General features: G+C 55.8%; 56 protein-coding genes (1 of these 56 running past the window's edge). 21 read left to right on the top strand and 35 right to left on the bottom strand.

The genetic code is table 11. The annotated features are described in order from the left end of the window. Together nrdD and nrdG are read left to right on the top strand one after the other, a co-directional pair. On the top strand, window positions 1-1,701 hold the 3' portion of the coding sequence (gene nrdD, locus BJ887_RS13530) for an anaerobic ribonucleoside-triphosphate reductase (protein ID WP_121339990.1). The gene continues 438 nt to the left of window position 1, outside the view; the window shows 1,701 of its 2,139 coding nt (coding positions 439-2,139); its start codon lies off the left edge, out of view; the stop codon is at window positions 1,699-1,701. Window positions 1,702-1,839: 138 nt separating this feature from the next. Next, on the top strand, window positions 1,840-2,304 hold the full coding sequence (nrdG, locus tag BJ887_RS13535) for an anaerobic ribonucleoside-triphosphate reductase-activating protein (RefSeq protein WP_032679514.1): 465 nt from the start codon (window positions 1,840-1,842) through the stop codon (window positions 2,302-2,304). Between the two features lie 3 nt (window positions 2,305-2,307). Here the strand turns inward: nrdG and BJ887_RS13540 are convergent, their stop codons facing one another. From BJ887_RS13540 to pmbA, 14 genes are all read right to left on the bottom strand, one after another. Then, window positions 2,308-2,592, bottom strand: coding sequence for a type II toxin-antitoxin system RelE/ParE family toxin (locus BJ887_RS13540; RefSeq protein WP_121339991.1), 285 nt, complete (start codon window positions 2,590-2,592; stop codon window positions 2,308-2,310). Next, window positions 2,582-2,824 carry a type II toxin-antitoxin system RelB/DinJ family antitoxin gene (locus tag BJ887_RS13545; RefSeq protein ID WP_020885404.1) on the bottom strand — a complete coding sequence of 81 codons (243 nt, stop codon included), beginning with the start codon at window positions 2,822-2,824 and terminating at the stop codon, window positions 2,582-2,584. Before BJ887_RS13545 ends, BJ887_RS13540 begins: the two co-directional genes overlap by 11 nt. A gap of 66 nt (window positions 2,825-2,890) precedes the next feature. After that, on the bottom strand, window positions 2,891-4,801 hold the full coding sequence (locus BJ887_RS13550) for a transcription antiterminator (RefSeq protein ID WP_014168384.1): 1,911 nt from the start codon (window positions 4,799-4,801) through the stop codon (window positions 2,891-2,893). A 19-nt stretch (window positions 4,802-4,820) separates the two neighbouring features. Continuing rightward, window positions 4,821-5,954: a lactonase family protein gene (locus BJ887_RS13555; RefSeq protein WP_121339992.1), complete on the bottom strand. Its 1,134-nt coding sequence runs from the start codon at window positions 5,952-5,954 to the stop codon at window positions 4,821-4,823. A gap of 85 nt (window positions 5,955-6,039) precedes the next feature. Then, window positions 6,040-6,780 carry a KDGP aldolase family protein gene (locus BJ887_RS13560; protein WP_078774345.1) on the bottom strand — a complete coding sequence of 247 codons (741 nt, stop codon included), beginning with the start codon at window positions 6,778-6,780 and terminating at the stop codon, window positions 6,040-6,042. After that, on the bottom strand, window positions 6,777-7,895 hold the full coding sequence (locus BJ887_RS13565) for a DgaE family pyridoxal phosphate-dependent ammonia lyase (protein WP_121339993.1): 1,119 nt from the start codon (window positions 7,893-7,895) through the stop codon (window positions 6,777-6,779). The genes BJ887_RS13560 and BJ887_RS13565 overlap by 4 nt, the downstream gene beginning before the upstream one ends. Beyond that, a complete protein-coding gene (locus tag BJ887_RS13570) occupies window positions 7,879-9,012 on the bottom strand; it encodes an amidohydrolase/deacetylase family metallohydrolase (protein WP_047954960.1) in 1,134 nt (377 codons plus the stop codon). The genes BJ887_RS13565 and BJ887_RS13570 overlap by 17 nt, the downstream gene beginning before the upstream one ends. A 42-nt stretch (window positions 9,013-9,054) precedes the next feature. After that, a complete protein-coding gene (locus BJ887_RS13575) occupies window positions 9,055-9,696 on the bottom strand; it encodes a DUF4310 family protein (protein ID WP_014882285.1) in 642 nt (213 codons plus the stop codon). A gap of 13 nt (window positions 9,697-9,709) precedes the next feature. Next, complete coding sequence (locus BJ887_RS13580) at window positions 9,710-10,486, bottom strand: DUF4311 domain-containing protein (RefSeq protein ID WP_014168378.1); 777 nt, start codon at window positions 10,484-10,486, stop codon at window positions 9,710-9,712. A gap of 22 nt (window positions 10,487-10,508) precedes the next feature. Beyond that, window positions 10,509-10,808 (bottom strand): DUF4312 family protein, encoded by a 300-nt coding sequence (locus tag BJ887_RS13585; RefSeq protein WP_006810338.1) that lies wholly within the window; start codon window positions 10,806-10,808, stop codon window positions 10,509-10,511. 2 nt (window positions 10,809-10,810) lie between these two features. After that, window positions 10,811-11,173, bottom strand: coding sequence for an SFCGS family glycine-rich protein (locus tag BJ887_RS13590; protein WP_003830384.1), 363 nt, complete (start codon window positions 11,171-11,173; stop codon window positions 10,811-10,813). A 10-nt stretch (window positions 11,174-11,183) separates the two neighbouring features. Next, window positions 11,184-11,522, bottom strand: a complete 339-nt coding sequence (locus tag BJ887_RS13595) for a glycine dehydrogenase (protein WP_014168376.1) — start codon at window positions 11,520-11,522, stop codon at window positions 11,184-11,186. A gap of 318 nt (window positions 11,523-11,840) precedes the next feature. Further along, window positions 11,841-12,227 (bottom strand): cytochrome b562, encoded by a 387-nt coding sequence (cybC, locus tag BJ887_RS13600; RefSeq protein ID WP_014168375.1) that lies wholly within the window; start codon window positions 12,225-12,227, stop codon window positions 11,841-11,843. Window positions 12,228-12,268: 41 nt separating this feature from the next. After that, window positions 12,269-13,621: a metalloprotease PmbA gene (pmbA, locus tag BJ887_RS13605; protein WP_020882904.1), complete on the bottom strand. Its 1,353-nt coding sequence runs from the start codon at window positions 13,619-13,621 to the stop codon at window positions 12,269-12,271. A gap of 95 nt (window positions 13,622-13,716) precedes the next feature. Between pmbA and yjgA the strand changes: the two genes are divergently transcribed. Further along, window positions 13,717-14,268, top strand: a complete 552-nt coding sequence (gene yjgA, locus BJ887_RS13610) for a ribosome biogenesis factor YjgA (protein WP_014168373.1) — start codon at window positions 13,717-13,719, stop codon at window positions 14,266-14,268. A 92-nt stretch (window positions 14,269-14,360) separates the two neighbouring features. Here the strand turns inward: yjgA and mpl are convergent, their stop codons facing one another. Further along, window positions 14,361-15,737: a UDP-N-acetylmuramate:L-alanyl-gamma-D-glutamyl-meso-diaminopimelate ligase gene (gene mpl, locus BJ887_RS13615; RefSeq protein ID WP_014168372.1), complete on the bottom strand. Its 1,377-nt coding sequence runs from the start codon at window positions 15,735-15,737 to the stop codon at window positions 14,361-14,363. A gap of 197 nt (window positions 15,738-15,934) precedes the next feature. Between mpl and fbp the strand changes: the two genes are divergently transcribed. Continuing rightward, a complete protein-coding gene (gene fbp, locus BJ887_RS13620; RefSeq protein ID WP_020882906.1) occupies window positions 15,935-16,933 on the top strand; it encodes a class 1 fructose-bisphosphatase in 999 nt (332 codons plus the stop codon). Between the two features lie 148 nt (window positions 16,934-17,081). After that, complete coding sequence (locus tag BJ887_RS13625) at window positions 17,082-17,438, top strand: LysR family transcriptional regulator (protein WP_025205788.1); 357 nt, start codon at window positions 17,082-17,084, stop codon at window positions 17,436-17,438. On the opposite strand, the gene BJ887_RS13630 is transcribed toward BJ887_RS13625, so the two are convergent. The 5 genes from BJ887_RS13630 to ytfQ all read right to left on the bottom strand — a co-directional run bounded on the left by BJ887_RS13630 (window position 17,410) and on the right by ytfQ (window position 23,682). Then, window positions 17,410-18,981, bottom strand: coding sequence for a methyl-accepting chemotaxis protein (locus tag BJ887_RS13630; RefSeq protein WP_025205790.1), 1,572 nt, complete (start codon window positions 18,979-18,981; stop codon window positions 17,410-17,412). The genes BJ887_RS13625 and BJ887_RS13630 overlap by 29 nt on opposite strands. A 93-nt stretch (window positions 18,982-19,074) precedes the next feature. Continuing rightward, on the bottom strand, window positions 19,075-20,076 hold the full coding sequence (yjfF, locus tag BJ887_RS13635) for a galactofuranose ABC transporter, permease protein YjfF (protein ID WP_025205792.1): 1,002 nt from the start codon (window positions 20,074-20,076) through the stop codon (window positions 19,075-19,077). Continuing rightward, window positions 20,063-21,088, bottom strand: coding sequence for a galactofuranose ABC transporter, ATP-binding protein YtfT (ytfT, locus tag BJ887_RS13640; RefSeq protein WP_025205793.1), 1,026 nt, complete (start codon window positions 21,086-21,088; stop codon window positions 20,063-20,065). The genes yjfF and ytfT overlap by 14 nt, the downstream gene beginning before the upstream one ends. A gap of 10 nt (window positions 21,089-21,098) precedes the next feature. Beyond that, entirely contained in the window at window positions 21,099-22,601 is a 1,503-nt protein-coding gene (gene ytfR / locus BJ887_RS13645; protein WP_025205795.1) for a galactofuranose ABC transporter, ATP-binding protein YtfR, read from the bottom strand. 124 nt (window positions 22,602-22,725) lie between these two features. Continuing rightward, a complete protein-coding gene (gene ytfQ / locus BJ887_RS13650) occupies window positions 22,726-23,682 on the bottom strand; it encodes a galactofuranose ABC transporter substrate-binding protein YtfQ (RefSeq protein WP_020882912.1) in 957 nt (318 codons plus the stop codon). A 309-nt stretch (window positions 23,683-23,991) separates the two neighbouring features. Here ytfQ and ppa point away from each other — a divergent pair, with 309 nt between their 5' ends. Together ppa and BJ887_RS13660 are read left to right on the top strand one after the other, a co-directional pair. Beyond that, window positions 23,992-24,522, top strand: coding sequence for an inorganic diphosphatase (gene ppa, locus BJ887_RS13655; RefSeq protein WP_020882913.1), 531 nt, complete (start codon window positions 23,992-23,994; stop codon window positions 24,520-24,522). Between the two features lie 511 nt (window positions 24,523-25,033). Continuing rightward, entirely contained in the window at window positions 25,034-25,327 is a 294-nt protein-coding gene (locus tag BJ887_RS13660; RefSeq protein WP_032669643.1) for a hypothetical protein, read from the top strand. Window positions 25,328-25,369: 42 nt separating this feature from the next. Here BJ887_RS13660 and BJ887_RS13665 read toward each other — a convergent pair whose 3' ends face one another. The 3 genes from BJ887_RS13665 to tamA are packed head-to-tail and all read right to left on the bottom strand — an operon-like array spanning window position 25,370 to window position 31,223. Continuing rightward, window positions 25,370-25,714 (bottom strand): gamma-glutamylcyclotransferase, encoded by a 345-nt coding sequence (locus BJ887_RS13665; protein ID WP_014168360.1) that lies wholly within the window; start codon window positions 25,712-25,714, stop codon window positions 25,370-25,372. Window positions 25,715-25,716: 2 nt separating this feature from the next. Further along, a complete protein-coding gene (gene tamB, locus BJ887_RS13670; protein ID WP_014168359.1) occupies window positions 25,717-29,493 on the bottom strand; it encodes an autotransporter assembly complex protein TamB in 3,777 nt (1,258 codons plus the stop codon). Beyond that, window positions 29,490-31,223, bottom strand: a complete 1,734-nt coding sequence (gene tamA / locus BJ887_RS13675; protein WP_020882918.1) for an autotransporter assembly complex protein TamA — start codon at window positions 31,221-31,223, stop codon at window positions 29,490-29,492. The genes tamB and tamA overlap by 4 nt, the downstream gene beginning before the upstream one ends. Before the next feature lie 225 nt (window positions 31,224-31,448). Between tamA and msrA the strand changes: the two genes are divergently transcribed. After that, on the top strand, window positions 31,449-32,090 hold the full coding sequence (gene msrA / locus BJ887_RS13680; RefSeq protein ID WP_121339994.1) for a peptide-methionine (S)-S-oxide reductase MsrA: 642 nt from the start codon (window positions 31,449-31,451) through the stop codon (window positions 32,088-32,090). Here the strand turns inward: msrA and BJ887_RS13685 are convergent, their stop codons facing one another. Continuing rightward, on the bottom strand, window positions 32,091-33,149 hold the full coding sequence (locus BJ887_RS13685) for a LacI family DNA-binding transcriptional regulator (protein ID WP_014168356.1): 1,059 nt from the start codon (window positions 33,147-33,149) through the stop codon (window positions 32,091-32,093). It lies immediately after the preceding gene. 193 nt (window positions 33,150-33,342) lie between these two features. Between BJ887_RS13685 and BJ887_RS13690 the strand changes: the two genes are divergently transcribed. From BJ887_RS13690 to BJ887_RS13715, 6 genes are all read left to right on the top strand, one after another. Further along, on the top strand, window positions 33,343-34,494 hold the full coding sequence (locus tag BJ887_RS13690) for a Gfo/Idh/MocA family protein (protein ID WP_121339995.1): 1,152 nt from the start codon (window positions 33,343-33,345) through the stop codon (window positions 34,492-34,494). Between the two features lie 16 nt (window positions 34,495-34,510). Further along, a complete protein-coding gene (locus BJ887_RS13695) occupies window positions 34,511-35,689 on the top strand; it encodes a Gfo/Idh/MocA family protein (RefSeq protein ID WP_049023703.1) in 1,179 nt (392 codons plus the stop codon). A gap of 2 nt (window positions 35,690-35,691) precedes the next feature. After that, entirely contained in the window at window positions 35,692-36,759 is a 1,068-nt protein-coding gene (locus BJ887_RS13700; protein WP_032681859.1) for a Gfo/Idh/MocA family protein, read from the top strand. A gap of 12 nt (window positions 36,760-36,771) precedes the next feature. Beyond that, the gene (locus BJ887_RS13705) at window positions 36,772-37,806 is read left to right on the top strand and encodes a Gfo/Idh/MocA family protein (protein ID WP_050737591.1); all 1,035 of its coding nucleotides are present in this window, start codon (window positions 36,772-36,774) and stop codon (window positions 37,804-37,806) included. A 67-nt stretch (window positions 37,807-37,873) separates the two neighbouring features. Further along, window positions 37,874-39,421 (top strand): MFS transporter, encoded by a 1,548-nt coding sequence (locus tag BJ887_RS13710; protein WP_121339996.1) that lies wholly within the window; start codon window positions 37,874-37,876, stop codon window positions 39,419-39,421. Window positions 39,422-39,614: 193 nt separating this feature from the next. Further along, a complete protein-coding gene (locus tag BJ887_RS13715; protein ID WP_014168349.1) occupies window positions 39,615-40,952 on the top strand; it encodes a hemolysin family protein in 1,338 nt (445 codons plus the stop codon). Between the two features lie 78 nt (window positions 40,953-41,030). Here the strand turns inward: BJ887_RS13715 and BJ887_RS13720 are convergent, their stop codons facing one another. Further along, window positions 41,031-41,237, bottom strand: coding sequence for a DUF1107 domain-containing protein (locus tag BJ887_RS13720; RefSeq protein ID WP_003856054.1), 207 nt, complete (start codon window positions 41,235-41,237; stop codon window positions 41,031-41,033). Window positions 41,238-41,561: 324 nt separating this feature from the next. Here BJ887_RS13720 and BJ887_RS13725 point away from each other — a divergent pair, with 324 nt between their 5' ends. Further along, entirely contained in the window at window positions 41,562-42,119 is a 558-nt protein-coding gene (locus tag BJ887_RS13725; RefSeq protein ID WP_014168347.1) for a YtfJ family protein, read from the top strand. On the opposite strand, the gene cysQ is transcribed toward BJ887_RS13725, so the two are convergent. Then, on the bottom strand, window positions 42,113-42,853 hold the full coding sequence (cysQ, locus tag BJ887_RS13730) for a 3'(2'),5'-bisphosphate nucleotidase CysQ (protein ID WP_014168346.1): 741 nt from the start codon (window positions 42,851-42,853) through the stop codon (window positions 42,113-42,115). The genes BJ887_RS13725 and cysQ overlap by 7 nt on opposite strands. A 190-nt stretch (window positions 42,854-43,043) precedes the next feature. Between cysQ and BJ887_RS13735 the strand changes: the two genes are divergently transcribed. Next, entirely contained in the window at window positions 43,044-44,987 is a 1,944-nt protein-coding gene (locus tag BJ887_RS13735) for a bifunctional 2',3'-cyclic-nucleotide 2'-phosphodiesterase/3'-nucleotidase (protein WP_121339997.1), read from the top strand. Between the two features lie 44 nt (window positions 44,988-45,031). Here BJ887_RS13735 and BJ887_RS13740 read toward each other — a convergent pair whose 3' ends face one another. After that, entirely contained in the window at window positions 45,032-45,418 is a 387-nt protein-coding gene (locus BJ887_RS13740; RefSeq protein WP_014168344.1) for a helix-turn-helix domain-containing protein, read from the bottom strand. 84 nt (window positions 45,419-45,502) lie between these two features. On the opposite strand from BJ887_RS13740, the gene BJ887_RS13745 reads away from it, so the two are divergent. The 3 genes from BJ887_RS13745 to BJ887_RS13755 all read left to right on the top strand — a co-directional run bounded on the left by BJ887_RS13745 (window position 45,503) and on the right by BJ887_RS13755 (window position 48,298). Next, window positions 45,503-46,351 (top strand): SDR family oxidoreductase, encoded by an 849-nt coding sequence (locus BJ887_RS13745; RefSeq protein ID WP_121339998.1) that lies wholly within the window; start codon window positions 45,503-45,505, stop codon window positions 46,349-46,351. A gap of 81 nt (window positions 46,352-46,432) precedes the next feature. After that, complete coding sequence (locus BJ887_RS13750; protein WP_121339999.1) at window positions 46,433-47,257, top strand: AraC family transcriptional regulator; 825 nt, start codon at window positions 46,433-46,435, stop codon at window positions 47,255-47,257. 75 nt (window positions 47,258-47,332) lie between these two features. Continuing rightward, entirely contained in the window at window positions 47,333-48,298 is a 966-nt protein-coding gene (locus BJ887_RS13755) for a DMT family transporter (RefSeq protein ID WP_121340000.1), read from the top strand. Here the strand turns inward: BJ887_RS13755 and BJ887_RS13760 are convergent. After that, window positions 48,295-49,944 carry a methyl-accepting chemotaxis protein gene (locus tag BJ887_RS13760; protein ID WP_121340001.1) on the bottom strand — a complete coding sequence of 550 codons (1,650 nt, stop codon included), beginning with the start codon at window positions 49,942-49,944 and terminating at the stop codon, window positions 48,295-48,297. The genes BJ887_RS13755 and BJ887_RS13760 overlap by 4 nt on opposite strands. Before the next feature lie 244 nt (window positions 49,945-50,188). On the opposite strand from BJ887_RS13760, the gene ytfE reads away from it, so the two are divergent. Next, window positions 50,189-50,851 carry an iron-sulfur cluster repair protein YtfE gene (ytfE, locus tag BJ887_RS13765; protein WP_121340002.1) on the top strand — a complete coding sequence of 221 codons (663 nt, stop codon included), beginning with the start codon at window positions 50,189-50,191 and terminating at the stop codon, window positions 50,849-50,851. A gap of 65 nt (window positions 50,852-50,916) precedes the next feature. Here the strand turns inward: ytfE and cycA are convergent, their stop codons facing one another. Beyond that, a complete protein-coding gene (gene cycA / locus BJ887_RS13770) occupies window positions 50,917-52,326 on the bottom strand; it encodes a D-serine/D-alanine/glycine transporter (protein WP_014168338.1) in 1,410 nt (469 codons plus the stop codon). A gap of 313 nt (window positions 52,327-52,639) precedes the next feature. Then, window positions 52,640-53,260, bottom strand: a complete 621-nt coding sequence (gene fklB, locus BJ887_RS13775; protein ID WP_025205816.1) for an FKBP-type peptidyl-prolyl cis-trans isomerase — start codon at window positions 53,258-53,260, stop codon at window positions 52,640-52,642. 233 nt (window positions 53,261-53,493) lie between these two features. On the opposite strand from fklB, the gene BJ887_RS13780 reads away from it, so the two are divergent. Next, on the top strand, window positions 53,494-54,138 hold the full coding sequence (locus BJ887_RS13780; protein WP_032679427.1) for an OapA family protein: 645 nt from the start codon (window positions 53,494-53,496) through the stop codon (window positions 54,136-54,138). A gap of 45 nt (window positions 54,139-54,183) precedes the next feature. Here BJ887_RS13780 and BJ887_RS13785 read toward each other — a convergent pair whose 3' ends face one another. From BJ887_RS13785 to rpsF, 5 genes are all read right to left on the bottom strand, one after another. Further along, on the bottom strand, window positions 54,184-55,113 hold the full coding sequence (locus BJ887_RS13785) for a DMT family transporter (protein WP_025205818.1): 930 nt from the start codon (window positions 55,111-55,113) through the stop codon (window positions 54,184-54,186). Between the two features lie 150 nt (window positions 55,114-55,263). Further along, complete coding sequence (gene rplI, locus BJ887_RS13790) at window positions 55,264-55,713, bottom strand: 50S ribosomal protein L9 (protein WP_014168334.1); 450 nt, start codon at window positions 55,711-55,713, stop codon at window positions 55,264-55,266. Window positions 55,714-55,754: 41 nt separating this feature from the next. Beyond that, entirely contained in the window at window positions 55,755-55,982 is a 228-nt protein-coding gene (rpsR, locus tag BJ887_RS13795; protein WP_000135199.1) for a 30S ribosomal protein S18, read from the bottom strand. A gap of 4 nt (window positions 55,983-55,986) precedes the next feature. Beyond that, window positions 55,987-56,301 carry a primosomal replication protein N gene (gene priB / locus BJ887_RS13800; RefSeq protein WP_014068638.1) on the bottom strand — a complete coding sequence of 105 codons (315 nt, stop codon included), beginning with the start codon at window positions 56,299-56,301 and terminating at the stop codon, window positions 55,987-55,989. 6 nt (window positions 56,302-56,307) lie between these two features. Then, window positions 56,308-56,703 (bottom strand): 30S ribosomal protein S6, encoded by a 396-nt coding sequence (rpsF, locus tag BJ887_RS13805; protein ID WP_014068637.1) that lies wholly within the window; start codon window positions 56,701-56,703, stop codon window positions 56,308-56,310. Window positions 56,704-56,856 lie beyond the last annotated feature (153 nt).

The raw sequence follows: 56,856 nt of genomic DNA on the forward strand, positions 1-56,856 counted from the left end.
CCGCGCGACGTGGTCTCGGCGCATGAGCGCGGTGAGATCCACTACCACGATCTCGATTACTCGCCCTTCTTCCCGATGTTCAACTGCATGCTCATCGACCTGAAAGGCATGCTGACCCACGGTTTTAAAATGGGGAATGCCGAGATTGAGCCGCCAAAATCGATTTCCACGGCCACAGCGGTCACGGCGCAGATTATCGCTCAGGTCGCCAGCCATATTTACGGCGGAACCACCATTAACCGCATTGATGAAGTACTGGCACCGTTCGTCACGGCAAGCTTCAATAAACACCGTCAAACCGCTGAAGAGTGGCAAATCCCGGACGCCGATGGCTACGCGCACTCCCGTACCGAAAAAGAGTGCTACGACGCGTTCCAGTCGCTGGAATACGAGGTGAACACCCTGCATACCGCCAACGGTCAGACGCCGTTTGTGACCTTCGGTTTTGGTCTGGGTACCAGTTGGGAATCACGCCTGATTCAGCAATCGATCCTGCGAAACCGTATCTCCGGGCTTGGTAAAAACCGTAAGACAGCGGTGTTCCCGAAACTGGTGTTCGCTATCCGCGACGGCCTGAACCACAAGTTTGGCGATCCTAACTACGACATCAAACAGCTGGCGCTGGAGTGTGCGAGCAAGCGCATGTACCCGGACATCCTGAACTACGACCAGGTGGTCAAAGTGACCGGCTCGTTTAAAACGCCGATGGGCTGCCGCAGCTTCCTCGGCGTGTATGAAGACGAAAACGGCGAACAGGTTCACGACGGCCGTAACAACCTCGGCGTGATCAGCCTCAACCTGCCGCGTATCGCCCTCGAAGCCAAAGGCGACGAAGCGGCCTTCTGGGCGCTGCTGGACGAACGTCTGCAGCTCGCACGAAAGGCCCTCATGACCCGTATCGCGCGTCTGGAAGGGGTGAAAGCCCGCGTTGCGCCCATCCTGTATATGGAAGGGGCCTGCGGCGTGCGCCTGAAGGCGGACGATGACGTGTCGGAGATCTTCAAAAATGGTCGCGCGTCAATTTCTCTGGGCTACATCGGTATTCACGAAACGATCAACGCGCTGTTCGGCAACCAGCACATGTATGACAGCGACGCCCTGCGTAAAAAAGGTGTTGCCATTGTTCAGCGCCTGCGCGATGCGGTTGACCAGTGGAAAGACGAAACCGGCTACGGCTTCAGCCTGTACAGCACCCCGAGTGAAAACCTGTGTGACCGTTTCTGCCGCCTGGATACCGCTGAATTTGGCATTGTCGATGGGGTAACCGACAAAGGGTACTACACCAACAGCTTCCACCTCGACGTGGAGAAGAAGGTGAACCCTTACGACAAGATCGACTTTGAAGCCGCGTATCCGCCCGTCGCGAACGGTGGCTTCATCTGCTACGGCGAGTATCCGAACATTCAGCACAACCTGAAGGCGCTGGAAGATGTCTGGGATTACAGCTATCAGCACGTACCGTATTACGGGACCAACACCCCGATTGACGAGTGCTACGAGTGTGGCTTTACCGGTGAGTTTGAGTGCACCAGCAAAGGATTCACCTGCCCGAAATGCGGTAACCACGATGCGGCTCGCGTCTCGGTGACCCGCCGCGTGTGTGGCTATCTCGGGAGTCCCGATGCGCGTCCGTTTAACGCCGGTAAGCAGGAAGAGGTTAAGCGACGCGTGAAGCATTTGGGGAATGGGCAGATCGGTTAAGGCGTCGGGGGTTTCCCCTCACCCTACCCCTCTCCCTCAGGGAGAGGGAACCGAACGCGCACCTACGTTTTCCCCTTCTCCCGGTGGGAGAGGGCTGGGGTGAGGGCACCCGCGCACACACACTCTGGACATCTTCTTATGCGATATCATCAATACTATCCCGTCGACATCGTCAACGGCCCCGGCACCCGCTGCACTCTGTTTGTCTCAGGCTGCGTCCATGAATGCCCCGGCTGTTACAACAAAAGCACCTGGCGCGTAAATTCAGGCCTGCCGTTCACCGCGGAAATGGAACAGCGGATCATCCACGATCTCAACGACACGCGCATTCCCCGCCAGGGGATTTCACTCTCCGGTGGCGACCCGCTTCACCCGCAAAACGTGCCGGACATTCTGAAGCTGATAAAACGCATTCGCCGCGAATGTGCAGGAAAGGATATCTGGGTCTGGACGGGTTATAAGCTCGAAGAACTGAATGCTGAACAGAGGGAAGTGGTGGATTTGATTAACGTGCTGGTTGACGGCAAGTTTGTGCAGGATTTAAAAGACCCTGCGCTGATCTGGCGCGGCAGCAGCAACCAGGTTGTGCATCATTTGCGGTGATCGCTAAAGCCGTTTGTTTACGTCATGATAAACGGCTGATTTCTCTCTCTTACCGATAGCAATAACACATACCGTCACAACGTTGTCCTGAACCTGATAGACCAAACGATAACCCTGGGATCTGAGTTTTATCTTGTCGCAATCAGGCAGGCCATGCAGGCGAGCCGATTCAACCCTGGGGTTCACCAACACGTTCGCAAGCTTCTTCTTAAACTGATTTTTTACGGTATCACCCAGCCTGGTCCACTCCTTGAACGCCCTCGGATCAAATACGAGTTCATAAGTCATCCAGCCTAACCTTAATTCCTTTTTGCGGATTAGCCAGCCGCTCCCGGACTGTCTGTATGAGTTCATCTTCACTGTCGCTAACAGTGACCGTTTTCACCGGCATACGCCCCGTCTCCGCAACGTACTGAAACAGTAACCGAACGGCTTCCGTTGGCGTGATATTGAGTTTTTCAAGCACGGCATAAGCCTCGTTTTTGAGTTTGTCATCCAGACGGACGTTCAGCGTGGCCATTATGCCTCCAGTGAAATCGAATGTGTAATGCATCTTAGCATTACATCGAATTCTGGATAACGTCTCTCAAAACCGGCTCACACTCTCCATCGCCACCGCTTTAAACCCAGCGAAATCATTGCAACTGCACAGCCGTGACATGGCGCGCTCACGCAGGAAAGTCACGAAAATATCGTAAATCGCCATCGCCTCTTCGTACTCGCGCTTGCTAATGGCGAGCAGGAAAATCACGTGGGCAGTTTCATCCCCCCAGGCAATACCCTGCGGTGCCAGCACGGTGTAAACCACCGTTTTTTGTGCCAGTAGCCCGAGGGAGTGCGGCAGCGCAATGCCGTCGCCCAGCATGGTGCTGACGATGGCCTCTCGCTCAACCACCGAATCCAGAAACTCCGCGCCAACAAACCCCTCTTCTTCGAGCTGCTCGCACAGCTCCCGGAACAGCGTTTGCTGGTCAATCGGCCTGTCGATAATACGAAAATGGGCGGCATCGAAGTATTTATCCAGCATCCACGGGCGGGTTCGGTCCACCAGCACCAGCTTACCTATCTGCTCAAGCTGGTAGTCCGTCGGGAACGGGGCGATCATCACCACCGGTTTAGACTTTTCGCTCACGCGGGCGGTCGAGATAACAAAGTCTTCGCCGATCGGTTCCGCCAGCTCATACTCGCGCAGCGTGAGCGTGCGGGTCACCTCAATCTGCGGATATTTGCGCTGCAGCACCGCTTCAATCATCCGGACCATCGCATTCCCGGCATCGCAAACTAACAGCACCCGCGGCTGGCGCTGGTAGCCGATGTTGTAGTGGCGCTCCAGCCCGACACCGATATGCAGCACCAGGAAACCGATCTCGTTTTCGCTGATCACATACGGCGTGTATTTCCCCCAGCTCGACACTGCCGCGAGGGTCATATCCCACGCCATCGGGTAGTGCTGCTTGATGTTATCCAGAAGCGGATTCGGGATCATGATTTGATAGCGCACGCGGGTGATCATGGTTTTGATGTGGGTGAGCAGATCCGCATGCAGTTGCTCGTCGCTGAGCAGGTTGTAGTTATAGTGGGTATTGATGTAGCGCAGGATGTAATTGACCAGCGCTTCGTCGTCATCGGCATTAATGGCACTGGGGGCAATCTCCTGGATCTGACGTGCCGCGATGTGAACGCAGAGCCAGCTCTCTTCTGAAGGCGAAAGCGCTTTATCCGCCAGCTGTTGAATGGTCACAGCGATGTCTTTCGCCGCCTCACGGACATTCTCGGCCACATCTTCTGCGTGAAATTCCGGCAGCGGATAGCCCTCGCTGATACGACGCACCGACACCGCACAGTACAGGCGCAGGAACAGCTCGCCCTCGTCAGTCAGACGAATGTGATGTCGCGTCAGCGCATCGTGCAGCACGGGAACCATCTGCTCCGCCACCCCCGCATTGAGCGCAACGTCGGTCACCAGCGGGTTCAGGCTATCCTGCTGTGCCAGCTCCCAGAGCAGATCGGTGAGACAGGCGCGGGTCGCCATCTCGCTGCCAAACAGCTTCATGCCGTGGCGCGGTCGGGTTTCCAGCGTCAGGTTGTAGCGGTGGAACCACTCGCGCACTTCCACCATGTCACTTTGCAGCGTCGCACGGCTGACAAACCACTCATCCGCCAAATCCTCCAGCTTGAGCGAAAACGCGGAGGTGAGAAAACGGACCACCAGATAGTGCACGCGCTCCGGCCCGGTGCGGGGAATGCGCAGCGCGCGCGGGTGTGAGGACTGAAGCTGCTGATAGCGTTCTGCATCGTCAATTTTGAGCTGATAGCCATTGCCGCGGCTGAGAATAAACTGCGCGCCGTGGCTCGCCAGCAGCGCGTTCAGGGCGGTGATATCAGCGCGGACGGTTCGCGTGGAGACCGACAGCCGCTGCGCCAGTTCGTCCTGCGGCAGCGTCTCGTTTTGCAACAGATCGAAAAGTTGCGCTAAACGTTGGTTCGGAAATCGCACGGGGTTGTCCTCTTACGGCTTAGGGTGAAATGACCATCTGGGATGGGCTGCCGACCGGGGTATAGTCCGGCTCGGCGCTGAGTTTGCCGTCCTGCGCCACGCGAAAACGGGTAATGTTGTCGCTGCGCTGATTCATGACGTACAGCCAGCGCCCCTGTTTGTCGAGCGTCAGGGTGCGCGGGTAATCACCACGCGTCCACACATCATCCTGATGCGTCAGCGTGCCATCCGCTGTTACGGTAAAGTGCCCGATGCTGTTATGCAAACGGTTAGCCACATACAGCTGTTTGCCATCGGCACTGAGCGCCAGCCCGGCGGCAAAGCTGGTGCCTTTATAGCCGTGTGGCAGGGCGGAGAGGGTTTTCCCCTCCTGCAGCCTGCCCCGGGCATCCAGCGTATAGTGCGTGAGCGTGGATGCCTCTTCGTTAATCAGCCATAACGCATCGCCTTTCGGCGTAAAGACGAAATGCCGCGGACCGGCCCCTTTCGAGGAGGCACTGATAAACGGCGGATCGTTCGGGGTCAGCTTGCCTGTTTGATCGTCAAAACGGTACTGATAGATACGATCCAGACCCAGATCGGTAGAAAAAACGTATTTCCCGCGCGGATCGGCGGCGATCATGGGCGCATGGGGGCCATTGTGATCGCTAATGGCAAAACTGCCTTCCACCGCCGCCGGTTTCGCCGCGCCCGGCTCTCCCCGATCCTGATGCGTGTCCGTGGCCTCCCCCAGACTGCCGTCTGCATTAACGGGCAGAACAGCAATCGAGCCGCTGACGTAGTTCGCCACCAGCAGGTGGTGACCCTTTGGCGTCAGGGAGAGATAGACCGGCCCCGCCCCGCCGGACGCCACCTGATTAAGCTCGCTCAGTTCACCGTTATCGCCCACGCGCAGCGCCTGCACCACGCCCTGCTCCACTTCGCTCGCCAGATAGAGCGTCTTACCATCCTGCGAGACGGTGAGCTGCGCGGCGTTTGGCAGCGTGCTGACCAGCGTTTTATTCGACAGCGCGCCAGTGTGGGGATCGACCGTAAAGCGGTACAGCCCCTCACCGTTGGGGTTGTACGTCCCGACCCAGGCGTACTGCGTCTGGGCGATGGCGGTGGTAGCGAGTAACGAGAGTGAAGCGACGAGCAGATTGCGGGTGTGCATGGTGGCTCCTTTGGTTTTGTGCGGTTTTTGCCCCTCACCCTAACCCTCTCCCCAAAGGGGAGAGGGCCGGGGTGAGGGGTAAAGACTACTTAGCCAGCTTCTTCGTCATCTCCAGCAGCGTACGCACATCTTCCGGACGCGTGTCGCCGCTGGCTTTGTCGATAATCGAGCTGTAGATATGCGGAATGATTTTACTCACGCCCGCATCAAGGGCGATCTGCAGGATCGCTTCATAGTTCTCCAGATCGATCCCACCGGTCGGCTCGAGCCAGAAGTCGTGACGGGCGCAGGCTTCCGCCACCGCGGTGTACTCATCGCGGCACTTCAGACCGCCCATCGGGAAGTATTTGATGGAGCTGCCGCCAAAATCTTTCAGCAGGGCAATCGCGGTTTCAACCGGCACAATGCCGTCCGGCGCCGTGCTGCTCAGCGGACCGGTGGAGATTTTCACCTTGCCAACGGTGCCGGTCGGAGAGACCAGGCCGTTGACCACGGATTCACTCTGCCCCAGCAGCGCACGGCTGGTTGCCACGCCGGTGAACACCTGGTTAACGTGCTGCGGCTGCACCTGACGGGCGATCTCACTGACCATCGCGGACTGGTTCGGATCGCCCGCGCCGAGGCCCACAGAGAGCGCATTATCGATAAGCTGAGCGTAGTCGCGCATATCGGCAACCGCACTGGCGACATCCGGGTAATTTTTGGAGAGCACGCCCACCAGCACGTGGCCTTCCGCCGCCTCGTAAATGGCGCTGGCGTTGGCTTTCGATCCTGCCAGCACGTTCAGGCAGACGCGGTCACGGTAAAAGTTGGGGGTCAGTTTCATGCCTTTTTCTCCTGTCCTAACACTTCACTCATGCGGCGATAAACAATGTTCAGCTGATCGGCATTCACGCTGCGCACGTCCGCTTCGATAATCCCTTCGTTGGCCTTGTAGCCACGGAAGTAAATGGCGTACTCGCCCTGCTTCAGCGCGGTCACCAGGTCGCCGGTGCCAACACCGGTGGTGGCTTCATCAAACTTAATCTCGGTACGGGCGATATCGCGACCGGCACTGTCCCAGACCACGCGTGCCGTCACGCCGTTAAGGGTATTAAGCGCGTCAATAAATGGCGTCATCTTCGCCACCATCTCTTCGCCGCTCTCTTTGGTCGCCGTCAGGTAGTGTTCGATGGCACAGGTGAGGCCGAGGATCCCCTCTTTACCCACTTTCATTGCGCGGCCAATCCCCGCCGTCTGGCGTTTCACCCACTCAACATACTGCGTTTTGCCGATCACCAGCCCGCTGGTTGGCCCTTCAATCGCTTTCGCACCGCTGTAGATAACCAGATCGGCACCGGAGCGGTAGTAAACGTGAAGATCTTCTTCCGCGGCCGCATCCACGATCAGCGGCAGATCGTGCTTACGCGCCACCACCGCCGCCTGCTCTACGCTGAGCATGCTTTTCTGCACGCAGTGGTGAGACTTGATGTAAAGAATGGCCGCGGTACGTGGCGTGATGGCCGCCGCCAGCTGATCGGCGGAGCATTCGTTCGCGTAACCCGCTTCCACCAGCTTGCCGCCGCCCAGCGCCACCATAGTGCCTACCGGTGCGCCAAAGTTAACGTTATGGCCTTTCGGCAGCACGATTTCGTTGTTCTCAATCGGGGTGACGTGCAGGTTCTCCAGCAGCCAGTCGCTGTCTTTGACCAGCACCGCCGCCACGGACTGGGCGATGCCCGCTGACGCGCAGGAGACCACCGTCGCCCCTTCCACATCCAGCAGCTTCGCGATGTATTCGCCGGTTTTGTTGACCAGATCCTTCATCTCGAAATAGTGATTCATGCCATCCATCGCCGCCTGCACCACGTCCGGGCGCGGCGTGGAAACCCCCAGCGCCGTCATACGGCCTGAGGTGTTGATGACTAGCTTTAAGTGATACTTCTCATAAATCGAAGGCATGTTCCGTGCTCCCTTGTTCGGTCATGTAGCCCTTGCCTGCGCGGATGGCGGCAAGCGGCACCAGAATGTGTTCAGCCTGCAGGCTGTCATTTTCAGCATCCACCAGCAGCGTTGGCTGGCGTTTTATTGTGAACAGCGTCAGGTCGGCATCAAGACCTGGCTGAATACGGCCTTTGTGCGTCAGACGCAGCCCGTCGGCGGCGTTCGCGGTGACGCACTCAATCACCTGCGGCAGCGACATGCCGATGGCGAGAAACTTCGACATCACGCTTGCCAGCGACCCTACCGGGCCGTTAATGCGGTTGCGGCAGTAAATATCCGAGCTGATGGTGTGTGGCAAAATGCCCATTGCAATGGCGCGTCTCGCCACCTCAAAGCTAAAGCTCGCCGTACCGTGTCCGACGTCCAGGCGCACACCGCGTTTCAGGGCGGAGGTGATGGACGCACGCAGTTCACCGGATGGCGTCAGAATGCGGTTCGGCTTGCCGTTGTAGCAGTGGGTGATGATGTCGCCTGAGCTGAGCAGGTCGGCAATTTCATCGAGGTTGGGCGGGTTGTTGCCGATGTGCACCATCAGCGGCAGGTCGCCGTTCTCTGCCTGGATGGCTTTCGCGCGCTCAAGCGGCGTTATGCCGTTTTCGCCGACCACGCTGCTGCTCATGCGCGCTTTCAGGCCAACGATAAAATCCGGGTAGCGCGTAACGGCCTGCTTCACGGCCTTCGCATCAATGTTGGCCATATTGGCCAGTTCGTTCTGGGCAATCAGCCCCACGCGGGAGATGTTCAGTAAGGCATAAACGTCGGTTGAGGCTTTACGGGTGATTTCATAAAAATCGTCCACGTCATCCGCGCCGGTACTGCCGGCATCCACCACCGAGGTCACGCCGGTGGCGATGCCCACGCTGTCCGGTTCGTCGTGATAAATAGGGGAGTTCGGGTAGCAGTGAACGTGGGAGTCAATCCAGCCTGCGCTGACGAACACTTCACCGTTCAACTCAACCGTTTTGCGGGCGGGCGCGGTAATGTCGCCCACCGCCGCGATTTTTCCGTCCTGAATGGCGATATCGGTCAGGGTATCGTCGGTGAGGCGCGCACGGCGCAGGAGTAAATCAAACATGAGGATCTCCTGATAAGGCGGGCGCCGGAGCGCCCGCGGGCATTAAAGGGCGACCGGGAACAGCCAGCCCAGAATCATTGCACCGAGAATGGCGCCACCGGTAATCGGCTTCTGCCAGATATAGAACAGCAGCGCACCCACCAGAGAGCCGACGCCAATAGGAATGGAGGCAGTCATGGCGCTGAGGATAATCAACGGCCCGAGGAAACGACCGGAGGCGTTACCGGCGCCCATCATCACGTCCGCCCCGTAGGTGGAGTTGCTCTGATTGATGGTGAACTTACGCGCCAGAATGATGACGTAGCCAATTGCCAGGCCAATCACCAGGCCGGTGATCAGCGCGGCGATAAAGTTGGTCACCGGGAACATGATGCCCGCGCCCAGCAGCAGCGCCGGAACCCCGAGGCCCACCCCGGTCTGAATCGCCCCGCCGATATCAAGGATACCGACCAGCGACCCTTCGATAATACGGGCGAACAGGAAGCTCGCACCGAACGCCGCCACCGCGCCGTAAACGCCGGTATCCATCCCCGCTTTCAGCATCGCCACGAAGGCCACTTCGTTGAACGCGCCGATGCCGTAGAGGTAGTACATATGCGTCCCGGCGAAAACCCCGGAAGAGAGCAGGCCAACGAAGATCGGGAACGACCAGTCGGCATACCAAAAACCTTTATTCTGTTCCATGTCGAGGCTCCTGTTATTTACCGCTGAGCGCGTTGTGGATCATGTCGAGCCAGTTCGGCACGGTCAGATGGAAGGATTCGATCATCTTCATGTCGAAGCCACGGAAGAAACCGCTCAGCACGAACAGCGCCACGATGGCCGCCATCATCACTTTGGTGACGTGGTTCCATCCGCTCTCTTCAACGCCCTTACCAATCAGGATACCCAGCACCAGACCCGGTACGGCGTTACCCATGATCAGCTGCGCCGCGCCGCCAAAAATGGTGGCCCAGAAGCCCGATTTTTTACCCGCATCGATGGCGGCCAGCCAGAAGATCACCGGCATCACGGTGTTGACCAGCAGGTTTGCCGCAGGCACCAGCACCTTCACGGCGGTCACCTGAAGCGCAGCCGGAACAGAAGAGGCGGTGAGGTTAAGGAAGGTGACGACAATCATGCCGATTACGCCGCAGGCAATCGCCATTTTGCGCGGATCGTGCAGCGTTTCGCCGACGTTACGGTTTTTAATCATCAGTGCTGCAGCACCCCAGTTCGGGATGATGCGGTGATCAACGTCTTGTGTGAATGCACCTGCGGCCACGGAAGAGGCCCAGGCGTTAAAGAAGAAGCCTAACCCAAAGGAGAAGTGAGAAGCCGGATCCCCTTCACAGGAGTTCAGTTCCCCCAACGTACGAAACGCGCCCATACCCTGAGTGGTAGGCGCATGAAACATGCGTGCAGCCCCGGCCCCCACACCGACGCCAACCAGGCCGCCAATGATGAGCGATTTTATTAATATAATTAAGAACATCAGTCTGCCCTTTTATGAATAATCAGCGTTGCGTGACGAAATCCACCTGGTCGAGATTGATGGCAGTCACGTTGACGGTCACATCCAGCTCCACGCTGTAGGTGCGTCTTTCCCGGCGCAGAAAGAAGAACAGAAAAGCTTCTTTACGCACCGCTTCTTGCGCCTGAACGACCTGCACATCCTGTGGCTCAATACGCAGTAAGATATGCGGTGAGGCTTTCATCACCGCGGCCTGAACGTGGTTGAGCGCATCAGCAAAGGCGCGCGCTTTAGCGTCGCCTTTGCCCTTCACTCTCACCGTGGTTGTGAACTGTTCTTTCATGCTTATGCGCCGTGTTTCTTCTGCCACGCCTGAACCAGACGCTCGCCCAGCTCTTCTTTATCCATAAAGCCAAAGCCCAGCACATTGCAGCCTTCATTGATGGCGGTGACACCTTCATCCACTGAACGCATGCCGTATTTGGCTTTGTAGCCATATTTGGTTTGTGCGGTGATGGCACCCGCGCCGCCGCTGCCGCAGAAGGAGATGCCGAAGGTGGCATTTTCCGCTTTCATCACGTCACCGAGCTTCATGTCTGCCGCCACACCCGGCACGACAACCGCGCGTCCACCGGCTTTTTCAACGCCTGCCGCCACTTTCTGACCTTTACCCAGGCGATCGCCAATCACGACTGTAATCTGTTCCATGTGTTGCTCCTTAAAGGTTGTCTTTCGCGACTTCGAAGTGAACGGAAAGCAGCCAGGCCTCTTCATCAGGAAGGTTGCCAAACTGCGCGACCACTTCACGGGCAAGCCGCATTGAATCGGGAGAAATTTCGTCGAACAGCTCGGCTTCAACCTCCGGCAGCGGCTCGCCGGTCACGGACCGGTGCGCCATCGCGCGAACGTGGGAGGTGAGCATCTGTTCCTGTACTGCGTTGGGGATGATGTTGTGCCGGGCCAGCAGGGCATACACCTGCGCCAGCATGGTGTTAGCGAGCTGCTCTGTTTGCACCGCCTGATCTCCAACGTCGTTCATTACCGCTCCGTTAATCACTCGTCTTACCCCGTTAATGGCTCTGGAATAAAACTAACGTTGGGGGGGAATTGTTTGTAGCGAGTTGTTTTCCACTTCGAAGTGGAAAGGCGAGCACCGGCAGTGATCTGTGCCACATAAATATGCTGAATATAGATAAATCACTGTATTTACGTGATGAATATCACGCTATCTGACGGCAATTAAGGGGGCGTGGGAGCGAAAAAGATTATGGGCAGGCGTGCAAATATGTGAGGTGGATAAGGTTTTCTTATGCCCGGAGAGCAAACATGCGGGGGCGATTAACCGCCCCCGCACGGGGAAAGCGCGTACCGAGAATTAACGATACTTTTTGTGATAGGTATTACGCGTGGTCACAAACTGGTCGGCTGCCGCCTGGGCTTCCTTCACTTTGCCTTCATTGGCAAGCTTCAGTGCGCCGTCAATTTGACCGACCAGCACGTCAAAGCCGTGGCGGTAGTCTTTCATCTCAGCGCTGTCTGCCGCTTTATTTTCCAGCTTTGGCGGCGTGGATTTCTGCGCGTCCAGTGCCGCTTCACGCATTTTGGTCAATGCGCCTTTCATTTCCGCCGCATTGTCCGTTTTCTGCACCACCTTCAGGTTTTCACTGAGGATGCCCATGTCGTCTTCAAGATCGGCAGCAAACGCAGAAGAACCAAGAACCAGCGTTGACGCTGCGACGATCGCTAACAGGTGTTTACGCATTGCTCACTTCCTTTTTTATTATTAAAACGCCTTTACGGGTATTACTGCCCGGCGATTTTCATCTCCGGTAAGAGGACTGAACCACACTGTATATTGCTACGTGTTTCAATATCGTTACCGACAGTAACAATATTGCGCCACATGTCTTTCAGGTTGCCGGCGATGGTAATTTCGCTTACCGGATACTGAATTTCACCGTTCTCAACCCAGAAGCCCGCCGCGCCGCGCGAGTAATCGCCGGTAATGCCGCTTACGCCCTGGCCCATTAACTCGGTGACGACCAGACCGGTGCCCATCTCTTTAAGCATCTGCTCAAAGCTCAGGCCCTGACCCGCGATTCGCCAGTTGTGAATGCCGCCCGCGTGACCGGTGCTTTTCAGCCCCAGCTTGCGCGCAGAGTAGTTGGTCAGCAGCCACTGCGTCAGAATGCCGTCTTTGATGATATCGCGGCGCTCGGTGCGCACACCTTCGCTGTCGAACGGCGTCGAGGCCAGCCCTTTCAGCAGGTGCGGATGCTCTTCAATGGTCAACCATTCCGGCAGGATCTGCTTGCCCAGCGAGTCGAGCAGGAACGTCGATTTACGGTAAACGGAGCCCCCGGCAATCGCCCCCACCAGGTGGCCAAACAGGCCGGTCGCCACTTCATTGGCAAAAATGACCGGGGCTTTCATGGTGGAGAGTTTACGTGGCGACAGACGGGACAGCGTGCGCTGCGCGCATTCTGCGCCAACCCACTCAGGTGACTGCAAATCGCCCAGCGCGCGACCGATGGTGTAGGCGTAATCACGCTCCATATCACCGTTCTCTTCAGCGATAACGCAGCTGGAGAGCGAATGGCGCGTTGAGCAGTAGCCCTGCAGCATCCCGTGGCTGTTACCAAACACTTTGATACCGTAGTGGCTGTTAAAACTTCCACCTTCGGTATTGGTGATGCGTTTATCGGCCTTCAGAGACGCCTGCTCGGCACGGGCAGCCAGTTCGATTGCTTCGTCCGGCGTCACTTCCGCCGGGTGGAAAAGATCGAGATCCGGGGCATCGAATGCCAGCAGCTCTTTGTCGGCAACGCCGGCGTAAGGATCGGGCGAGGTGTAACGCGCAATATCCAGCGCAGCCTGCACCGTACGGGCAATGGCATCCGGGCTGAGATCGGTCGATGACGCGCTGCCTTTGCGATTCTGGTGATAAACCGTGATCCCCAGGGCGCCATCGCTGTTGAATTCTACATTTTCCACTTCGCCGTAGCGGGTGCTGACGCTGATGCCGGTGGTTTTGCTTACCGCCACTTCGGCGCCATCTGATTTACCTGAAGCGAGCGTCAGCGCGGTGGAGACGGCTTCTTCCAGAATCTTACGCTGCGCTTCAACTTGTGAGGTTACTTTCATCGCAAATGCCATACTGTAAGAGAGAGTTAATTGAAGTCTAACAGAGAACCGTTTTTCAGTGCGCGTCTTAACTGGTAACATTAGCCTCTTTTTTTAAGGAGCCTGACATGACTAAGCAGCCCGAAGACTGGCTCGACGACGTTCCCGGTGATGACATCGAAGACGAAGATGATGAGATCATCTGGGTCAGTAAAAGTGAAATTAAACGTGACGCCGAAGAGTTAAAACAGCTTGGCGCGGAAATGGTAGAACTGGGTAAAAACGCGCTGGATAAACTCCCGCTCGACCAGGATCTGCGCGATGCCATTGAACTGGCACAGAAAATCAAGAAAGAAGGCCGTCGCCGTCAGCTTCAGCTTATCGGTAAAATGCTGCGTCAGCGTGACGTTGAACCGATCCGCCAGGCCCTGGACAAACTGAAAAACCGCCACAACCAGCAGGTTGCGCTGTTCCATAAGCTTGAGCAGATCCGCGATCGTCTGATTGAACAAGGTGATGATGCGGTACCGGAAGTACTGAACCTGTGGCCGGATGCCGATCGCCAGCAGCTGCGTTCGTTGATCCGCAATGCCCAGAAAGAGAAAGAAGCGAACAAGCCGCCGAAGTCTGCACGCCTGATTTTCCAGTATCTGCGTGAGCTGTCTGAAAACGAAGAGTAAGCACAGCATCGTTGAGTGCCCTTAACCCCGCCCCTCTCCCTGTGGGCGAGGGAGAAAAAGCCCGGTAAGCGTGAGCGCTACCGGGCTTTTTTTTACTCTACGACCGCCTGCGCTTTCTTCGCCAGACCGTCCAGCAGCTTCTGATGGATCCCACCAAAACCGCCGTTGCTCATCACCAGAATGTGATCGCCAGGCTGTGCGGCTTTCACCACCATATCCGCCAGCGCGTCCACATCCGCACTCCAGTGCGCAGGCTGAATGCAGGCATCGGCCACTTCGGCCACCTGCCACGGAATATGCTGCGGCTGCAGCAGGAAGACTTCATCGGCACGCCCTAAGGATGGCGCAAGATCGTCTTTGCAGATGCCCATTTTCATGGTGTTCGAACGCGGTTCCAGCACGGCCAGAATGCGGGCGGTCCCGCCGACTTTGCCGCGTAAGGCCGCAAGCGTCGCCAGAATGGCGGTCGGGTGATGCGCAAAATCGTCATACACCGTGACGCCGTGGGCTTCACCGCGCAGCTCCAGACGACGGCGGGCGTTAATGAACGAGCCTAACGCATCCGCCGCATCCGCAGGCTGAACGCCCACATGACGTGCCGCGGCAATCGCCATCAGGCCGTTGTGCATGTTGTGCTCGCCCACCAGGCCCCACTTCACCTCACCCACTTTCTCGCCGTCGAGCAGCACTTCCCACTCGGAGGCATCCGCGTTGAGTTTTTTCGCCTGCCAGTGCCCCTGCTCGCCCACCAGCTCCTGCTCGCTCCAGCATCCCATCGCCAGGGTTTGCTTCAGGTTGATGTCGTTTTCCGGCAGGATGATGCGGCCCTGACCCGGAACGATGCGCACCAGATGGTGGAACTGTTTCTGAATCGCTTTCAGGTCGTCAAAAATATCGGCGTGATCGAACTCAAGGTTGTTGAGGATCAGCGTCCGCGGGCAGTAGTGCACGAACTTGGAGCGCTTGTCGAAGAACGCGCAGTCATACTCGTCGGCTTCGATCACGAAGAACGGGCTGTCACCCAGACGCGCAGAAACATCGAAATTACCCGGCACACCCCCGATAACAAAACCTGGCTTATAACCACAGGCTTCGAGGATCCAGGTCGCCATTCCGGCGGTCGTGGTTTTGCCATGCGTTCCGGCTACGGCAACGACCCAACGGTCGCGCAGCACGAAATCATGCAGCCACTGCGGGCCAGACATGAACGGAATGTTGCGTTCCAGAACCGCCTCAACGCACGGATTACCGCGGGTCATGGCGTTGCCAATGATCACCAGATCCGGCTCAGGATCCAGCTGGCTGGCATCGTATCCCTGAATCAGAGAGATGCCCTGTTTCTCCAGAAGCGTGCTCATCGGCGGATACACATTGGCGTCCGAACCTGTCACTTCATGGCCCAGAGAGCGCGCCAGCATTGCCAGTCCGCCCATGAAAGTGCCACAAATCCCCAATATATGAATGCGCATACGTCACTATCCTTCTTCAATGTGGCGCACATTTTACTCACATGTCAGCGACAGCGAAACGCATTTCAGGTAAATCCGTATATTGCTGGCGCGATTCACCTCTGCGCTAATATTTGAATGTTTGTTAAGATTGTTGGGCTTTAGTCGTTTTAGTGAACATACAATCGCTCTACTCACAAAGATGCAGGGAAAGTGTTATGAAAACGTTAGGTGAATTTATTGTCGAAAAGCAGCACGAGTTTTCTCATGCTACGGGTGAACTCACTGCTTTGCTGTCGGCAATAAAGCTGGGCGCTAAGATCATCCACCGTGATATCAACAAGGCCGGTCTGGTCGATATCCTGGGTGCCAGCGGTGCCGAGAACGTTCAGGGCGAGGTTCAACAGAAACTCGATCTGTTCGCAAATGAAAAACTGAAAGCTGCACTGCGCGCGCGCGACATCGTGGCGGGTATCGCCTCCGAAGAAGAAGATGAAATTGTCGTTTTCGAAGGGTGTGAACACGCTAAATACGTTGTGCTGATGGATCCGCTGGACGGTTCCTCTAACATCGACGTTAACGTTTCTGTCGGTACCATTTTCTCCATCTACCGCCGCGTCACGCCTGTTGGCACGCCGGTGACAGAGGAAGATTTCCTGCAGCCGGGCAGTAACCAGGTGGCGGCCGGTTACGTCGTTTATGGCTCCTCCACCATGCTGGTGTACACCACGGGCTGCGGCGTTCACGCCTTTACTTACGATCCCTCGCTGGGCGTTTTCTGCCTGAGTCAGGAACGTATGCGCTTCCCGGAGAAGGGTAACACCTACTCCATCAACGAAGGCAACTACATCCGATTCCCGAACGGCGTGAAGAAATACATCAAGTTCTGCCAGGAAGAAGATAAAGCCACTCAGCGCCCGTACACGTCCCGCTATATCGGCTCGCTGGTTGCTGACTTCCACCGCAACCTGCTGAAAGGCGGTATCTACCTCTACCCAAGCACGGCTAGCCACCCTGACGGCAAGCTGCGTCTGCTGTATGAATGCAACCCAATGGCGTTCCTGGCCGAACAGGCTGGCGGCAAGGCGAGCGACGGTAAAGAGCGTATTCTGGACATCGTGCCGGAAAGCCTGCACCAGCGTCGTTCGTTCTTTGTCGGCAACACCCATATGGTTGATGACGTTGAACGTTTTATCCGTGAGTATCCGGACGCATAACCCATAACACGGGGAGCCATTCAGGCTCCCCGCTTCATTTATATATTTTACCGTATAAGTGTTTATAAAAAACACGCTTTAATATTCGGTTTTGCTCCTGCATTATTTCCATAACAGTTTGACAAATATTTCCTGGAGCCTAATCGTCATGAAAAATTATTCCCGTGCTAATACCGGCATTGATTTAAATCTTATCCCTGTTTTTATTGAAGTGGTCCGCTGCGGCAGTATGGCAAAAGCCTCCGTACGTCTGGAGATGTCGCGCCCCGCGGTGAGTCTGGCATTAAAACGCTTTAATCAGCTGTTTGACGAGCCGCTATTTTTCCGCAAAGGGTTATATCTTGAGCCGACTGAAAATGCATTAGCATTAACCCAGTCTCTGGAAATATTAATGGGCGACATTCACGATAATATTGGCGCATTAAATTCAGCGACACATAAAACCCCGACACAGAATGCGCCGGGGCGGGAAAATATTATGCCGCTGTCTGAGCCGTCAGTTTAAATGATGCCATGGCGTCCATCAGCTGACGCGATTGCTCTTCCAGCGAGCGCGTCGCGGCAGAAGATTGCTGGACCAGCGCCGCATTCTGCTGCGCGGTTTCGTCCATCTGATTCACGGCAATATTCACCTGCTCAATGCCGCGACTCTGCTCCTGGGACGCGGTCGCAATCTCGCGCATCAGTTTGGTCATGCGCAGTACTTCTGTTGCGATCTCATCCATCGTTTCGCCAGCCTGCTGCGCCAGCTCGCTGCCTTCGTTTACGTGGGTCTGAGAATCACTGATAAGCGAACGGATCTCTTTTGCTGCGTCAGCGCTGCGGCTGGCGAGGTTTCGCACTTCACCGGCGACAACGGCAAACCCGCGCCCCTGCTCACCCGCGCGCGCCGCTTCCACCGAGGCGTTCAGCGCCAGAATATTGGTCTGGAAGGCAATGCCGTCAATGACGCTCAGAATATCGGCGATGCGTGCCGAACTGCCGGCGATATCACGCATTTTTTCAATGACGTAGCAGACCATTTCGCTGCCGTGATCGGCGGTGTCAGACACGGATTTCGCCAGCTGGTGCGCCTGCTCGGCGTTGTCTGCATTGAGTTTCACCGTGGCGGTGATCTCTTCCATGCTGGCGGCCGTCTGCTCAAGCGATGTCGCGGTGGATTCCGTGCGCTGGGCAAGATCCATGTTCCCCGCCGTCAGCTCGCGGCTGCCGGTATCAATTTGCGAGCTGGCATCACGTACCCGTAAAACCGAGTTCATCAAAGACTGCCGCATCCCCTCAATGGCCGCGTTCAGGCGGTTAAACTCCTGGCTCGCCGGGTCATTCAGCGTATGGGTTAAATCGCCCGCCGCCACGTTCTCCAGCTGAGCAATGGAGGCCGAAAGCGGTTTGAGCAGCATGTGACGCAGTACCAGCCACGCCAGCACAATAATGCCAGCCGTCAGCAGCGCGGCCACCACGATCAGGATCAGTACCCGGTTTTTGCTCGACTGCACGGCCTTCACTTCCGCTTTCCCGCGCGCTTCGCTCCATTTCTGAAAGACCTGCATATCATTATCAAACTGCGCCGCCACCGGGATCAGCGTGTTCTCCAGCAGATCGTAATAGCTGTCTGCGCTCTGATCGTTCAGGGCTTTCAGCATCGGGTCGATCCCCTGCTGGTTATAGGTCGCCAGGCTCGCGGCCACCTTATCCAGCAGTTTTTGTCCCTGCTCATCCGCCACCCCGCCGTCGATCACGCCTTTCAGCGTTTTACGGGCCTGGGCAATCTCCTGATTGATGTTTTTCACCGATTTGGCCGCGTCATCCAGCATGCCGATTTCCATCATCCGGACCGCCTGACCCGCTTCATTACGCGCGCGCAGGATCAGGGTATAGCCAGAATTAAGCTGCACCATCTGCTCACCCTGAAGGTGGTTGATGCGCTGGAGTGAAGAAGAACTCTGTGTGAGGGCATAAATGCCAATGCCGCTGACAATCAGCAGCAGAAGGGTCATAACGGCCAGTAAAGAGAGCAAGCCGGTACGAATCGATAGCGTTTTAAGCATGATATTATTTCCGGTAGCGAGATATTTCTGGGCATAAAAAAAGAGTATCGGCCGCTACCGGAAAATGTTTAGACTTTAAGCAAATTCAGCGTGTTATGTCTCTGTTACTGAAGTGTTTACACGGGTAACAGGCGAGCTTTGTCGGTTCTCCCAGAGCACCGTCAGGCCGCGCTGCAGGGCGATAAAAATAAACAACAGAATGCCAATGGCGATCTTGGTCCACCATGAACTGAGCGTGCCGTCAAAGTTGATATAGGTCTGGATCAGTCCCTGGATCGCCACGCCGAACAGCGTCCCCAGCACCGTGCCAACGCCGCCGCTGAGCAACGTGCCGCCAATCACCACCGAGGCGATGGCATCAAGTTCCACCCCGACGCCTGCCAGGGCATAACCCGCCTGGGTATAAATCGAGAAGACGATCCCCGCCAGCGTCGCCAGTCCGGTCGAGAGCATATAGATGCGGATTGTGGTGCTGCGGGTGGAGATCCCCATCAGGTTTGCCGAGGTGGCACTGCCGCCAATGGCATAGACCTGATTACCAAACCGGGTACGGTGGGCAAGGAAGATCCCCACCACCACCACGCCCAGCATCAGCAACCCCATCGCGCTCAGACGACCGCCGCCGGGGATTTTCCACGCCAGGCTGGAGAGCGTGTCGTAGACAGGATGGTTAATCGGAATCGATTCTTCCGAGACCAGGTAGCTTACGCCGCGCAGGAAGAACATGCCGGCGAGGGTGATAATAAAAGCCGGAATTTTCAGCGCGTCGATCAAAAGCCCCATAAATGCGCCAAACGCGCAGCCCATCACCAGCACCAGCGGGAAAGCCAGCAGCGGCGAGATCCCCCAGAAACCGATCGCTTTTGCGAGGAATACGCCCGTGAAAGCGATCACCGACCCAACCGAGAGATCGATCCCGCCGGAGAGGATCACAAAGGTCATGCCAACGGCGATAATGCCTAAAAAGGCGTTATCCGTCAGAATGTTGCAAATCACCCGGGTAGAGGCAAAGCCCGGGAATTGCGTCAGGCAGTAGAGATAACCCAGCACAAACACGCCCAGGGTGATCATTAACGGTAAATTACGTTTTATCATGGCCACGGATCCCTTTAATGATGCTGACAAAGCGCGGCGACTGGACGATCAGCACGCAGAGCACGACCACCGCTTTCACCACCTGGTTGAGTTCCGGCTGAAAACCGGAGAGCAGGATCCCGGTATTCATACCCTGAATAATCAGCGCGCCGATCACCGAGAGCAACAGATTAAACCGCCCGCCCATCAGCGATCCGCCACCGATAACCACCGCCAGGATCGCATCTAGCTCCAGCCATAACCCGGCGTTGTTGGCATCCGCACCACGGATGTCCGCCGCGACGATCACCCCGGCAATGGCGGCGCAAATGCCGCTCAGCACATAGGTCAGCATAACCATCAGCCGTGTATTAACCCCGGCGTTTCGCGCCGCACGGATGTTAATTCCGACCGCTTCAATGAACATGCCCAGCGCCGTTTTACGGGTAAAGAGCCAGAACACCACTAATGTGACCAGCGCAATAACGATCGGCGTCGGAAAGAAGAACAACTTACCGCTGCCAAGCCATGCCAGGCCGGGGGAGTTGAAGGTCACAATCTGACCCGAGGTGATAAGCTGTGCCACACCGCGTCCAGCCACCATCAGGATGAGAGTGGCGACAAACGGCTGAATTTTCAGGACCGCCACCAGAATGCCGTTCCACAGTCCGGCCAGCACCCCGGTACCTAATGCAGCCAACAGCACCACCGGCAGGCTGTGCCCGGCGACGGTCATGGACGCTGCCGTGGCGCCGGCGATGGCCATCACCGCACCGACGGAGAGGTCAATCCCGCCGGTGGCGATCACCAGCGTCATACCAATGGCCAGAAGCGCCACCGGGGCGGCGCGGTTTAAAATGTCTATCGGACTGCCAAACAGCCGGCCATCCTGCACGATAATCTGAAAGAAATGCGGGGCGACCAGGCTATCGATCAGCAGCACCAGCAGCAACGCGATAATTTGCGGCGTGCCGGTAGGCCAGGTGAAGCGGCGCCTGGTTGCACCGGTTTGCGGAAGCGAACGGGGCATCACGATTAACTCCTTACGCCGCGATGGCATTCATGATTGCCGGAACGGACAGTTTATCCAGCGGGATCTCTGCCACCTGCTTACGATCGCGCATGATGATGACGCGATCGGCATACCCCACCAGCTCTTCCAGCTCGGATGAAATAACCAGCAGCGCCAGACCGTCTGCACACAGCGTTTCGATAAGCCGGATAATTTCGGCGTGCGCCCCAACGTCGATACCGCGCGTCGGTTCATCGAGGATCAGGAACTGGGGTTTAGTCAGCAGCCAGCGTGACAGCAATACCTTCTGCTGGTTGCCACCGGAGAGAAATTCAATGGGCTGTTCAGCGCTCGGCGTACGTATACCGAGCTGACGGATAAATCGCTCGGCAATGGCGTTTTGCTCTTTCCGCGGGATGGGGCGTAGCCATCCGCGCTGCGCCTGCAGAGCCAGAATGATATTTTCCCGCACCGAGGCGGCGGCAATTATGCCATCGGTTTTCCTGTCTTCCGGGCAGAAGCCCACGCCCAGGCAGGAGGCCTGATGCGGCGATCGCAGGGTCTGCGGTTTACCTTTGATCAGCGCGCTGCCGCTGTCCGCAGGTTTGATCCCGAAGATCACCTCAGCGGTTTCGGTGCGCCCGGAACCCAGCAGGCCCGCCAGCCCGACAATTTCACCGGGCCGCACGTCCAGATTAAAGGGTGAGATCACCCCTTTTTTGCCAAAATCGCTGAAGGCTGCGACCGGTTTATCGCTGAGCAGCGTGCGGCCTGCACGCTGAAGCGCGTTGGTTTCCAGCTCGCGGCCCAGCATCATTTTGACCAGTTCTATCTGCGGCAGCTCGCGGGTTTCGCGGCAGCCGACAAAGCTGCCGTTGCGCAGCACCGTGATGCGATCGCTGACCTCATACACCTGATCGAGGAAGTGGGTGACGAAGATCAGGCTTACCCCCTGATCGCGCAGCTGGCGCATCAGGGTAAAGAGCATTTCGACTTCCTGGGTATCAAGGCTCGCGGTGGGCTCATCAAGGATCAGCACTTTCGCGGAGAGATCGATCGCCCGGCAAATCGCGACAATTTGCTGCATCGCGACGGAAAAACGGTTCAGCGGTTCGCGAACGTCCAGGGAGAAGCCATAGGATGCCATCAGCCTGGTGGCCCGCGCTTCCATCTCTTTGCGTCGCAGCAGGCCGAAGCGTCTTGGCTCACGGCCAATAAACAGGTTATCCGCCACCGACATATTCGGCAGCAGGTTCACTTCCTGGTAAACCGTCCCAATCCCCAGCTGCTGCGCATGGGCGGTGTTTTTTGGCGAAATGGCGTTGCCTTCTAGCCAGATTGTGCCGCGATCGGCATGGTAAACGCCGGTAAGTGCCTTAATCAGCGTCGATTTTCCCGCACCGTTCTCTCCCAGCAGCGCCATAATCTCACCGCGTCGCAGGCTAAAATCAACGTTATCCAGCGCTTTTACACCGGGGAAAAACTTGCTTAAGCCCTCTGTGCGGAGGATTTCCTGGTGTTGTGTGTCGGTCATGTTTCCCCCTCACCCTCGCCCTCTCCCGGTTGGGGAGAGGGAAATGTTCATGCCAGTCTACCCGCCCTTGTACACCCTCTCCCCTCAGGGGAGAGGAGTGGGGTAAGGGGCGAGGGAAAAGGCCTTAGTAGCCCATATTTTTCTTCTTCTCTAACTCTTCTTTCGCGGTGTCAGGCAGGTAGAGCGTCGATTTGGTGATCGTCACTTTTTCAGGCAGGGTGCCGTCTTTCTTGAATTTCTCCAGCGCATCGAATGCCGGGCCAGCCATGTTTGGCGTCAGCTCCACGCTGGCGTTCGCTTCGCCGTCCATCATCGCTTTATAGATATCCGGCACGCCATCGATAGAGCCAGTGAGGATATCTTTGCCCGGCTTCAGCCCCGCTTCTTTGATGGCCTGAATAGCCCCAATCACCATGTCATCGTTGTGGGCGTAAACCATGCAGATGTTCTTGCCGTTGTTTTCAGCCTTGATAAAGCTCTCCATGACCTCTTTACCTTTACTGCGGGTAAAGTCGCCGGACTGAGAACGGATAATCTTAATGTTTGGCGCTTTGGCGATGGCCTCCGCGAAGCCTTTCTTACGATCGATGGCCACGCTCGCCCCGACGGTCCCCTGCAACTCAACGACGTTACACGGCTTGCCATCCACCTGTTTCACCAGCCAGTCACCAATTAATTGGCCCTCGAGAACGTTGTTGGCGGTGACGGTGGTCATATAGAGAGATTTGTCTTTTACATCAATGGAACGATCGAGCAAAACAACCGGGATCTCAGCGTCTTTCGCTTCCTTCAGGACCGGCTCCCAGCCAGTGGCCACGACCGGCGCAATAAAGATGGCATCAACGCCCTGGGCGATAAATGACCGCACGGCTTTGATCTGGTTTTCCTGTTTTTGCTGCGCATCGGCGATTTTCAGGGTGATACCGCGTTTCTGGGCCTCGCTTTTCGCAACGTTGGTTTCTGCCGCTCGCCAGCCGGATTCAGAGCCGACCTGGGAAAAACCTACGGTTAAAGGGGCGGCCATCGCCATAGACGACATGGCTGCCGAAACTGCTGTGACAAGAAGTAAGCGCTTCCACATATGAACGTCCTCGTAGGGGTGTTTATTGTTGGTTAAAAGATGTTCTGCGAAATGACTATAGCCAATGAAATATGTAACGAATTGCGTTACATCACACTTCAGAAAAGTGAATAAAACGTTAATCACAAGTTTGTAATCGCTTTCATTTCACCATTAAAAAAGCGGCTGAGTTTATGGATTTTCCTGTCATGGAATCGGTCTGAAAAGTGGGGAGGACGTGGAGAGAAGACGAAAACAGGCGGAGACATTCAGCGCCAGTTGGCTATAATACCTGCCACTTGTTTACCATCCATTTTAAAGGACACAGACATGAGCTTACTCAACGTCCCTGCGGGTAAAGAACTGCCAGAAGACATCTACGTAGTTATCGAAATCCCGGCTAACGCAGATCCTATCAAATACGAAGTGGACAAAGAGAGCGGTGCGCTGTTTGTAGACCGTTTCATGTCTACCGCCATGTTCTACCCATGCAACTACGGTTACATCAACCACACCCTGTCTCTGGACGGTGACCCGGTTGACGTACTGGTCCCAACGCCATACCCACTGCAGCCAGGCGCAGTCATTCGCTGCCGTCCTGTTGGCGTGCTGAAAATGACCGACGAATCTGGTGAAGATGCGAAACTGGTTGCTGTTCCGCACACCAAACTGAGCAAAGAGTACGATCACATCAAAGATGTGAACGACCTGCCAGAACTGCTGAAAGCGCAGATCACTCACTTCTTCGAGCACTACAAAGACCTCGAAAAAGGCAAGTGGGTTAAAGTTGACGGCTGGGAAAACGCAGAAGCAGCGAAAGCGGAAATCATCTCCTCTTTCGAACGCGCTGCGAAGAAGTAATTCTTACCGTTGAATAATAAGGCCCCGCGAGTCGGGGCTTTTTTATGCCTTGCGTCTGACGCGACACTGGCACGCTAAATACGGTATAGCGGGTAACATCTCAAGGAACCAGCAGTATATATGAGCTTGTGACCCCAGGTTTTGTCCCCGGCAGAGCCGACCTGTTTGAAGAGCTTGCAGGGTATTATGAGAGTGATGGCCTGATATTTACCGATAGAGGTCTTTGATATTATCTAACGCTATTAATAGCCTGCTTTTGCCCTACTCGCTGCGTTAAAACAATTACCGACGAATATACCCGTTTCGTGTCTGCTTCAGGTCTTTATGAAGACAGGTGTGTCTACCCTTTTTGTTGCAATGCACAGCGGGTAGAGTAAACGGCATACCCTGAGCTCAGGTGCTACTAATATCACCCATAGCTATTTTTTAATTGAGTTGCTGGTCAGCACACTCCTGACCGTCGCGATTGTGGGCGTTTTACATGCTACGTTTCTTTCTTCACAGCATAAAGATGGGCTACATAAAGGCGTTTGACTGTTACGGCAAAGACAGCAAATGGCAGTATCTCTGCATCATGACATTCCAGCTCGCCTGGTTTTTGTTTTATTTATGGATCCCCTACCGTAGCGATTATGCCATTTTGCTGTTTTTACTGTTTTTTATTCCCGTCATTTCAAGCAATACGCGGTGCATCAACTACTACGGCTTTTCACGCGCCCTGTGTCTGATATGGCTGGTTGCTCCGTACATCATGCTTTTTGTTCCGCTGTTTTTGACCCGACGCCGAAGCACAGAAGAGAGCTAAGCCCATAAAAAGCAACGCCACCTGACGGTGGCGTTGCTTTTTTCAGTACTGGTCTCTGTCTAACCAGTTACCGCTTACAATCCGCTTTAACCCCTCGACCGGACGCTGGTAGACGTACATCCACGCACTTCCATACGGCGTCTGGATCAACTGGCGAGCGTATTCACCGCCCCTGGTGCGCAAGGCATCAAGTTCGGCAAGTGTAGCATTATCAATACGATAAACTTCACCCTGTACTGTTCCTTCCCCAGGAACCGCGCCTGGATAGTGGCCCAGGCTATACAACTGGTAGTTCTCGATATTGTAATTCCCCAGCAGCAGGGCATTGGTCATCCAGTGACTGTTGCCTTGCTTGGTTCGTAAACTGCCGTAGACAAATATTCGCATTGCTAAAACTCAAACTGATAGAGCAGATCAAGTGCCTGGTCTACGCCGGACACTGCTTCCAGATATAGCTTAGGCATAAGGCGATAGCGTAACGTGAGTGTTGCCAGTGAGTCAAAGATCCCCACGCCATATTTTACCTGCAGACCCGGCAGTACATAGCCACTGACCACCACTTGCGAGGAGTCACCCACGCCCTGGGTGTCCAGTGCCAGATTGCTTACGCCGAACGTCTCGCCGATTTTACCCACAACCTGCCCACTTTGTGCAACCCCCAGACCCACTAACATCGAGGTCATCGCTGCACTGTCGCTCTGGCCGCTCTCCAGTCCTTGCCCACGCAGCAGGTAAGACAAGGCTTCCTGTTGCGACATTGCCGGGTCGGAGAAGATCTCCGCCTTCGGTTCATCAGCAGAGCCGGTAACGCGAACACCTGCAATAACGTCGTTTTCGGTGGCTTCCGGGTTACGAATCGCTTCGATATTGAGCAGTGGCTGATCCGGCGGGCCGGAGAACAGCAGCTCACCTTTACGCACAATCAGATCCTGACCATAGGCATGGAAGCGCCCTTCAGGAATATTGATCTGACCGTTCAGACCCAGACCCTGCTTGTCCTGCGCGACTTTCAGATCCCCTGTCAGTCTCGCCTTCAGCCCAAACGCATCCAGACGCACGTTATTGCCGACGTGAACGGTGAGGTTACTGTTGATCGGAATACCGGCGCTCTTCTGCTCAACGGGTTTGAGATTTTCATTGAGCATGACTTCGTCACTGGAGACGCCCACCGCGCTCTCAGGCACCTCGTGCACCACGATGCGTGCCCACGGTACGTCCACGTTGCCGTCCAGCGTGAAGAGGCTTGGGGTGGCTTCAAAGACAATATCCGGGGATACGTCCAGACGTACCATCGGCGGTACGGTGATCCGCACCTTGCTGCCTTTGGCCGCGACACGGGCCCGCCAGTTATCAAGCTGGCTCCAGTCGGCGTCGCCGCTGAGGTTGATTTGTCCCTGCTGGGTACGCACCACCCCGGCGAGGGTCGAGCTCATGCCGTTGAAGTTCATCGCAATCTGGCTTGGCTGCATATCAAACGGCATAAAGTTGCCGTCGATATCCACGCCGTTAAGCTGCATCTGGCCAAACAGCTGCGGGCTTTGCGCATTGCCCGCCAGGCGCAGGTTCGCGCTGAGCATCCCCTCCGCTTTTTCTCCGCGTGAGAAAATCGGGTTGGCCATCGCCAGGTTGAAATTGCGGATATTAACGTTACCGGCGAGATTACGGCGTCCTTGCGGATCGGTAATCTGCACCTGCCCGTCAAACTGACCATTATTGGTCAGACGGATAAGCCACCCCAGCTCCGCGCGGTTGTTATGCAGATCGGCACTCAGGTTGAGGGTATCAAACGCCACCGGCAGCGGTGCGTCGTTCACTTCCTGTATCACCTTCACGTTACGACCAGAGAGCGTCACGCTACCCTGCGGCAGCCCCTCTTTGGTCGTGTCCCATGCGACATCGGCTTTCCCGCTAAAGACGCCGCTGGCCTGAGTCGTCTCCGGCATAAACGGTTTTAGCATCGCCAGGTCGAAGCGATTAAGGTTGATCTGCGCACGCCCTTCAGCCCCCGCATCAATGGTCTGCGGTACGCACAGTTCCGCATTCGGGTTGGTCCAGCAGTGCGGCCCTATACTGATCTTTTGTTCGGCGTTGCGGTAGTCCAGCGCGATAGAGCGGGACAGTGCCAGCGGCCCTACCGGGGTGTTGAAGCGGGTATTGTCCAGCGTCCCTTTCCAGCGTGCCTGTTTGCGATCAAAGCTTCCGGTCAGATGAAGCTGACCGGATACCGGCTCGCCCTGCACCTTAAGCTGGAGATCGTGCTGTTTTTCGTTACCTTTGGCATCCAGAGTGACCAGATTAATGTTCACGTCGGGCTGAGAAATGCGCTCCACGCGCAGGTTCAGGTTACCGCCAATCTGATCGGTGGATTTCACATCCCCTTCGACGCGAACCCGCGCAACGGTCAGCGCCTGCCAGCGCAGGTTGCTGGCGGTGATATCGGCCAGCAGCTGCGGAGCCTCTACCGTGCCGCGCACCTTCACTAACCCTTTCGCCGTACCGCCCAGCCCTGGCAGGGCGTTATCCAGATTTGGCGCATCAATGGTGGCATCCAGATTAAGATCTTTCACCCCCAGCTCGCCTTTGATATCCGCCGTGTTACGGCCCAGCGCCACGTGCAGACCCGGGATCACCCACTGCAGATAGCTGTTGCCCTTCAGCGAGCCTTCAACGTTGACCTTATTCTGCTTCACGTTACCGGTAAGCTTGATTTCCGGCACGTCCATCTGCCACGTACCGCCATACAGGCTGCCGCGGGTTTTGATCAGGCCGTCCAGTTTTGATGGCCAGTCCGGCACCTCTTTGGCCGTGTTGATCCCCGTCAGCTTCAGCTCGCCGCGCCAGCTGATCGCCTGCTGCCAGTCGAGCAGCGCGGTGAGTTCAGTTTTGCCTTCCAGCGCCGCGACGGTCAGTTTGTCGAGATTCACCTGCTGCTCGTTACCTTTAGCATCCAGCGTAATCGTCGCAGGCGGAACACCTTGCCCCTTCACCGCCGTGCGGAACGACAGGGTGTAATCGGTCATTTTGCCGCTCAGCTTCAGCTTCAGGTCATCGGCCTGGAACTGTTTTTCACCGGTGAACGGCCAGTAGAGCTGCTTACTGACAACCTCAAGGTTGAGCGGCAGCCCCGCTTCCGCCAGCTGCGTTTGCGCGCGCAGATCCATATCCACCGGGCCGGAGAGGTTAACGCCGACATCCAGTTTATCGCGCAGCGCCCCGCCCACTTTGACTTTCACTTTTTCGCCTTTCAGCGGGTCGATGTTGAGCGAACTGTTCAGGGTGATATCCACCGGCCAGTTGTCGCGCAGCAGGGCATTCCCTGACGCGTTAACCGAGCCCTGGTTGGTGTCGATATCCAGCGCGTCGAGTTTCATGTTGCCGTCGATGCTGCTGACTTTAAGCAGCATGTTGAAGACCGTCAGATCGGTATCGCCGGTGAGACGCAGCTGCTCGCCTTTAAACTCTTCGATATTCAGGTTCAGCGGCAGATGAACGTCCGTCATCTCCGGCAGCACAGGTTTAGAGAAGAGATCTTTCAGCGTTTCGCCCAGCGGTTTCTCTTCCGGCTGCGGGTTCTGGATCTTCGGTTCGACAATTTCTTCCTGCGCCACGTCCGCCACTTTCGGCAGCGCAATCAGCAGCCCCTGAAGGGAGGTTGGCGTCAGGGTGAGGTTTTTCTCCTGCCAGCGCAGGCCGGAGGTGAAATCCATGACGGAGACGGTGGTGTCGTCGATTTTGACATTGACGTTATCCAGCGCCACCCGATAGAGGGCAATCGGATACGGTGTGGAGAGATTCAGCGGGCCGCTATCCTCTTCCTCAACGGGTGCCGATTTCGGCATTTTCTTCGAATCTATCGCCACGTTCACGTCTTTCAGCGACAGATCGTTAACGCACAGCTTGCTGTCCCGCAGGCAGCCCAGCTTCACCGCGAGGTGAAATTCCCCCGCGTTTACCGCCACGCCAGGCTGCTCGTAGCGGATGTTTTTCAGACGCAGATCGCGCCAGCCGCCTGTCACCTGGCCAATTTCCAGCCCGGGAACCCAGCGGTTAGCCGCGTTAAACAGCAGATGCAGGCCAGACGTCGTTCCGACCAGAAACGCCACCGTACCGAGCAGCAGTACGATAAAAATCAGCACCCCGAGGCTTATCTTCTTCCATAAACTCATAATTCAGGCCCCAGACCGATGTAAAACTGTAAACCGTGTTCTTCTTTATCACCCACCGGCACGGCGAAATCGAGCTTGATTGGCCCGACGGGAGACTGCCAGCGTACGCCCACGCCCGCGCCGGTTTTAAAGTCGCTGCGGCGGATATCGCTTACCGCTTCGCCGCCGTCGACAAACATCGCGCCCCACCATTTTCCGCTGACGTTGTACTGGTACTCCAGCGAGCCGGTAGCCAGCTTGGAGGCACCAATCAGCTTGCCGTCATCATCTTTCGGCGCGATGGATTTGTATTTGTAACCGCGAATACTGCGGTCGCCACCGGCGAAGAAGCGCAGATCCGGCGGAACTTTGTCGAAGTCGCCGGTTTCAATCCAGCCGAGGTTGCCGCGCATCACGAAGCGGTGTTTGTCATACAGCGTGCGGATCCAGACGTTTTGCGCCTGAATTACCGAGAAATCCACATCGGAGCCCCACATGGTGTTGGAGTAATCGATGGAATAACGCTGGGAATCGCCCCAGGTTGGCATCAGGCCGCCGCGCGAGCGGGTACGGCTGATCATCACCCCCGGGTAGAGCAGCATGGTGGTGTTGGTGACGTTGGCCTGGGTAAAGTGGTCCAGACTCCAGCGCAGGTTAATGGCGCGCTGCCAGCCGCTGGAGAGGTCCCAGTATCGCGATACCGCAAGCGTGGTGGAATCTGCCTCGGTATCGTTCAGGTCGGTACGCTTAAAACCGCCCTGAACAAGGTAATACTGTTCAAGCGGGTTTTTCAGCAGCGGCATTTTGTAGCTGAAATCGAGCTGCTGTTCCGGCGCTGAGATACTGGCGCTGGTGGTCAGGCTGTGACCGTATGAGTTCATCCACGGCTTTTTCCACGTGGCTTTCACGCGCGGACCGACGTCGGTCGAATAACCAACACCGGTCTCAATGGTGTTCTCGGTGCGCGGCGAAACAACGCCATGCAGCGGCAACACCTTGGTTTTGCGCGATTTATCAAACTCCGGCGCGACAACCACCGAGTTAAACCACCCGGTGGCGGAGAGGCGGCGGTTCAGCTCCGCCAGATCACGCGACTGGTAGTAATCGCCCTTTTTGAAAGGCACGAGGTTTTGCAGATACTCTTCACGAATTTGTGAGCCTTCGAAGGTCACATCGCCGAAACGATAACGTTCGCCGCTGTCATAATCGATATCCCAGAAGGCCTGGTGCCTGTCGAGCGCAATGCCCAGCTGGCTTTTGTCGAACTGGCTGTCAAAGTACCCCTTACGCAGGGAGACGCTCGTCAGCTCTTTTTTGAAATGGTCGTAGTCACCGTGGTTCAGCACGGTACCGTTTTTCGGCCGCGTGCTGAGCAGATCCAGGTAATCCCGGTCCGTACGCGCGCCGCCGCGCAGAATGACGTTAGTGCCGCCGATCAACACCGGCTCACCCGGTGAAACGCGGGCAATAAGCACCTGCCGCCCCTTCTTTGGCGGCGGACGGAGATCGAAATCAATGGTGGGTTCGTAATAACCCAGCGCTTTCAGCCCTTCGCGGATCGCATCATCCACGCGCGCGCGAAAACGCCGGTCCGGCGTTACTTCGTCGCTCTCGATGGTCGACAGCTGCGCACGCACGTTTTTTTCCAGCGCCCCGGATAACCCCTCAACCTGCAAACGGACATTCGCCGCGCTGGCAACCCCGCTTGTCAGCAATAAACTGACCAAACATAACTGGCGGATTTTTGTCACGTTTTCTCCTGAATATCCCTTTTTCCACCCTGGAAGCAAATGAAGTGCCGCTCCGCGGCAAAATACGGCCTGTTAGCCAAAAACCCACATCACGGGTTGAAAACGGGTGTAACACCCAAATATTTCTTATGATTAAATCTAGACTCATTCAGCGCATTTATTGTGTTCAATTAAACGCTTCGTGACAACCTTAACCGAAACATCGCAGCCCGGGAGGCCCCCATCGTGAGTTTATTCGACAAAAAGCATCTTGTTTCACAAGCTGATGCATTACCGGGACGCAACACCCCTATGCCTGTGGCGACCTTACACGCCGTGAATGGCCATTCAATGACAAACGTTCCTGATGGAATGGAAATCGCCCTGTTCGCCATGGGCTGCTTCTGGGGCGTAGAACGCCTCTTCTGGCAACTCCCCGGCGTTTACAGCACCGCGGCGGGCTACACGGGGGGGTATACGCCAAACCCAACCTACCGCGAAGTGTGCTCTGGCGAGACCGGTCATGCCGAAGCCGTACGCGTGGTGTATGACCCTGCTGTCATTAGCTATGAGCAGCTTCTGCATGTGTTCTGGGAAAACCACGACCCGGCCCAGGGCATGCGTCAGGGTAACGACCACGGCACCCAGTACCGCTCGGCTATCTACCCTCTCACTCCTGAGCAGGAGACGGCCGCCCGCGCAAGCCTTGAGCGCTTCCAGAAAGCGATGCACGATGCCGGTGACAACCGCGAGGTCACCACGGAAATCGCCTCTGCCAAACCGTTCTACTATGCGGAAGACGACCACCAGCAGTACCTGCATAAAAACCCGTACGGCTACTGCGGTATCGGGGGTATCGGCGTCTGCCTGCCGCCACAGCTGGCCTGATTACTGGTCTAGCGCCACGCGAGCCGCGTGGCGCGTGGCATTACTGACCGACCCATAATTCATGACTTTTCCCTGCAACAGCAGGTTAAAAACCGGTGCCTGCGGCCTGTTAAGGCGGGTCTGCAGCAGGTGCACGGCCTCAATCCCCAGTTCGCGGCAGGGCACCGTGACCCCCGTGACCGGTTTTTCCAGCCGGTGCGCTAAATTCCAGGCAAAATCGGTGGTAATCAGAGAGATGTCTTCCGGGACGCGCAGCCCGTGGCGGGTTAATGCCCTCACCACACCTTCGGTCATGCTGGTGCTGTTCGGGAAAATCACCTCTGGCCACTGCGCTCTGTCATGACTCAGCAGCCACTCATCCAGCGCCCGCTCGGCTTCGTCTGCGGTAAACCACTCCGTCACGAGTAAATCACGCTGCGGCTCAAAGGCGACGTGAAAATGGCGATACGCCTCTTTAATGCCATCCAGACGAGCGTAAAGCGTATCTCGCCGAAGGCAGGTCAGCGTCAGGACCCGCCGGTGCCCCTGTTCAAAGAGATACTGCATGGCGGTGAAGCCGATCGCCCGATGATCGGGTGATACCGAATCCAGTACCCGCTCCCGGTCCACGGAATTAATTAAGACGCAGGGTTTATTGAGCGTGCTGGCCAGTTTAAATATGGTGGCATCATCAGTACCAATAATAATTATCGCGTTGATGTTCTTCTGGCTGGCCTTTTCCATAAATAATTTTACATCGGCGTGCTGTTCTTCTAATCCGCAACAGCTGACCCACACATTGTGTGGCGAGCAGGCCTCAGCAATCCCTTTGGTCACCTCAAGATAAAAAATATCGCCGCGCCCCTGAAAGGTTCTTTCCGGAGCAAAAACGGCAATACCGTTAATCAACAGCCGTCCACTGGCCATGGACTCCAGCACGCCCAGCTCTCGGGCGGTGCGAACGATCGCATCCCGGGCTTTATCGCTGGTATATGACTTGCCGCTTAATACCCTCGACACCGTGCTAACGGAATATCCCGTGAGGGCCGCGATCTCCTCCATTTTTAACCTGCCCGGCATAGTGTGACCTCGCTCTCAATCAGTTTTTGCAAATATTTGCAGAAACAGCCTTTTGATTTTAAAACCAAATTTCAGAAAGCCTGGAGATTACTTATTCACCTTGCGAGTATTCTCACAAAAACACATTGTCGCTACGCCTCGCCTTTCCTATTTTCCGGTCATCACTTCTTTTCAACTGAAATTAAGGTGTGACATGGAGAAGGTACGTTTTGGCATTATTGGTATAGGTAATATCGGTACGGTCCACGCACGTTATTTACTCGCGGGTACGGTCAATGACGCCTGCCTGACGGCAGTTTGTGACAATGCGCCGGAAAAACACCCGGCCATTCGCCAGCTGGTGGGGTCCATTCCCCTGTTCAGTGATGCCCAGGAGATGATCCAGAGCGGGCTTATCGACGCGGTGATTGTCGCCACGCCCCATTACGAACATCCGCGCCTGTCGATGCTGGCGATGCGTAACGGCATTCATACCCTGTGTGAAAAACCGGCAGGCGTTTATACGGCGCAGGTGCAGGAGATGAACGCCTGCGCGCGCGAGTGCAACGTGGTGTTTGGCATCATGTACAACCAGCGACCAAACCCGCTCTACCGGAAGGTTAAGGATCTTATCGATAGCGGTGAGCTGGGCGAGATCCGCCGTTCTAACTGGATAATCACCAACTGGTACCGCTCGCAGAGCTACTACAACTCCGGCGGCTGGCGCGCGACCTGGAAGGGAGAAGGCGGCGGCGTGTTGCTCAACCAGGATCCGCATCAGCTCGATCTCTGGCAGTGGCTGGTGGGCATGCCGGTCCGCCTGCGCGCGTTTTGCCAGTTCGGCAAACATCGTGACATTGAAGTGGAAGACGAGGTCACCGCCTATGCCGAGTATGCCGGTGGGGCTACCGGTGTATTTATCACTACCGTGGCAGAAACGCCGGGGACAAATCGCCTGGAGATCGTCGGGGATCGCGGCAAAGTGGTCGTCGAAGAGGGGCGGCTTCGCTACTGGCGGCTACGTGAGTCCGAAACCGCGTTTAACGCCCGCTGGCAAAACGGTTTTGGGGTGCCTGAATGCTGGGAGGTCGACATTCCTGTCGCCGCCGAATGCAGCGAACATTATGTCATTACCGCAAACTTCTGCGCCGCCATCCTGCGCGGTGAACCGCTGATTGCGCCGGGCCTGGACGGGATCCACGGCCTGACGCTCTCCAATGCCATGCATCTTTCCACCTGGACTGACGACTGGGTCGAACTGCCGATCAACGAGAAACACTACTTGCGCCTGCTCCAGCAACGCATCAGCACCTCTGTTGCTAAAGAGGCCATAAACGTGACGCTTGATGCCTCAGGCACCTGGTAACTCCGGAGACGACACGATGCTAAATATCGCCATTGTAGGTACAGGCAATATCTCACATAACCATATTCAGGGTTATTTGCAGTTTGGTCAGCGCTGCCGGATTGTCGCGCTGGTGGATATCTACCCGGAAAAAGCGCACGAGAAAAAAACGCGCTACGGCCTGACGCAGGCCCGCGTGTATGAGAGCCATCAGCAGATGCTGGCATCCGAGCCAGACGTCGATATCGTCGATGTCTGCACCCCGCCGTATGTCCACGCACAGATCAGCATTGATGCACTGGAGGCCGGGTGCCATGTGCTGTGTGAAAAGCCGATGGCCGCCTCGCTTGAGGAGTGTGACGCGATGATTGCGGCTCAGCAGGCCAGCGGCAAAACGCTCTCCATCATTGCGCAAAATCGTTTTACCGATGCCTTCTGGCGCTTAAAAGCAGCGCTGGATTCCGGCCTCGCGGGCAAAATCTGCCATGCGCAGGTGGATTCGTTCTGGTGGCGCGGCCACTGCTATTACGATCTGTGGTGGCGTGGCACCTGGGAAAAAGAGGGGGGCGGCTGCACGCTCAATCACGCGGTTCACCATATCGACGCTATTCAGTGGATGCTCGGGTTTCCATCCGAGGTGGTGGCGATGATGACCAACGTGGCGCATGACAATGCCGAAGTGGAAGACCTCAGCGCCGCAATATTCAAATATCCCAGCGGCGCACTCACGCAGCTTACCGCCTCGGTGGTGCATCACGGCGAAGATCAGAAGATCGTCATCCAGGGCGATCGCGCGCGCATCTCTGCCCCCTGGCAAGCCTGTGCCAGCGTGAGTGCCGATAACGGTTTTCCTCAGGAAACTCACGACCTGCAGCGGGAAGCACAGCTCAACGCTGTTTTTGCGCAGACACCGGCACTCGCGTGGACGTTGCATACCGGGCAGATTAACGACCTGTTGCTGAGTATTGAACGCGGCACGGCACCGCTGGTGGATGGATTACAGGGAAAACGCTCGCTGGAGTTGATTACCGCAATTTATAAATCTGCCATCACCCGCACCGTGGTCTCGCTCCCCATTCCACGTGACGATCCGTTTTACCGTACCGGCGGGATTAACACCCTCGCCCCCCGTTTTCATGAGAAATCCGCAAGCGTGGCCAACTTCAGCGAAGTGGGCGCTATCCCCCTGGGTAAAGATCTGGATCGAGGAATCTGAAGATGAATAAACATGACGGAATGAACTACGCGCCAGTCGGCAAACCTCAGCCCGTTGTCCGGGAAGGTGAATTTGTCTTTGCCGCTGCCGCGCTCGACCACGGGCATATTTATGGAATGTGTAACGGGCTGATTGAAGCCGGCGCCACGCTGAAATGGGTTTACGATCCCGATCCGTCCAGAGTGGATAAATTTATCCAGCAGTATCCGCAGGCCAGAGTGGCAGATTCGCTGGAGGCGATCCTCGCCGATAACGAGGTACGTCTGGTGGCAGGCGCCGCCATCCCCTCTGAACGCTGTGCGCTGGGGCTGAAATCGATGGCAGCGGGGAAGGATTACTTTACCGACAAAGCGCCGCTCACCACCCTTGAACAGCTGGCAGATGCCAAAGCGATGGTTGAAAAAACCGGTAAGAAATACGCGGTTTACTACAGCGAACGTCTGCATGTTGAGAGTGCTGTCTTTGCCGGTCAACTGGTAAAGCAAGGTGCCATCGGCGACGTGGTACAAACGCTGGGGACAGGCCCACACCGTGAAGGCGAAGGAAGGCCAGACTGGTTTTACGATCGGCGATACTTCGGCGGCATCCTGTGTGACATCGGCAGCCATCAGATTGAGCAGTTCCTTTTTTACACCGGCAACCGCGATGCCACCGTGATGGCAAGCCAGGTCCGGAACGTTAAACACCCGCAGTACCCCGCCTTTGAGGATTTTGGCGACGCAATGCTCAAAGGCGAAAACGGCGCCAGCGGCTACTTCCGCTGCGACTGGTTTACCCCGGACGGGCTGTCCACATGGGGTGACGGGCGACTGACGCTGCTCGGCACCGAGGGCTACATCGAAATCCGCAAATACGTCGATTTAACCCGTGGCGAGCAGGATGTGGTTTATCTCGTCAATAAAGAGGGGGAGTTCCGTTATCCGGTGGCAGGCCAGGTCGGATTCCCGTTCTTTGGCGAACTGATCCTCGACTGTCTCCATCGGACTGAAAATGCCATGACGCAGGCGCACGCTTTCAAGGCTGCGGAGCTCTGCGTGAAGGCTCAAATGCTCGCCAACGCGGCGGGTTAAGGGGAGCCGGAGATGACTATCCTGAATACCGCTATCATCGGCGGCGGGGCGATTCATGGCTGCCATGTCAATGCCCTGCGCCAGATACCCAACGTCGCGCTGCGTGCGCTGGTCGACATCGACAGCGTTAAAGGACTGGCGCTGGCGAAAGACTATCAATGCCGTTTTTATCAGGATTACCGGGAAATGCTGCTGGATGATGCCATCGACGTGGTACACATCTGTACGCCCCATTTCGAGCATAAAGAGATGATTCTGGCGGCACTCGCCGCCGGGAAGCATGTTTTTTGCGAAAAACCGGTGGGCATGAACACCCGTGAACTCATTGATATCACCCGTGCCGCCGATCGGGCTCAGAGCCTGCTCGGCGTGTGCTATCAGAACCGGCTCAACCCCACCAGCCAGCGTATTCGGCAGGAGTTAGGCCATGGACAGCTGGGGAAAATGCTCAGCATCAGGGCAGTACTCACATGGTCACGCGCGGGCGCTTACTACACGCAAAGCCCCTGGCGCGGTCGGCTGGCGACAGAAGGCGGGAGTCTGCTGATCAACCAGGCAATCCATACGCTCGACCTGATGCAGTGGTTCGGTGAAGGCGTGACGCGAGTGAAAGGCGTGGTGGATAGCGGTGAGCTGGCAGACGTGACCGAAGGCGAAGACAGCGCAATGGCCACGCTACACTTCGCCAACGGCGCCCGCGGCCTGTTTTATGCCAGCAATTGCCACACCACGGACGCCCCTCTCCTGCTGGAGATCCACTGTGAACACGGCTCGCTGCTGCTGAATGACAACACTCTCTGGCGCGTCACACCGGGTGAGCGGTTAAAACTGGCAAGCGATGATTCCCCCGACGGCACGGTAAAAAGCTACTGGGGGCTGGGTCATCAGCAGGCGATCCGCCGGTTTTATACTGCCGTTCATCATCCGGAAAACAGAGACTATATCGATATCCGTACCGCCGGAAAATCACTCACCCTTGTGGAGGCTATTTATCGGTCATCTCAAACAAGACAATGGATAAATATCAACAACCAGAACGTAATTTGAATTCCAGACGTTAATAAAAATACGCCCCGTAAAACGGGTTAATCATTACCCTACACTGGATATTATTATGGTCAAACCAACTGAACGTAGAGTTGGTTATGGCGTGGCGCTTGGCTACGGCATAACCGATCTGTTTGGCGGAGGCGCTTTCGCCATTATCGGCACCTGGCTGTTATTTTTTTACACGACCTATTGCGGGCTGTCTGTTATTGAAGCGGGCTCTATATTTGCTATCGCCCGCGTCATTGATGCGCTGTTAAGCCCGATCATGGGTTATATCACTGATAATTTTGCGGGTACCTGGCTCGGCCGTAAATTTGGCCGTCGCCGTTTCTTTTTATTACTGAGTTCCCCGTTAATGTTTTTGTATGCCCTGCTGTGGCTGACGGATATGGGATACTGGTATTACCTGGGAACCTATCTCTCTATTGAACTGCTGTCGGCGATGGTGCTGGTGCCTTGGGAGACGCTGGCCGCAGAAATGACGAACCGCTACGAAGAGCGCAGCCGACTTTCAGGGGTGCGCATGATCTGCTCTCAGCTTGGGGGGTTTCTTGCCGTTTCCGTCCCCGGCGTCATTATGCAGTTCACCGGGAAAGACAATCCGTTTACCTATACGCTCACCGGACTGATATTTTCCTGCGTTTTTTGCCTTGCGGTGTTTATTACGTGGTACACCACATGGGAAGCGAAAGATGTGCATCAGGAGTCCGATTTTAAGATAGATAACCAGCGCAACTGCGGGGTAGCCAATCATCTGAAATATCTGGTACTGGACCTCTTTTCGTCCTTTCGCATCCGCGCATTCCGCCTGCATATCATTATTTATATCTTCTCGTTTACTGCGATGGACGTCTTCGGCTCGGTCTTTACCTATTATGTCGTTTATTGTCTGAGCCAGGATGCGGCGGCAGTGTCGGGCTGGCTGAGCATTGCCGCCTTTGCCTCGGTACCAGGCACGTACGGATTTATGCTACTTTTGAACCGGCTGAATATCACGCCGTCCGCGGCGCTGCGCCTCTCTTATGGCTGTATCTTCGCCGTGCTGGTATTCCTGTTTACGGTCTACCTCACCAAAACGCAGGTGCCAACGCTGCTGTTCTCGGGGGTCTTTATCTTGCTCGGTGCCGCCCGCTCTGGTCTTTATTACATCCCGTGGAATATCTACAGTTTCATCCCTGATATCGATGAGATTGTGACGCAGCAGCGCCGCGAAGGGATTTTTGCCGGGGTGATGGTATTGACCCGCAAAAGCACCGTGGCGATTGCCATCATGATCATCGGCCTGGTGCTACAGGAGTCAGGGTTTGTGAAGGGCAGCGGCGCACAGCCTGAAAGCGCGCTGGGGGCCATTATCGGCCTGCTGATTTTCGCGACGGCGGCCCTTCTGGCCGTGAGCTTCTTCACGACCTACAAATTTAAACTGACCCGCGAGACGCACAAGCTGCTGCTGAAGGAGATTGCGCGCCGCAAGCTGGGCGGAGATTATCGCGACTGCGACGCCAACACCCGTGTGGTGATCAAACAGCTCACCGGCTATGAGTATGACCAGGTGTGGGGAGGGGATGCCACGCGCCGGGCGGCAGGAAACGCCAGTTTATCCGCAGTCAAATAGCCGTACGTACCGGGCAGCGCTTCGCTGTCCGGCCGGCTTTATGCCAAAATGTGACCTCTGGCAGATTTACACGCCTTTACGCTATACTACCCGCTGAAATAATCAGCTCAACGCTACGAGCTGACGTTCTATGTGTCTTCACACAAATGTAATTAACTTCCCTTCCGAGGATCTGGCTGAAGCCGGATAAACTATGTTAAACAGTATTTTAGTGATACTTTGTCTCATTGCCGTCAGTGCATTTTTCTCGATATCCGAGATCTCGCTGGCCGCCTCCCGTAAAATCAAACTGAAACTGCTTGCTGACGAAGGCAACGTTAACGCATCACGCATACTCAAAATGCAGGAAAACCCGGGAATGTTTTTCACCGTGGTGCAGATTGGCCTGAACGCGGTCGCCATCCTGGGCGGTATCGTGGGGGATGCGGCATTTTCACCGGTGTTTCATGGCCTCTTCGCACGCTACTTTTCACCTGAACTCTCCGAGCAACTGAGTTTTATTCTCTCCTTCTCGCTGGTGACTGGCCTGTTCATCCTCTTCGCTGATCTGACCCCGAAACGCATCGGTATGATTGCGCCAGAAGCTGTGGCTTTGCGCATCATCAACCCGATGCGCTTCTGCCTGTTCCTGTTCCGTCCGCTGGTGTGGTTCTTCAACGGCCTGGCCAACAGCATTTTCCGCCTGTTTAAAATTCCGATGGTGCGAAAAGACGATATCACCTCTGATGATATCTATGCGGTCTTCGAAGCGGGTGCCCTGGCGGGCGTGCTGCGCAAGCAGGAGCACGAGTTAATTGAGAACGTGTTTGAGCTGGAATCCCGCACCGTACCGTCATCCATGACCGGACGTGAAAACGTGATTTGGTTCGACCTGCACGAAGACGAGCAGAGCCTGAAGCAAAAGGTGGCCGAGCACCCGCACTCCAAGTTCCTGGTCTGTAATGAAGATATCGACCACATCATCGGTTATGTGGACTCGAAAGACCTGCTGAACCGCGTGCTGGCCAACCAGAGCCTGGCGCTCAACAGCGGCGTTCAGATCCGCAATACTCTGATTGTTCCGGATACCCTCACCCTCTCTGAAGCGCTGGAAAGCTTCAAAACGGCCGGTGAAGATTTTGCCGTTATCATGAACGAATACGCGCTGGTGGTGGGCATCATCACCCTCAACGATGTGATGACCACGCTGATGGGCGACCTGGTTGGCCAGGGGCTGGAAGAGCAGATTGTTCAGCGTGACGAGAACTCATGGCTTATCGACGGCGGTACGCCGATTGATGATGTCATGCGCGTACTGGATATCGACGAGTTCCCGCAGTCAGGTAATTACGAGACCATTGGCGGCTTTATGATGTTTATGCTGCGAAAAATCCCGAAACGTACCGACTCGGTGAAGTTCTCTGGCTACAAGTTTGAAGTGGTGGATATTGATAACTACCGCATCGACCAGTTGCTGGTGACGCGTATCGATAATAAACCGACCGTGCTGGTGCCGCGAATGCCTGACGCAGAAGAGAAAGTGTCGGCGTAAGGCCCATAAACATCAACGGCTCCCATCGGGAGCCGTTTTTTTATCAACTGCGTTTTTAACTACTGCATAGCACGTTGGTTAAGCCATCTCAGTTTGCAGACGCATAACCTGACGGTTGACTTCAGACATCACAGACAGGTGCTGCTTGTCCTTCACTTTTGGGATAAGGATCTTGCCCTTATCAAACTCAAAAGCGCCAACATCCTTGATATACAACCGTCCACGGAACAGGATCTTCACGTACTTCGCCACCTGAAGCGGGTTGTAGCGTTGGAAAATTTTCATTCTTGTATCTCCTGCGAATCATACGCTCTTGCGGTGCCACAATCGGCCCGACTGTCCTGAGCGCAAATTTTGTTGCCCAAAGACTATAGACCAGAACTACGGTGTTACCCAGTATGCATAAGTTTATTTACCGTTTGATTACAATTATTCAGAATAATCTTTGCAAAGCTTCACTCAGGGCAGTATAAGCCGTCGTTTTTTCATGGATATGTGCGTTCACCCGCAAACTGGCATCGGGATTGCGGGAAAACCACATTGATCGCACTTATGATTAAAAGCGTATGACCAAGTGGTCGGATCACCTGCAAACAATAAGGAAACACCATGACCCTACGAACTATCCTTGCAGCAGCCTGCCTGCTTCTGCCCCTGTGGGCTAGCGCTCACGCGATTGAAAAAGGACAACGAGTACCACCAGTCGGCATTGCTGACCGGGGAGAATTGATTCTCGACAATGATAAGTTTAGCTACAAAGCGTGGAATAGCGCGCAGCTCGCAGGCAAAGTGAGAGTTGTACAACATATTGCCGGTCGTACATCCGCAAAAGAGAAAAATGCCAACCTGGTGGAAGCGATCAAGGCCGCAAAATTCCCACACGACCGCTACCAGACCACCACGATCGTTAACACTGACGATGCCATTCCTGGCTCCGGAATGTTTGTGCGTTCAAGCCTTGAGAGCAATAAAAAACTCTATCCGTGGTCGCAGTTTATTGTCGACAGCAACGGCGTGACGCGTAAGGCGTGGCAGCTGGAGGAAGAGAGTTCCGCAATCATCGTGCTGGATAAAGACGGCCGCGTGCAGTGGGTGAAAGACGGGGCATTAACCCAGGAAGAGGTGCAGCAGGTTGTCGCCCTGCTGCACAAACTGCTGGCTCAATAAATAGAGACGCGGAAGCCGGGGTTAAGGAAGGATTCGCGCGGGGTGTAGTCCAGCGGCTTACCCTGCCAGTCATGAACATGTGCCCCGGCGGCCGTGGCGACCGCATGCCCTGCCGCGGTATCCCAGACGTTCGTTGGCCCAAAGCGAGGGTAGAGCTGGGCATGACCTTCCGCCACCAGACAGAATTTCAGTGATGAACCAATCGAGGTCGTCTGGTGTTCACCCAGCTGTTGCAGATATTCCTGCAGTTCGCTGTCGCTGTGTGACCGGCTGATCACCACCAGCGGTGGACGCGCATCACGCACCTGAATCTGCTTACGCACGCCGCACTCTTCCTTCCACGCCTTACCGTCTGCAGCGCTGTACATGACCTTCATCACCGGCGCGTATACCACCCCAAGCACCGCTTTGCCTTTTTCAATCAGCGCGATGTTGACGGTGAACTCACCGTTACGCTTGATAAACTCTTTGGTGCCGTCGAGGGGGTCCACCAGCCAGTAACGCTGCCAGTGCTGACGCTCGTCCCAGCTCTGCGGCGCTTCTTCTGACAGGACCGGGATATCCGGCGTTAAGGCCTGCAGTCCTTGCAGGATCACCTTGTGAGCCGCGATATCTGCCGCGGTGACCGGAGAGTCATCTGCCTTGCTGACGACCTCCATCGGTTTTGCACCGTCATACACCTGCATGATGGCATCTCCCGCATCCCGTGCGAGCTGACAAATCTTATCTAACATTCTCCACCTCTTTGTTAACGCAGTGGGGTTAACTCTTTGTTTTAGTTATATCGTAATGGGAACAATTCCGCTATCTGTGAAGCAATTCTGGTTTCATGGCGCTTTTTTCTGTCAGGATTCACATTTATGTAAGCAACACGCTATAGATACATATTCTTTTGTGGCCTGGATCGAAAAAAGGACTCCTCTGATGATTAAGTTTAGCGCAACGCTCCTGGCGACGCTGATTGCAGTGAGCGTACAGGCGGCGACGGTAGACCTGCGAATTCTGGAAACTACCGACCTGCACAGCAACATGATGGACTTCGATTACTACAAAGATACCCCGACGGAAAAATTCGGACTGGTACGCACGGCAAGTTTGATCGCTGCCGCCCGCAATGAAGTTAAAAACAGCGTGCTGGTCGACAACGGCGATCTCATTCAGGGTAGCCCGCTCGGGGACTACATGGCCGCGAAGGGGCTGAAGAAAGGCGAGATCCACCCGGTGTATAAAGCGATGAACACCCTGGACTATACCGTCGGCAACCTGGGCAACCACGAATTTAACTACGGCCTGAAGTACCTGCACGATGCGCTGGCTGGCGCGAAATTCCCGTACGTTAACGCCAATATCATCGACGTTAAGACGCAGAAGCCGCTCTTTACCCCCTATCTGATTAAAGAGACCGAGGTTGTCGATCAGGACGGTAAAAAACAGACGCTTAAAATCGGCTATATCGGCTTTGTGCCGCCGCAAATCATGACCTGGGATAAAGCCAACCTCGACGGTAAAGTGACCGTTAACGATATTACCGAAACTGCGCGCAAATACGTGCCGGAAATGCGCGAAAAAGGCGCAGATCTGGTGGTGGTGGTTGCGCACTCGGGACTCTCCGCCGATCCGTATCAGGCCATGGCGGAAAACTCCGTTTATTATCTGAGTGAAGTCCCGGGCGTCGATGCGATCCTATTCGGTCACGCCCACGCGGTCTTCCCGGGTAAGGACTTTGCCAACATTAAGGGTGCAGACATCGAGAAAGGGACGCTCAATGGCGTGCCGTCGGTGATGCCGGGCATGTGGGGCGACCACCTTGGTGTGGTGGATCTGGTCCTCAATAACGACGGCGGCGACTGGAAGGTCACTCAGTCAAAAGCAGAGGCGCGCCCGATTTACGACGCTGCGGCTAAAAAATCACTCGCCGCCGAAGATAAAAAACTGGTCGACGTGCTGAAGCATGACCACGACGCCACCCGCGACTTCGTCAGCAAGCCCATCGGTAAATCCGCCGATAACATGTACAGCTACCTGGCGCTGGTGCAGGATGACCCGACTGTCCAGGTGGTTAACATGGCGCAAAAAGCCTATGTCGAACACGTTATTCAGGGCGACCCGGACCTGGCAAAACTGCCGGTGCTGTCGGCCGCGGCACCGTTCAAAGTGGGCGGGCGTAAGAATGACCCGGCAAGCTACGTTGAAGTCGAAAAGGGCCAGCTGACCTTCCGTAACGCCGCCGATCTCTATCTCTATCCGAACACCCTGGTGGTAGTGAAAGCGACGGGTAAAGAGGTGAAGGAATGGCTGGAGTGCTCCGCCGGGCAGTTTAACCAGATTGACCCGCACAGCAGCAAGCCGCAGTCGCTGATAAACTGGGAAGGGTTCCGGACCTATAACTTTGACGTGATTGACGGCGTGGAGTATCAGATTGATGTTACCCAGCCTGCAAAATATGACGGCGAATGCCAGGTCATTAACCCGCAGGCCGAGCGCATCAAAAACCTGACCTTTAAGGGCAAAGCCATCGACCCGAATGCCACCTTCCTGGTGGTAACCAATAACTACCGCGCCTACGGCGGCAAGTTTGCCGGCACGGGAGATGGCCATATTGCCTTTGCCTCACCGGACGAGAACCGCTCGGTGCTGGCGGCGTGGATCAGCGCGGAGTCCAAAAAAGCGGGGGGCATTCATCCGGCAGTGGACAACAACTGGCGCCTGGCCCCCATTCACAGCGACACGCCGCTGGACATCCGTTTTGAAACTTCACCGTCCGATAAAGCGGCGGCGTTTATTAACGATAAAGCCCACTATCCGATGAAGAAAGTTGCAACGGATGATATTGGCTTCGCCATTTATCAGGTGGATTTAAGCAAGTAACGCGGTGTGTGCCGGGTAGCGGCTTCGCCTTACCCGGCCTGCCTTTACGCCGCGCGTTCTTCCCGGTTCGCCATCACCTGCGGCGTATGCACTTCTATCCAGTCCGCCAGCGCGGCCACTTTCTCACTCACCTCTGTCCCTAACGGCGTCAGGCTATACTCAACGTGCGGTGGTACAACCGGATACGAGACGCGATTAACAAACCCGTCCTGTTCCAGCGCCTGTAGCGACTGGGCCAGCATCTTTTCGCTGACGCCTCCCATTTTTCGGCGCAGGTCGCTGAAACGGTGGGTTCCCTGCCGCAGGGCCACCAGAATCAGCACGCCCCAGCGGCTGGTGACATGTTTGAGAACCTCTCTGGAAGGACACTGTTCCGCGAAGAGGTTGCCATCGCGCATTTGTTCGCTAAGTGTCGGTATCGTTGTTTTCATACTTACCTTTATGTACGTACTTACTAAAAGTTAGCTATGGTGCTAGTGTGCCACAACACCAGACAAACACGAAGAGGATTCATCATGATCGCAATTACCGGCGCAACCGGCCAGCTTGGCCAGCTCGTTATCGAACAGCTGTTAAACACCGTACCGGCAAACCAGATTGTGGCGATTGTCCGCAATCCGGCAAAAGCTGAAGCCCTGAGCCAGCAGGGAATTACCGTTCGTCAGGGGGATTACGCTGACGAAAGCACAATGACCTCCGCGCTTAATGGCGTAGAAAAGCTGCTGCTGATCTCCTCCAGCGAAGTGGGTCAGCGCGCCACCCAACATCAGAACGTCATTAATGCTGCCAAAGCCGCTGGCGTGAAATTCATCGCCTATACCAGCCTGCTGCATGCAGATAAATCGCCGCTGGGCCTGCACGTTGAACACGTCGCGACGGAGAAGGCGCTGGCGGAGTCCGGCATCCCTTACGCCCTGCTGCGTAACGGCTGGTACACCGAAAACTATCTGGCGAGCGCACCGCCCGCGCTGGAGCATGGCGTATTTATTGGCGCGGCCGGTGAAGGCAAAATCGCCTCTGCCACCCGTGCGGATTACGCGGCTGCCGCGGCAAAAGTCATCTCCGGGGACGGCCATGCAGGCAACGTATACGAGCTGGCCGGCGACCACGCCTGGACGCTGAGCGAACTGGCGGCCGAACTCAGCAAACAGAGCGGCAAAAACGTGACGTATCAGAACATGAGCGAGGCGGATTTTACCGCGGCGCTGAAGGGCGTTGGCCTGCCTGCCGGGCTGGCGGATATGCTGGCGGACTCCGATGTGGGCGCGTCTAAAGGCGGTCTGTTTGACGACAGCCATACGCTGAGCAAACTGATCGGGCGTCCAACCACACTGCTTTCAGAGAGCATTAAAGCCATTCTGTAAATGTTGCAAAATGGTTATTTTTTGTAGCATCCCCTCGGGTCATCTCTGATAATGGAGAGATGACTCATGAGGAGGTTCACCGTGCAGGGCGTACCGGAACAGTTCATTGATGAGAGAGACAGCGCGCGCTTTCGCCATCTGGCGCATTTGCCGGGCCTGGAGCTTTATCACGCGCATATTTCTGACTACGCCTTTGAGCCTCATACGCATGAAGCCTTCGGCATCGGCACCATTGAAACCGGTGCCGAACGCTTTCGCTATCGCGGTACCCAGCATCTCGCGGCGGAAAAATCCGTCGTGACCATGAACCCGGACGAGATCCACACCGGGGAATCGGCGACGGATGGCGGCTGGCGCTACCGGATGGTTTACATTGAACCCGATCTGCTGGAAGAGGTGACCGGCCTTCGCCACTGGTGGTTTAGCGACGTAACCCGCCATGACCCGCTGCGCTCACAGCAAATCGGCAGGCTTATCTATGGCCTGTGGCATACGGACGACCCGCTGGCGCAAAAAGGCTTGCTGCTGGATCTGATCGAGACCTTCCAGCCGTTAGCCCGCCACGCACCGATTACCCGGGAAGGTGCCCACCGGTTCGAACGGGTTCGTGAGTATATGCACGACAACTACATGCACGCCCTGACGCTGGACGAGCTGGCCAACGTGGTCTCACTGAGCCCCTACCATTTTCAGCGCCAGTTCAAGGCGCATTTCCATGTCACTCCGCATCAGATGCTGATGGCTATCCGCCTGTGGCGCGCCAAAGCGTTTCTCACGCGCGGCATGCCCGCCGCCGAAGTCGCCGCCGCGACCGGGCTGACCGATCAGTCCCATTTGACTCGCGCCTTTACCCGCCGCTATGGCATTACCCCCGTGCGCTACCAGAAACAGGTCGTTAAGCGCTGATGCGCAACCTCATACAATACGCACGCCTTTCCCCCTCCTACACTGAACGCAGAATAAACCGATGTGGAAGGAAAAATGATTAGTGGTGTGTTGTATGCCCTGCTTGCGGGTCTGATGTGGGGACTGATTTTTGTCGGCCCTCTGATCGTGCCGGAGTACCCGGCAATACTGCAGTCGACCGGACGTTATCTGGCACTGGGGCTGATTGCTCTCCCGCTGGCGTGGCTCGGTCGTGCACGTTTGCGTCAGCTCGGCCGACAGGACTGGTTCACCGCGCTGGCGCTGACCATGATGGGCAACCTTATCTATTATGTTTGCCTGGCGAGCGCCATTCAGCGAACCGGGGCACCGGTATCTACCATGATTATCGGCACGCTGCCCGTGGTGATCCCGGTCTTCGCTAACCTGCTTTACAGCCACCGCGACGGGAAACTGGCGTGGTCAAAAATGGTACCAGCGTTGGTGTGTACCGCCGTGGGGCTGGTCTGCGTCAACATTGCCGAGCTGCAGCATGGGCTGGAGGACTTCTCGCTGTTGCGTTACGGTTCTGGCATCCTGCTGGCATTCGTTTCCGTGGTGTGCTGGGCGTGGTATGCCCTGCGCAATGCGCGCTGGCTGCGGGAAAACCCGGATAAACACCCGATGATGTGGGCGACGGCTCAGGCGTTGGTCACGCTCCCGGTTTCGCTTATGGGCTATGTGGGGGCCTGTCTCTGGTTAGGCCACCAGCAACCGGATTTCGCTCAACCGTTCGGACCGAGACCGTGGGTCTTCGTCGGGCTGATGCTGGCGATTGCGGTGCTCTGCTCATGGGTGGGCGCGCTGTGCTGGAATACCGCCAGCCAGAAGCTGCCGACGGTAATTTTAGGGCCATTGATTGTATTCGAAACGCTGGCCGGGCTGCTTTACACCTTCCTGATGCGCCAGAGTGTACCGCCGCTGTTAACCGCCTGCGGGATTATATTGCTGGTCGTTGGGGTCGTGATGGCGGTGAGAGCAAAGCCGGAAAAACCGATGGTCGTTCCGGCTTCAGAGAGTTAAAACGTTTCCCAGTTCGCTTCAGACGTCGCCGCGACAGGTTTAGCCGCTGGAGTGTAGCTTTTCACCGGCGCGGCGTTGACCACCTGGTTGCGGGTAATTTTAAACACCGCCACCGCTTCGTTCAGGCGTGCCGCCTGATCTTCCAGCGCGGCCGCCGCTGCCGCAGACTCCTCTACCAGCGAGGCGTTCTGCTGGGTCACGCGATCCATCTCGGCCACCGCCTGACCTACCTGATCGATACCGCGGCTCTGCTCGTCAGAGGCAGAGGCAATCTCGCCCATGATGTCGGTCACGCGGGTGACCGCATTCACGATCTCCGCCATCGTCGCCCCGGCTTCGTTTACCAGCTGTGAGCCGGCATTCACGCGCTCGCCGGAATCGTCGATCAGCGCTTTAATCTCTTTTGCCGCCTGAGCGCTACGCTGAGCAAGGGTACGCACCTCACCTGCGACCACCGCAAAGCCACGGCCCTGCTCGCCTGCACGCGCGGCTTCCACCGCCGCGTTCAGCGCCAGGATGTTGGTCTGGAAGGCAATGCCGTCGATTACGTTGGTAATTTGCGCAATTTTGCTGGAACTGGTCGCAATGTCGTCCATGGTGCGCACCACACCCTCCACCACATTACCGCCCTTCTTCGCGGTTGAGGAGGCATCGAGCGCCAGACGGGAAGCCTGACGTGCGTTATCGGCGTTTTGTTTTACCGTGGCGGTCAGTTGTTCCATGCTGGCAGCCGTCTCTTCCAGAGAGGCAGCCTGCTGCTCGGTGCGGGAAGAGAGGTCGTTGCTGCCCGCAGAGATTTCCCCTGCACCGGTGTAAATGGTGTCTGCGCCTTCACGCACCACGCCCACCGTGTTTGCCAGCGAGGTTTGCATCTCCTGAACGTTGCGCGCCAGGATTGCCATTTCATTCTTACCCTCTGCCTGAATCGGCTGGGTCAAATCCCCTGCGGCAATGGCGCGGATATGGCCGATCACATCCTGCAGCGGCAGCAGCAGAACGCGGCGCATCGCAATCCAGCTGGAGACGATCACGGCAATCACCAGCAGCATGACCGCGGAGAGGATCCACAGGATACGTTTATAATCGTTTTCGTTGTCTTTAATCCCTCTGTTCGTGAGGACGGCCTGCGCTTCACGCCATTCACGGTACACGTTCTGCATCGCGGTCTGTTTCTGCTCCGCATTCTGCTTGAACATATCTTCCAGATTGCCCTGGCCCAGCAGAACGTTCATTTGCGTCAGCGTGGCGGAGTAAATGCGGTACTGCTCTTCCAGACGGTTAGCCAGATTCTCGTCCAGACCCGGAGTATTAGGCAAAGCGTAGTATTTATCGTAATGGGACTGCGCATCCGCCAGCAGGTTCTTCGCCGTGTTCACCAGTTCATTCAACTGGCCGCCGTTAATCTGAGACGCCATGCTGCTTTGCAGACGCAGCATGCCGCGGTTCAGGGTCACGCGGGCCTGGTTGAGGCTGATCCATGCATCGGTAAACTCGGCGACATTCTGGCTTGAGAGCTGCGAGACGGTGAAGTTATCTTTGTCGTTATTCAGCGCGTTGATAAAAATGCCGGCGGAAATGACTTGCATGATGCCGAGCACAAGCAGCACCGAAATAAGAAGGGTAATGACTTTTATACGTTTAAACATGCGTTGCCTTTTTTATATGCAGGTTTGTCTGACGTGGATATATCGGCAGGCACGGCGAGTTGTTTACTGTTTCCCCACGTTAAAAAACTTTCTAAAGTAATTTCCTGCATTCATTCAGCAAGTTAAAAGTCATTATTTTTTGTGATCTAGCTCTCACTTTGCCCCTTCCCTCTAAAGGGTTATAGCGTCGCCTTAAAGATGCATTTAAAATGCACTTTATATTATTGATGATGAGGTAACTGCTATGGCCTTCCGCGACCAACCCCTTGGCGAGCTGGCGCTCTCCATCCCGCGCGCGTCCGCGCTGTTTCGTAAATACGATATGGATTACTGCTGTGGCGGTAAGCAAACCCTGGCACGTGCCGCCTCGCGTAAAGAGCTGGATGTGGGGTTCATTGAAGCGGAGCTGGCACAACTGGCTGAGCAGCCTATTGAGAAAGACTGGCGCACTGCAGCCCTTGCCGACATCATCGACCATATCATCGTGCGTTTTCACGACCGTCACCGTGAACAGCTGCCTGAACTGATCCTGCAGGCGACAAAAGTGGAGCGCGTTCACGCCGACAAACCTTCCGTACCGCGCGGTCTGGCGAAATACCTGACCCTGCTTCACGAAGAGCTTTCCAGCCACATGATGAAAGAGGAGCAAATCCTCTTCCCGATGATCAAACAGGGTATGGGCAGCCAGGCGATGGGGCCCATCAGCGTCATGGAAAGCGAACATGATGATGCAGGCGAGCTGCTGGAAGTGATTAAACACACTACCCATAACGTTACACCGCCACCAGAGGCGTGCACCACGTGGAAAGCGATGTACAACGGCATTAACGAGATGATCGACGACCTGATGGAGCACATCAGTCTTGAGAACAACGTCCTGTTCCCGCGTGCCCTCGCAGGTGAATAAAAAAAGGCGCCCGAGAGCGCCTTCCTGAGGTTATCATTCGGCCACAGCATCTGTGGCCTTTTTTATTAACGCATGCCTGCCATACGTTTCTTACCGATAAATAACCATCCCAGCCCCAGCGCGATGAACCACAGCGGCGTGACGATTAACGCCTGACGGGTATCGTCTTCCAGCGTCAGCAGAACCAGCACGAAGACGAAGAACGCCATGCACACCCAGCACATCAGCTTGCCCAGCGGCATTTTGTAGATCGATTTTTCATGCAGGTGTGGACGCTGTTTGCGGTACACCAGGTAAGAACACAGGATGATGGTCCAGACGAACATGAACAGGATCGCAGAGACCGTGGTGATCATGGTAAACGCACCGATCACACTCGGGTTCACGTAGAGCATCACCACACCGCCCAGCAGGCAGATACAGGAGAAAGTCAGCCCTTTCGCCGGCACCGCACGCTTAGACAGTTTGGCAAACGCGCGTGGCGCAACCCCTTCCTGTGCCAGACCAAACAGCATACGGCTGGTAGAGAACACCCCACTGTTGGCCGAAGAGGCCGCGGAGGTCAGCACCACGAAGTTAATCAGGCTTGCGGCCGCAGGCAGTCCAACCAGTACAAACAGCTCAACGAACGGGCTCTTGGTCGGTACAACGGAGCTCCACGGCGTCACGGACATGATGATAATCAGCGCGAAGACGTAGAACATAATGATACGAATCGGGATGGAGTTAATCGCGCGCGGCAGGGATTTCTCCGGATCTTTAGTTTCCGCCGCCGTGGTACCGACCAGCTCAATCCCCACAAAGGCAAACACCGCAATCTGGAAACCGGCAAAGAAGCCGCTGATGCCTTTCGGGAACCAGCCGCCGTCATTCCACAGATGCGCGAACGAAGCCTGAACGCCGGTTGGAGACTGGAAGTGCGTCAGTACCATCACCAGGCCGACAACAATCAGGGCGATAATCGCCACGATTTTGATCATCGCAAACCAGAACTCCATCTCACCGAACATTTTAACGGTGGCGAGGTTAAGGCTCAGCAACAGAACAATCACCGCCAGCGAGGCCACCCAGTCCGATAATCCCGGGAACCAGAACTGCGCGTAGGCCGTGATGGCGACCACATCCGCCATGCCGGTCACCACCCAGCAGAACCAGTAGGTCCAGCCAGTGAAGTAGCCCGCCCAGGGGCCAAGCAGGTCGGAAGCGAAATCGCTAAAGGACTTGTATTCGAGGTTCGAGAGCAGCAGTTCACCCATTGCACGCATCACGAAGAAGAGCATAAAACCGATGATCATATAAACGAAAATGATCGACGGCCCGGCAAGACTGATGGTTTTACCTGACCCCATAAACAGCCCGGTACCGATGGCACCCCCAATGGCAATGAGCTGAATATGACGGTTTGTGAGATTGCGCCGTAGCGACTGTTCAGACGACGCCTCTTCGTCGGCGACGACTTTAACCTGATCTACCATGTGATATTTTCCTGTTTATGCCTGTCTGTGTTGTTAAGGCTCTTCTGGCCTTTAAATACGTCAAAAAAATAACGGTCCCCATGAAAGGACTCATCGATATTAGGTAAGAATCGGCGGGATGAATACTATGATTTGGATATTATGTTAATAATATGTTTAAAGTGAGTGTCATATCACTCATACAACGCGAAACAGCTCACAAAAATACACGCAACAGTTTCGTTTGCAAGATAAAATGTTGATTCCGTCGTAACTATAGGTTTTATCACTATATTCCTCTCCCCCGAAGGAGAGAGGAAATAAGAAAAGCTGATTACAGAATTTCCAGCAGCTCGACTTCAAATACCAGGGTGCTGAATGGCGGGATGGACGCACCAGCGCCACGCTCGCCGTACGCCAGGTTGTGCGGGATAGTCAGTTCCCATTTGGAACCCACTGGCATCAGGGTCAGCGCTTCGATCCAGCCCGCGATAACGCCGTTAACCGGGAATTCAGCCGGTTCGCCACGTGCTACAGAGCTGTCGAACACCGTACCGTCGATCAGTTTACCGGTGTAGTGCACGCGAACGTGGTCAGTACGCGCCGGGATTGCGCCGTCGCCCTGGTTGATCACGCGGAACTGCAGGCCAGACTCGGTGCTGTTCACGCCTTCACGCTCACGGTTCTCTTCCAGATATTTCACGCCTTCTGCAGCCATCTCTTCGAAACGCGCGCGACGCACGGCGTCAGCACGTTCGTGGATTTCACGCAGCGCACGGTGCACAACATCAACCGGAACTGCCGGGTTGTTGCCTTCCAGCGCATCAGCAATACCCGCCACCAGCGCTTCGGGTAACAGACCTTCCAGGCCGGATTCGCTCAGCTGCTGTCCTACCTGCAAGCCGATACCGTAACTTGCCTGCGCTTCGATAGTGTCAAAAGTCGGGGTGGTCATGGGTTTTCCTTCCATCACATTTAAAGTAGCGGGCAGCATATCAGCCATGCCCTTATGGGTAAAACTTTGTCTGAAGTTAAGGTGACAAACCGCGACGAAACAGAAACAATAGAGAGAACCAGGATTAATCCCGAACGAATGTCACGGATGTCGGGTTTGCTACGCCGTTCAGGCAGTTAGCAAACTATACTTCGGAGCACAGGATAAAAAAGACGCGGAGCAGGAGGAGAGCCATGCCCGGGCGATTTGAACTGAAACCTACCCTGGCGAAAATCTGGCAGGCGCCGGACAATTTTCGCATCATGGACCCGCTGCCGCCTCTGCATCGCAGAGGGATCATCATTGGCGCGCTGATGGTGATCGTGGGTTTCCTGCTTCCTTCCGGTGGCGATGATGCCGACACCGCGACGGTGACCCGCAATGCCCAGCTGGATATTCAGTCGCAAACGCGACCGCAGCCGGACACACAGCCTGTGCAGACGCAACTGGTCACCCCGACGAACGATCCGGGACAGGTTGCGCCTGTTGAACCGGAACCCATTCAGGATGAACAGCCACAGGAACAGGCCGCGGCCCCGGCAGAGCCACAGGCTCAGCAGCCAACCGGCATTGAGCAGCAGTGGCGTTCCTATCGCGTAGAGCCGGGTAAAACCCTTGCGCAGCTGTTCCGCGACCACAATCTGCCGCCAACCGATGTGTATGCCATGGCGCAGGTGGAAGGCGCGGGCAAGCCGCTCAGTAATTTGCAGAACGGCCAGCTGGTGCAGATACGTCAGAATGCCAGCGGCGTCGTCACCGGGCTCACGATTGATACGGGAAATGGCCAGCAGGTGCTGTTTACCCGCCAGCCTGACGGCAGTTTTATCAGAGCACGTTAATGTTCAGGCCGGGTAAGGCGAGCCAGCCCCCCGGCAATGCCCTTCTTAGTGACTCCGCTTATTGACCCACCAAATCCCCGAGCAGACCAGCACCAGCGCAATCGCATATTTGATGTCCAGAATGTTTTCACCGAGGAAAATGGCGGACAGCACCGTCCCGGCAACGGGGATCACAAAGTTGAACGGGGCAATCATACTTACGCGGTTCACTTTCAGCAGCGCGCTCCAGAGGGCGAACGCTACCGAAGAGAGTAACGTCAGATACCCCAGCACCGCGACGGCCGTCATGCTATGCACTTCCAGCGTCCCTCCCGTGAGATAGCCACCCGCCACCAGCGCCGCGCCGCCGATAGCCAGCTGCCAGCCGGTCATTACCGTCGGGTCGACGGTCTGGGAGATGCGTTTTCCGTAAAGCGTGGCGGCAGAAAGGATAAAGGCTGCCAGCACCACAAACCCGTCCCCCTTCCAGACGAAGCTGAATTCGCTTAACCCGCCGTGGAAGTTAACCAGCATCACTCCGGCAAAGCCCAGAATACAGCCAAGCGTTTTGTTATAGCTGAGCTTGTCGTTGTGGTAGATGAAATGCGCCAGCAGCACGCTGAAGAAAGTGCCGGTGGCGTTCATGATTGAGCCGTTAACGCCTGTCGTGTAGGCCAGTCCGATATAAAAGAAGGTGTACTGAATGCTCGTCTGCGTCAGCCCCAGGACCGTCAATTGGCCAAACTGCCCGGGCGTGAACCTGCCGATGGGCTTGCGCTGTGCTAACGCAAAGAGAAGCAGCAGCACACCCGCAAACAGAAAACGGTAACCGGCGAACACGACCTTTGAGGGAATATCATCGGTGGCAATCTGGAAGAGTTCATAGCCGCTTTTTATGGCCGGGTAAGAGCTACCCCAAAGCAGACAGCAGAGCGTGGCGCAGGCATAGGCCACCTTTCGACGGGCAAATACGGGCGTAGGCAGAGCGGTTTCCATGTCGAATCTCATAAATAAAATTGCGTTTCATTTTATTATCAGAGAATGCGCCAGGAATAGCGACCCTACAAGCACTAAAGCGCGAGGCTGGTCCCTTAAAAAAGCAAAACGCCGGCACAAGGCCGGCGCTTCGACGTGAGCAGAGTAAAATTACTCAGCTACAACGTTAACAACCAGTTTAGCGAACACTTCGCTGTGAACCTGGAAGTCCACTTCGTGCTCACCAGTGGTACGCAGAACACCGTTCGGCAGACGAACTTCGCTCTTAGCCACTTTAACGCCAGCTGCAGTTACTGCATCAGCGATATCGCGGGTACCGATGGAACCGAACAGTTTACCTTCGTCGCCAGCTTTAGAAACGATGGTAACAGTGCCCAGTGCGTTGATTGACTCAGCGCGAGCATTAGCAGCCGCCAGAACGTCAGCCAGTTTGGCTTCCAGTTCAGCGCGACGTGCTTCGAAAAACTCTACGTTTTTCTTGGTAGCTGGAACAGCTTTACCCTGTGGAACCAGGAAGTTACGAGCGTAGCCCGCTTTAACGTTTACCTGATCACCCAGGCTGCCCAGGTTTGCTACTTTATCAAGCAGAATAACTTGCATTACCTTATCCTCTTAAAGTCGTATTAATGGACCGTGCCCGATTACTGATGACGATCAGTGTACGGCAGCAGGGACAGGTAGCGAGCGCGTTTGATAGCGCGAGCCAGCTGACGCTGGTATTTTGCACGAGTACCGGTGATACGGCTTGGGACAATCTTACCGCTTTCGGTGATGTAGTTTTTCAGCGTTGCGATATCTTTATAGTCGATCTCTTGAACGCCTTCCGCGGTGAAACGGCAGAACTTGCGACGACGGAAATAACGTGCCATATGGCTAGTCTCCAGAATCTATCAAATCAATCTGCTCGGCATGCAGAACCATTTTGCTCAGGCCGTTCTTTGCCTTGTGGCAAGAAATGAACCCCTGAACGATTACTGCGCTACCGACCGTTATACTGTGAGTAATGGCCTGGTTTTCGTGTCCGCTAATAATAACGGGCATTTGGCACCACGCCTGCCGGTGAAAGCCGGCTTCCTCTTGCACAGAACGATGCTCAAGCACGAACTGGCAATGCGGAATTCCTGATGGACTGACCTTACGAAGGGGGGTCCTGCACACGGTACCGGACAACACCAGACGGTTGGTCATCAGAAATTACTCTTCAGAATCCCCAGCATCAGAATCATCTGCGGTTTCGTTTGCGAAATCATCGCGACGCTCACGGCGCTCGTCTTTCGCTTTAACCATCGGAGATGCTTCGGTCACTGCGTTTTTGGTACGCATAACCATGCTGCGGATAACGGCATCGTTGAAGCGGAAGGTAGTTTCCAGCTCATCGATCACTTCCTGCGGCGCTTCAACGTTCATCAGAACGTAGTGTGCTTTGTGCAGTTTGTTGATCGGGTAAGCCAGCTGACGGCGGCCCCAGTCTTCCAGACGGTGGATCGTACCTTCTGCACCAGTGATGGCAGCAGAGTAGCGCTCGATCATGCCCGGAACCTGTTCGCTCTGGTCAGGATGGACCATAAAAACGATTTCGTAATGACGCATCGAATTGCTCCTTACGGATTATTCAGCCTCCTGTCTGGGTCAGCCGAGGCCCGGGGAGGCAAGGAACGTGTTAAAGGTCGGCTGAAAAATTGACGCGTCATAATACTTGCGCGCCCCTGGAAACTCAAGCTGATTGCACAAATAATTCGCACA

It is taken from the genome of Enterobacter sp. WPR_3_1 (assembly GCF_003635055.1).
Taxonomy (GTDB): Bacteria; Pseudomonadota; Gammaproteobacteria; order Enterobacterales; family Enterobacteriaceae; genus Enterobacter; species Enterobacter ludwigii.

Excerpts from the sequence above, each read along its gene's own strand:
- yjfF (WP_025205792.1), bottom strand. The coding sequence starts at position 20,076 with ATGATAAAACGTAATTTACCGTTAATGATCACCCTGGGCGTGTTTGTG.
- BJ887_RS13710 (WP_121339996.1), top strand. The coding sequence starts at position 37,874 with ATGGTCAAACCAACTGAACGTAGAGTTGGTTATGGCGTGGCGCTTGGC.
- BJ887_RS13725 (WP_014168347.1), top strand. The coding sequence starts at position 41,562 with ATGACCCTACGAACTATCCTTGCAGCAGCCTGCCTGCTTCTGCCCCTG.
- rpsF (WP_014068637.1), bottom strand. The coding sequence starts at position 56,703 with ATGCGTCATTACGAAATCGTTTTTATGGTCCATCCTGACCAGAGCGAA.
- cybC (WP_014168375.1), bottom strand. The coding sequence starts at position 12,227 with ATGCGTAAACACCTGTTAGCGATCGTCGCAGCGTCAACGCTGGTTCTT.
- BJ887_RS13630 (WP_025205790.1), bottom strand. The coding sequence starts at position 18,981 with ATGCTTAAAACGCTATCGATTCGTACCGGCTTGCTCTCTTTACTGGCC.
- priB (WP_014068638.1), bottom strand. The coding sequence starts at position 56,301 with ATGACCAACCGTCTGGTGTTGTCCGGTACCGTGTGCAGGACCCCCCTT.
- BJ887_RS13745 (WP_121339998.1), top strand. The coding sequence starts at position 45,503 with ATGATCGCAATTACCGGCGCAACCGGCCAGCTTGGCCAGCTCGTTATC.
- BJ887_RS13735 (WP_121339997.1), top strand. The coding sequence starts at position 43,044 with ATGATTAAGTTTAGCGCAACGCTCCTGGCGACGCTGATTGCAGTGAGC.
- BJ887_RS13715 (WP_014168349.1), top strand. The coding sequence starts at position 39,615 with ATGTTAAACAGTATTTTAGTGATACTTTGTCTCATTGCCGTCAGTGCA.
- fbp (WP_020882906.1), top strand. The coding sequence starts at position 15,935 with ATGAAAACGTTAGGTGAATTTATTGTCGAAAAGCAGCACGAGTTTTCT.
- BJ887_RS13705 (WP_050737591.1), top strand. The coding sequence starts at position 36,772 with ATGACTATCCTGAATACCGCTATCATCGGCGGCGGGGCGATTCATGGC.
- BJ887_RS13695 (WP_049023703.1), top strand. The coding sequence starts at position 34,511 with ATGCTAAATATCGCCATTGTAGGTACAGGCAATATCTCACATAACCAT.
- BJ887_RS13555 (WP_121339992.1), bottom strand. The coding sequence starts at position 5,954 with ATGCACACCCGCAATCTGCTCGTCGCTTCACTCTCGTTACTCGCTACC.
- BJ887_RS13785 (WP_025205818.1), bottom strand. The coding sequence starts at position 55,113 with ATGGAAACCGCTCTGCCTACGCCCGTATTTGCCCGTCGAAAGGTGGCC.
- ytfE (WP_121340002.1), top strand. The coding sequence starts at position 50,189 with ATGGCCTTCCGCGACCAACCCCTTGGCGAGCTGGCGCTCTCCATCCCG.
- pmbA (WP_020882904.1), bottom strand. The coding sequence starts at position 13,621 with ATGGCATTTGCGATGAAAGTAACCTCACAAGTTGAAGCGCAGCGTAAG.
- fklB (WP_025205816.1), bottom strand. The coding sequence starts at position 53,260 with ATGACCACCCCGACTTTTGACACTATCGAAGCGCAGGCAAGTTACGGT.
- BJ887_RS13585 (WP_006810338.1), bottom strand. The coding sequence starts at position 10,808 with ATGAAAGAACAGTTCACAACCACGGTGAGAGTGAAGGGCAAAGGCGAC.
- BJ887_RS13565 (WP_121339993.1), bottom strand. The coding sequence starts at position 7,895 with ATGCCTTCGATTTATGAGAAGTATCACTTAAAGCTAGTCATCAACACC.
- ytfQ (WP_020882912.1), bottom strand. The coding sequence starts at position 23,682 with ATGTGGAAGCGCTTACTTCTTGTCACAGCAGTTTCGGCAGCCATGTCG.
- tamB (WP_014168359.1), bottom strand. The coding sequence starts at position 29,493 with ATGAGTTTATGGAAGAAGATAAGCCTCGGGGTGCTGATTTTTATCGTA.
- rplI (WP_014168334.1), bottom strand. The coding sequence starts at position 55,713 with ATGCAAGTTATTCTGCTTGATAAAGTAGCAAACCTGGGCAGCCTGGGT.
- BJ887_RS13540 (WP_121339991.1), bottom strand. The coding sequence starts at position 2,592 with ATGACTTATGAACTCGTATTTGATCCGAGGGCGTTCAAGGAGTGGACC.
- BJ887_RS13625 (WP_025205788.1), top strand. The coding sequence starts at position 17,082 with ATGAAAAATTATTCCCGTGCTAATACCGGCATTGATTTAAATCTTATC.
- BJ887_RS13665 (WP_014168360.1), bottom strand. The coding sequence starts at position 25,714 with ATGCGAATATTTGTCTACGGCAGTTTACGAACCAAGCAAGGCAACAGT.
- BJ887_RS13720 (WP_003856054.1), bottom strand. The coding sequence starts at position 41,237 with ATGAAAATTTTCCAACGCTACAACCCGCTTCAGGTGGCGAAGTACGTG.
- ppa (WP_020882913.1), top strand. The coding sequence starts at position 23,992 with ATGAGCTTACTCAACGTCCCTGCGGGTAAAGAACTGCCAGAAGACATC.
- yjgA (WP_014168373.1), top strand. The coding sequence starts at position 13,717 with ATGACTAAGCAGCCCGAAGACTGGCTCGACGACGTTCCCGGTGATGAC.
- BJ887_RS13590 (WP_003830384.1), bottom strand. The coding sequence starts at position 11,173 with ATGGAACAGATTACAGTCGTGATTGGCGATCGCCTGGGTAAAGGTCAG.
- BJ887_RS13690 (WP_121339995.1), top strand. The coding sequence starts at position 33,343 with ATGGAGAAGGTACGTTTTGGCATTATTGGTATAGGTAATATCGGTACG.
- BJ887_RS13760 (WP_121340001.1), bottom strand. The coding sequence starts at position 49,944 with ATGTTTAAACGTATAAAAGTCATTACCCTTCTTATTTCGGTGCTGCTT.
- cycA (WP_014168338.1), bottom strand. The coding sequence starts at position 52,326 with ATGGTAGATCAGGTTAAAGTCGTCGCCGACGAAGAGGCGTCGTCTGAA.
- rpsR (WP_000135199.1), bottom strand. The coding sequence starts at position 55,982 with ATGGCACGTTATTTCCGTCGTCGCAAGTTCTGCCGTTTCACCGCGGAA.
- nrdG (WP_032679514.1), top strand. The coding sequence starts at position 1,840 with ATGCGATATCATCAATACTATCCCGTCGACATCGTCAACGGCCCCGGC.
- BJ887_RS13755 (WP_121340000.1), top strand. The coding sequence starts at position 47,333 with ATGATTAGTGGTGTGTTGTATGCCCTGCTTGCGGGTCTGATGTGGGGA.
- ytfR (WP_025205795.1), bottom strand. The coding sequence starts at position 22,601 with ATGACCGACACACAACACCAGGAAATCCTCCGCACAGAGGGCTTAAGC.
- BJ887_RS13570 (WP_047954960.1), bottom strand. The coding sequence starts at position 9,012 with ATGTTTGATTTACTCCTGCGCCGTGCGCGCCTCACCGACGATACCCTG.
- BJ887_RS13780 (WP_032679427.1), top strand. The coding sequence starts at position 53,494 with ATGCCCGGGCGATTTGAACTGAAACCTACCCTGGCGAAAATCTGGCAG.
- BJ887_RS13545 (WP_020885404.1), bottom strand. The coding sequence starts at position 2,824 with ATGGCCACGCTGAACGTCCGTCTGGATGACAAACTCAAAAACGAGGCT.
- cysQ (WP_014168346.1), bottom strand. The coding sequence starts at position 42,853 with ATGTTAGATAAGATTTGTCAGCTCGCACGGGATGCGGGAGATGCCATC.
- BJ887_RS13560 (WP_078774345.1), bottom strand. The coding sequence starts at position 6,780 with ATGAAACTGACCCCCAACTTTTACCGTGACCGCGTCTGCCTGAACGTG.
- BJ887_RS13685 (WP_014168356.1), bottom strand. The coding sequence starts at position 33,149 with ATGCCGGGCAGGTTAAAAATGGAGGAGATCGCGGCCCTCACGGGATAT.
- BJ887_RS13575 (WP_014882285.1), bottom strand. The coding sequence starts at position 9,696 with ATGGAACAGAATAAAGGTTTTTGGTATGCCGACTGGTCGTTCCCGATC.
- BJ887_RS13700 (WP_032681859.1), top strand. The coding sequence starts at position 35,692 with ATGAATAAACATGACGGAATGAACTACGCGCCAGTCGGCAAACCTCAG.
- BJ887_RS13740 (WP_014168344.1), bottom strand. The coding sequence starts at position 45,418 with ATGAAAACAACGATACCGACACTTAGCGAACAAATGCGCGATGGCAAC.
- BJ887_RS13660 (WP_032669643.1), top strand. The coding sequence starts at position 25,034 with ATGGGCTACATAAAGGCGTTTGACTGTTACGGCAAAGACAGCAAATGG.
- BJ887_RS13580 (WP_014168378.1), bottom strand. The coding sequence starts at position 10,486 with ATGTTCTTAATTATATTAATAAAATCGCTCATCATTGGCGGCCTGGTT.
- mpl (WP_014168372.1), bottom strand. The coding sequence starts at position 15,737 with ATGCGCATTCATATATTGGGGATTTGTGGCACTTTCATGGGCGGACTG.